Source organism: Streptomyces sp. NBC_00377 (assembly GCF_036075115.1).
Classification (GTDB): domain Bacteria; phylum Actinomycetota; class Actinomycetes; order Streptomycetales; family Streptomycetaceae; genus Streptomyces.
Genome location: NZ_CP107958.1, coordinates 2345381 through 2402451 on the forward strand (window position 1 = coordinate 2345381; position 57071 = coordinate 2402451).

General features: G+C 72.6%; 51 protein-coding genes and 1 pseudogene (2 of these 52 running past the window's edge). 32 read left to right on the forward strand and 20 right to left on the reverse strand.

Translation table 11 applies throughout. The features are described 5' to 3' along the window. The 4 genes in view from OHS71_RS10570 to OHS71_RS10585 are tightly spaced (at most 31 nt apart) and all read left to right on the forward strand, a layout consistent with a single transcriptional unit that may run on beyond the window. Positions 1–2617, forward strand: the 3' portion of a protein-coding gene (locus tag OHS71_RS10570; protein ID WP_328479133.1) for an ATP-binding protein. It extends 473 nt beyond the left edge of the window; only the last 2617 of its 3090 coding nucleotides appear in the window; its start codon lies off the left edge, out of view; its stop codon occupies positions 2615–2617. Continuing rightward, positions 2614–3090: a roadblock/LC7 domain-containing protein gene (locus tag OHS71_RS10575; RefSeq protein WP_171400113.1), complete on the forward strand. Its 477-nt coding sequence runs from the start codon at positions 2614–2616 to the stop codon at positions 3088–3090. The genes OHS71_RS10570 and OHS71_RS10575 overlap by 4 nt, the downstream gene beginning before the upstream one ends. Before the next feature lie 31 nt (positions 3091–3121). Further along, a complete protein-coding gene (locus OHS71_RS10580; protein WP_328479134.1) occupies positions 3122–3565 on the forward strand; it encodes a DUF742 domain-containing protein in 444 nt (147 codons plus the stop codon). Beyond that, the gene (locus tag OHS71_RS10585; RefSeq protein ID WP_328479135.1) at positions 3552–4151 is read left to right on the forward strand and encodes a GTP-binding protein; all 600 of its coding nucleotides are present in this window, start codon (positions 3552–3554) and stop codon (positions 4149–4151) included. The genes OHS71_RS10580 and OHS71_RS10585 overlap by 14 nt, the downstream gene beginning before the upstream one ends. Before the next feature lie 116 nt (positions 4152–4267). On the opposite strand, the gene OHS71_RS10590 is transcribed toward OHS71_RS10585, so the two are convergent. From OHS71_RS10590 to OHS71_RS10600, 3 genes are read right to left on the reverse strand one after another with little or no spacing between them, the layout of a single operon-like run. After that, positions 4268–4936, reverse strand: a complete 669-nt coding sequence (locus tag OHS71_RS10590; protein WP_328479136.1) for an ABC transporter permease — start codon at positions 4934–4936, stop codon at positions 4268–4270. Continuing rightward, positions 4933–5649 carry an ABC transporter permease gene (locus tag OHS71_RS10595; RefSeq protein WP_328479137.1) on the reverse strand — a complete coding sequence of 239 codons (717 nt, stop codon included), beginning with the start codon at positions 5647–5649 and terminating at the stop codon, positions 4933–4935. Before OHS71_RS10595 ends, OHS71_RS10590 begins: the two co-directional genes overlap by 4 nt. Further along, the gene (locus OHS71_RS10600) at positions 5646–6800 is read right to left on the reverse strand and encodes an ABC transporter ATP-binding protein (protein ID WP_328479138.1); all 1155 of its coding nucleotides are present in this window, start codon (positions 6798–6800) and stop codon (positions 5646–5648) included. Before OHS71_RS10600 ends, OHS71_RS10595 begins: the two co-directional genes overlap by 4 nt. A 268-nt stretch (positions 6801–7068) precedes the next feature. Here OHS71_RS10600 and OHS71_RS10605 point away from each other — a divergent pair, with 268 nt between their 5' ends. Continuing rightward, positions 7069–9150: an ArnT family glycosyltransferase gene (locus tag OHS71_RS10605; RefSeq protein ID WP_328479139.1), complete on the forward strand. Its 2082-nt coding sequence runs from the start codon at positions 7069–7071 to the stop codon at positions 9148–9150. 225 nt (positions 9151–9375) lie between these two features. On the opposite strand, the gene OHS71_RS10610 is transcribed toward OHS71_RS10605, so the two are convergent. Both OHS71_RS10610 and OHS71_RS10615 read right to left on the reverse strand, forming a co-directional pair. Further along, positions 9376–10107: an FAD:protein FMN transferase gene (locus OHS71_RS10610; RefSeq protein WP_328479140.1), complete on the reverse strand. Its 732-nt coding sequence runs from the start codon at positions 10105–10107 to the stop codon at positions 9376–9378. Between the two features lies 1 nt (position 10108). After that, on the reverse strand, positions 10109–10528 hold the full coding sequence (locus OHS71_RS10615) for an FMN-binding protein (protein WP_328479141.1): 420 nt from the start codon (positions 10526–10528) through the stop codon (positions 10109–10111). A 2-nt stretch (positions 10529–10530) separates the two neighbouring features. Here OHS71_RS10615 and OHS71_RS10620 point away from each other — a divergent pair. Beyond that, positions 10531–10848, forward strand: a pseudogene (locus tag OHS71_RS10620) (zinc ribbon domain-containing protein); the annotation flags it as partial. On the opposite strand, the gene OHS71_RS10625 reads toward OHS71_RS10620, so the two are convergent. Further along, a complete protein-coding gene (locus OHS71_RS10625; RefSeq protein WP_328479142.1) occupies positions 10832–12169 on the reverse strand; it encodes a ferredoxin reductase family protein in 1338 nt (445 codons plus the stop codon). The pseudogene OHS71_RS10620 and the gene OHS71_RS10625 sit on opposite strands and share 17 nt — an antisense overlap. Before the next feature lie 151 nt (positions 12170–12320). Between OHS71_RS10625 and OHS71_RS10630 the strand changes: the two genes are divergently transcribed. From OHS71_RS10630 to OHS71_RS10640, 3 genes are all read left to right on the forward strand, one after another. Continuing rightward, complete coding sequence (locus OHS71_RS10630) at positions 12321–13013, forward strand: response regulator transcription factor (protein WP_328479143.1); 693 nt, start codon at positions 12321–12323, stop codon at positions 13011–13013. After that, complete coding sequence (locus OHS71_RS10635; RefSeq protein WP_328479144.1) at positions 13010–14464, forward strand: sensor histidine kinase; 1455 nt, start codon at positions 13010–13012, stop codon at positions 14462–14464. The genes OHS71_RS10630 and OHS71_RS10635 overlap by 4 nt, the downstream gene beginning before the upstream one ends. Positions 14465–14824: 360 nt before the next feature. Further along, positions 14825–15832 (forward strand): lysylphosphatidylglycerol synthase transmembrane domain-containing protein, encoded by a 1008-nt coding sequence (locus OHS71_RS10640; RefSeq protein WP_328479145.1) that lies wholly within the window; start codon positions 14825–14827, stop codon positions 15830–15832. Between the two features lie 29 nt (positions 15833–15861). Here the strand turns inward: OHS71_RS10640 and msrB are convergent, their stop codons facing one another. The 4 genes from msrB to OHS71_RS10660 all read right to left on the reverse strand — a co-directional run bounded on the left by msrB (position 15862) and on the right by OHS71_RS10660 (position 19373). Next, complete coding sequence (gene msrB, locus OHS71_RS10645) at positions 15862–16272, reverse strand: peptide-methionine (R)-S-oxide reductase MsrB (protein WP_328479146.1); 411 nt, start codon at positions 16270–16272, stop codon at positions 15862–15864. A gap of 13 nt (positions 16273–16285) precedes the next feature. Further along, positions 16286–17671, reverse strand: coding sequence for a UDP-N-acetylmuramate--L-alanine ligase (murC, locus tag OHS71_RS10650; protein ID WP_328479147.1), 1386 nt, complete (start codon positions 17669–17671; stop codon positions 16286–16288). Between the two features lie 208 nt (positions 17672–17879). Next, positions 17880–18353 carry an indole-3-glycerol phosphate synthase gene (locus OHS71_RS10655; protein ID WP_328479148.1) on the reverse strand — a complete coding sequence of 158 codons (474 nt, stop codon included), beginning with the start codon at positions 18351–18353 and terminating at the stop codon, positions 17880–17882. Between the two features lie 192 nt (positions 18354–18545). Next, entirely contained in the window at positions 18546–19373 is an 828-nt protein-coding gene (locus OHS71_RS10660; RefSeq protein ID WP_328479149.1) for a pyrimidine reductase family protein, read from the reverse strand. Between the two features lie 37 nt (positions 19374–19410). Here OHS71_RS10660 and zapE point away from each other — a divergent pair, with 37 nt between their 5' ends. From zapE to OHS71_RS10700, 8 genes are all read left to right on the forward strand, one after another. Beyond that, complete coding sequence (gene zapE / locus OHS71_RS10665; protein WP_328479150.1) at positions 19411–20517, forward strand: cell division protein ZapE; 1107 nt, start codon at positions 19411–19413, stop codon at positions 20515–20517. Positions 20518–20700: 183 nt separating this feature from the next. Beyond that, positions 20701–21108, forward strand: coding sequence for a hypothetical protein (locus tag OHS71_RS10670; protein WP_328479151.1), 408 nt, complete (start codon positions 20701–20703; stop codon positions 21106–21108). A gap of 107 nt (positions 21109–21215) precedes the next feature. Beyond that, positions 21216–21797 (forward strand): carbonic anhydrase, encoded by a 582-nt coding sequence (locus OHS71_RS10675; RefSeq protein WP_328479152.1) that lies wholly within the window; start codon positions 21216–21218, stop codon positions 21795–21797. Further along, entirely contained in the window at positions 21794–23296 is a 1503-nt protein-coding gene (locus OHS71_RS10680; protein WP_328479153.1) for a SulP family inorganic anion transporter, read from the forward strand. The genes OHS71_RS10675 and OHS71_RS10680 overlap by 4 nt, the downstream gene beginning before the upstream one ends. 119 nt (positions 23297–23415) lie before the next feature. Continuing rightward, entirely contained in the window at positions 23416–24366 is a 951-nt protein-coding gene (locus OHS71_RS10685) for a slipin family protein (RefSeq protein ID WP_328479154.1), read from the forward strand. A 90-nt stretch (positions 24367–24456) separates the two neighbouring features. Then, positions 24457–25830: an alkaline phosphatase PhoX gene (locus OHS71_RS10690; RefSeq protein ID WP_328479155.1), complete on the forward strand. Its 1374-nt coding sequence runs from the start codon at positions 24457–24459 to the stop codon at positions 25828–25830. Positions 25831–25939: 109 nt separating this feature from the next. Further along, positions 25940–26815, forward strand: a complete 876-nt coding sequence (locus tag OHS71_RS10695) for a polysaccharide deacetylase family protein (protein ID WP_328479156.1) — start codon at positions 25940–25942, stop codon at positions 26813–26815. A 37-nt stretch (positions 26816–26852) separates the two neighbouring features. Further along, positions 26853–27044: a hypothetical protein gene (locus tag OHS71_RS10700; RefSeq protein ID WP_328479157.1), complete on the forward strand. Its 192-nt coding sequence runs from the start codon at positions 26853–26855 to the stop codon at positions 27042–27044. A 48-nt stretch (positions 27045–27092) separates the two neighbouring features. Here OHS71_RS10700 and OHS71_RS10705 read toward each other — a convergent pair whose 3' ends face one another. Together OHS71_RS10705 and OHS71_RS10710 are read right to left on the reverse strand one after the other, a co-directional pair. Then, positions 27093–27764 (reverse strand): ABC transporter, encoded by a 672-nt coding sequence (locus tag OHS71_RS10705; protein WP_328479158.1) that lies wholly within the window; start codon positions 27762–27764, stop codon positions 27093–27095. After that, complete coding sequence (locus OHS71_RS10710; RefSeq protein ID WP_328479159.1) at positions 27761–28618, reverse strand: ABC transporter ATP-binding protein; 858 nt, start codon at positions 28616–28618, stop codon at positions 27761–27763. The genes OHS71_RS10705 and OHS71_RS10710 overlap by 4 nt, the downstream gene beginning before the upstream one ends. 57 nt (positions 28619–28675) lie before the next feature. Here OHS71_RS10710 and OHS71_RS10715 point away from each other — a divergent pair, with 57 nt between their 5' ends. The 5 genes from OHS71_RS10715 to OHS71_RS10735 all read left to right on the forward strand — a co-directional run bounded on the left by OHS71_RS10715 (position 28676) and on the right by OHS71_RS10735 (position 34993). Next, positions 28676–29398 (forward strand): peptidyl-tRNA hydrolase, encoded by a 723-nt coding sequence (locus OHS71_RS10715; protein WP_328479160.1) that lies wholly within the window; start codon positions 28676–28678, stop codon positions 29396–29398. 193 nt (positions 29399–29591) lie between these two features. Continuing rightward, complete coding sequence (locus tag OHS71_RS10720; protein ID WP_328479161.1) at positions 29592–30977, forward strand: DUF692 domain-containing protein; 1386 nt, start codon at positions 29592–29594, stop codon at positions 30975–30977. A gap of 647 nt (positions 30978–31624) precedes the next feature. Next, complete coding sequence (locus OHS71_RS10725) at positions 31625–32401, forward strand: DUF4142 domain-containing protein (protein ID WP_328479162.1); 777 nt, start codon at positions 31625–31627, stop codon at positions 32399–32401. Between the two features lie 100 nt (positions 32402–32501). Continuing rightward, entirely contained in the window at positions 32502–33278 is a 777-nt protein-coding gene (locus tag OHS71_RS10730) for a TIGR04222 domain-containing membrane protein (RefSeq protein ID WP_328479163.1), read from the forward strand. Between the two features lie 131 nt (positions 33279–33409). After that, positions 33410–34993 (forward strand): alpha/beta hydrolase, encoded by a 1584-nt coding sequence (locus OHS71_RS10735; protein WP_328479164.1) that lies wholly within the window; start codon positions 33410–33412, stop codon positions 34991–34993. Between the two features lie 97 nt (positions 34994–35090). Here the strand turns inward: OHS71_RS10735 and hemQ are convergent, their stop codons facing one another. Both hemQ and hemG read right to left on the reverse strand, forming a co-directional pair. Next, complete coding sequence (hemQ, locus tag OHS71_RS10740) at positions 35091–35822, reverse strand: hydrogen peroxide-dependent heme synthase (protein WP_328479165.1); 732 nt, start codon at positions 35820–35822, stop codon at positions 35091–35093. A 4-nt stretch (positions 35823–35826) separates the two neighbouring features. Continuing rightward, positions 35827–37284 carry a protoporphyrinogen oxidase gene (hemG, locus tag OHS71_RS10745; RefSeq protein ID WP_328479166.1) on the reverse strand — a complete coding sequence of 486 codons (1458 nt, stop codon included), beginning with the start codon at positions 37282–37284 and terminating at the stop codon, positions 35827–35829. A 159-nt stretch (positions 37285–37443) separates the two neighbouring features. Between hemG and OHS71_RS10750 the strand changes: the two genes are divergently transcribed. Together OHS71_RS10750 and OHS71_RS10755 are read left to right on the forward strand one after the other, a co-directional pair. After that, entirely contained in the window at positions 37444–38517 is a 1074-nt protein-coding gene (locus tag OHS71_RS10750) for a DUF4349 domain-containing protein (RefSeq protein WP_328479167.1), read from the forward strand. 27 nt (positions 38518–38544) lie between these two features. Continuing rightward, positions 38545–39933: an FAD-dependent oxidoreductase gene (locus tag OHS71_RS10755; RefSeq protein ID WP_328479168.1), complete on the forward strand. Its 1389-nt coding sequence runs from the start codon at positions 38545–38547 to the stop codon at positions 39931–39933. 92 nt (positions 39934–40025) lie between these two features. Here OHS71_RS10755 and OHS71_RS10760 read toward each other — a convergent pair whose 3' ends face one another. Beyond that, complete coding sequence (locus OHS71_RS10760; protein ID WP_328479169.1) at positions 40026–40292, reverse strand: hypothetical protein; 267 nt, start codon at positions 40290–40292, stop codon at positions 40026–40028. A gap of 125 nt (positions 40293–40417) precedes the next feature. Between OHS71_RS10760 and OHS71_RS10765 the strand changes: the two genes are divergently transcribed. Further along, a complete protein-coding gene (locus tag OHS71_RS10765; RefSeq protein ID WP_328479170.1) occupies positions 40418–41230 on the forward strand; it encodes a rhomboid family intramembrane serine protease in 813 nt (270 codons plus the stop codon). A gap of 6 nt (positions 41231–41236) precedes the next feature. Here the strand turns inward: OHS71_RS10765 and hemE are convergent, their stop codons facing one another. Next, the gene (gene hemE / locus OHS71_RS10770; RefSeq protein WP_328479171.1) at positions 41237–42304 is read right to left on the reverse strand and encodes a uroporphyrinogen decarboxylase; all 1068 of its coding nucleotides are present in this window, start codon (positions 42302–42304) and stop codon (positions 41237–41239) included. A 258-nt stretch (positions 42305–42562) separates the two neighbouring features. Here hemE and OHS71_RS10775 point away from each other — a divergent pair, with 258 nt between their 5' ends. The 3 genes from OHS71_RS10775 (at position 42563) to OHS71_RS10785 (ending at position 45634) form a co-directional block, all read left to right on the forward strand. Then, positions 42563–43189 carry a DUF3000 domain-containing protein gene (locus OHS71_RS10775; RefSeq protein WP_328479172.1) on the forward strand — a complete coding sequence of 209 codons (627 nt, stop codon included), beginning with the start codon at positions 42563–42565 and terminating at the stop codon, positions 43187–43189. Between the two features lie 244 nt (positions 43190–43433). Next, the gene (locus OHS71_RS10780; protein ID WP_328479173.1) at positions 43434–44093 is read left to right on the forward strand and encodes a helix-turn-helix transcriptional regulator; all 660 of its coding nucleotides are present in this window, start codon (positions 43434–43436) and stop codon (positions 44091–44093) included. A 254-nt stretch (positions 44094–44347) separates the two neighbouring features. After that, the gene (locus OHS71_RS10785) at positions 44348–45634 is read left to right on the forward strand and encodes a ribonuclease D (RefSeq protein ID WP_328479174.1); all 1287 of its coding nucleotides are present in this window, start codon (positions 44348–44350) and stop codon (positions 45632–45634) included. A gap of 31 nt (positions 45635–45665) precedes the next feature. On the opposite strand, the gene OHS71_RS10790 is transcribed toward OHS71_RS10785, so the two are convergent. The 3 genes from OHS71_RS10790 to OHS71_RS10800 are packed head-to-tail and all read right to left on the reverse strand — an operon-like array spanning position 45666 to position 48792. Continuing rightward, a complete protein-coding gene (locus OHS71_RS10790; RefSeq protein WP_328479175.1) occupies positions 45666–46496 on the reverse strand; it encodes a carbohydrate ABC transporter permease in 831 nt (276 codons plus the stop codon). Beyond that, positions 46493–47473, reverse strand: a complete 981-nt coding sequence (locus OHS71_RS10795; protein ID WP_328479176.1) for a carbohydrate ABC transporter permease — start codon at positions 47471–47473, stop codon at positions 46493–46495. The genes OHS71_RS10790 and OHS71_RS10795 overlap by 4 nt, the downstream gene beginning before the upstream one ends. Further along, complete coding sequence (locus OHS71_RS10800) at positions 47473–48792, reverse strand: ABC transporter substrate-binding protein (RefSeq protein ID WP_328479177.1); 1320 nt, start codon at positions 48790–48792, stop codon at positions 47473–47475. The genes OHS71_RS10795 and OHS71_RS10800 overlap by 1 nt, the downstream gene beginning before the upstream one ends. A 221-nt stretch (positions 48793–49013) precedes the next feature. Between OHS71_RS10800 and OHS71_RS10805 the strand changes: the two genes are divergently transcribed. From OHS71_RS10805 to OHS71_RS10820, 4 genes are all read left to right on the forward strand, one after another. Then, a complete protein-coding gene (locus tag OHS71_RS10805) occupies positions 49014–51410 on the forward strand; it encodes a glycoside hydrolase family 2 protein (RefSeq protein ID WP_328479178.1) in 2397 nt (798 codons plus the stop codon). Further along, positions 51407–52456 carry a LacI family DNA-binding transcriptional regulator gene (locus OHS71_RS10810; protein WP_328479179.1) on the forward strand — a complete coding sequence of 350 codons (1050 nt, stop codon included), beginning with the start codon at positions 51407–51409 and terminating at the stop codon, positions 52454–52456. Before OHS71_RS10805 ends, OHS71_RS10810 begins: the two co-directional genes overlap by 4 nt. 146 nt (positions 52457–52602) lie before the next feature. Next, complete coding sequence (locus OHS71_RS10815) at positions 52603–53829, forward strand: thiolase family protein (protein WP_328479180.1); 1227 nt, start codon at positions 52603–52605, stop codon at positions 53827–53829. Continuing rightward, positions 53826–55952: a 3-hydroxyacyl-CoA dehydrogenase NAD-binding domain-containing protein gene (locus tag OHS71_RS10820; protein WP_328479181.1), complete on the forward strand. Its 2127-nt coding sequence runs from the start codon at positions 53826–53828 to the stop codon at positions 55950–55952. The genes OHS71_RS10815 and OHS71_RS10820 overlap by 4 nt, the downstream gene beginning before the upstream one ends. Positions 55953–56258: 306 nt before the next feature. On the opposite strand, the gene OHS71_RS10825 is transcribed toward OHS71_RS10820, so the two are convergent. Continuing rightward, positions 56259–57071, reverse strand: the 3' portion of a protein-coding gene (locus OHS71_RS10825) for a hypothetical protein (RefSeq protein ID WP_328479182.1). The gene runs 204 nt beyond the window's last position; the window shows 813 of its 1017 coding nt (coding positions 205–1017); its start codon lies off the right edge, out of view; the stop codon is at positions 56259–56261.

Consider the following 57071-nt stretch of genomic DNA (forward strand, 5'->3'; position numbering starts at 1 on the left):
GCAGGGCTATCTGCCCGCCGACAACATCGACCCGGCGTACTCGGGTGCGGCCGACGGTCTCATCGACGGTCTGGGCCTCGACCGCAACGCCGACCTCGCGACCACCTTCACCGGCAACCTCCTCGATTCGCTGCTGCGCGCCGACGCGGCGCACGGCGCCTTCGAGACCGGCGTGTTCTCCGCCCGGACCGGTGACAGCAACGCGCTCATCGAATTCACCGGCGCCGTCGGCTCGTACCAGCTGTTCGCTTACCAGGCCGACCGGTTCGACCGGTTCGCCAGTGCGGCGCAGGCCGCGGAGTTCAGCGGCATCGAACACAACTCCTCGCAGGCGGCGATCGGCCAGCACTACGCCGAACTGGCCGTGGATCCCAGCGCGTTGCAGGCCGAGTCCAAGGCGGACATCCGTGCGGCGTTCCGCACCGCCATCGCCTCCTACCCCGACTACAGCGCGCAGGCCGACACCCGGCTGAAGATCACCGCGTCGCTCATCGACCAGATCGCCGACCGGGCCGACGACGCCGCCTCCAGCGCCCAGTGGCGCGCGGGCCTCCTGCTGAGCCTGGCACTGCTCTGCTTCGCCCTGTGGATCGCCTTCTCCATCCTGGTCCGCCGCTCGGTGGTCCGCCCGGTGCTGGCGCTGACCGGCGCCGCCCAGGAGGTCGCCGACGTCGCGGGGCGCGAACTCGCCCGTGTCGCCGACGACGACGCCGAGGAGTCCGGCTCCCCGCGGCTGCGTGAGCTGCCGGTCACCGCGGACGACGAGATCGGTGAACTCGCCGAGGCCTTCAACAACGTGCAGACCACAGCGGCCGCGCTGCTGGAGCGCCAGGTGCTCAGCCGGCGCAACGTCGCCGAGATGTTCGGCAACGTCGGCCGCCGCGTCAGCAACCTGACCACCCGTCAACTCGCCCTGATCGACGCGGTGGAGCGTGGAGAGACCGACCCCGCGCTGCTCGAACGCCTCTACTCCATCGACCACATCGCGGTCCGCCTGCGCCGCAACGCCGACAGTCTGATGCTGCTGGCCGGCATCCGCGAGACCGTCCTGGACGCCGGTCCGATCGAGCTCACCAACGTCGTACGCGCCGCGCTGGGCCAGATCGAGGGCTTCCAGCGGGTACGGCTGCGGGCCGCGACCGAGGTCATGGTGGAGCCCGACATCATCGGCGACCTGACACTGATGATCGCCGAACTCCTCGAGAACGCCGTGTCGTTCTCACCCGAGGGCAGCCCCGTGGAAGTGGTGGTCGGCGCCGACCACGACGGCGCGTCGATCACCGTCGCCGACCACGGCCTGGGCATGAGCGCCGAGCGCCTCGCCGACGAGAACTCCCGCCTCGTGCGCCGTGAGCGTCTCGACGTCGTCCCGACGAAGGTGCTCGGCCTGTTCGTGGTCGGCGCGCTGGCCCGCCGCTGGGACGTCGACGTCACCCTGTCCCGTACGCCGGGCGGCGGTGTGACGGCCGAGGTGCTGATCCCGTCCGCGCTGCTCCTGACGACGAGCGAGCTGGAGCCGGCGGTCAGGTCCGGCTCCACCGGCGCGCCGGCCGCTCCGTCGGCCCCCGCGGCCGGCCCCTCCCCGTCGGCCTCGATCACGTCCACGGTCCCGTCCTGGGCCACGAACGACGACGAGGCGACCTCGCTCCCCCGCCGCGTCCCCCGCCGCGACCCCTCCCCCGTCGGCCGGGAGACCGAGGCCCCGCTGTCCCCGGCGGCCGGTGCCGAGGACCCGGCGCGCGACACCACCACGACCGTGACAGGCGGCTCCGCCGGCACGGACAGCGACACCCACACCGACTCCGCCCGTGTCTCCGCCCGGACGGCGAGCTCCGCGTCCCTCGACGGACCCGCCGGGACCGGGGCTGCGGACACCGCCTGGGCCGGGTCGCAGAGGCCGGCACCCGTGTCGGGTGCCGCGGCCCGCGCCGGCCTGCGCGAGCCCGCGGCCACTGCCGGCGCCGCCTCCCGGGTCCACCCGGACGGGATCGCCATCCCGGCGCCCGGCGCCCCCGTGCCGACACTCCACGACCGCGCGGAAGACCGCCCCGGTGCCGACTCCGCCACGCCGGAGCCAGCGTCGCACTCCCACCCGGCCGGCCCCGGCAGCGGTGTCTCCCGTACGGCGGGCGGCCCCGGTGACGAGGTCCGAGGGACGGAGCGGTCCGCCGCCGGACACGGCGCCGAGCCGGCCCCGTCCGTGCGCTCCGCCGACGCCCTCTCCGGCCGGGCGGGCGCCGACCCGTTCGCCGTCGGTCCCGACGGCTCCCGCCCGCTGCGTCGGCGGGTGCGCGGGGCGACGCTGCGGACGACCGCCGACGCCGCCGCCCAGCAGGCCGCGCGTCAGCCCGCCCGCCCCGCCGACGCGGACGCCGTGCGCGATTCGCTGGAGGAGTTCGAGGCGGCCGTGGCCCGTGCGCACCGCGACACCGGTGAACATCCCCGCCCCACCGAAGACCCGAGCCGGAACGACCGCCGGCTCGGCGTCCCGCCCGGCAGGACCGACCGGACAGAGCCGTCCGAGGCGTCCGAACCGACCGAGCCGATCACTGACCCGATCGGCGTCCGGGACACCCCGCACCACCAGAACCACCTTCCGGAAGGAGCCGAGCAGTGAGCACGTCGACAGGTGAGACTCCCGCCGGAGATGCCAAGCCGACCGATCTGCGGGCCGCCGCAGCCGACTTCACCTGGCTGCTCAACCGTTTCGCCACCGAGACCGCAGGGGTCGTGGACGCCATAGCGGTGTCCTCCGACGGACTGCTGATCGCGGTGTCGGAGCTGCGCGAGCACGCCGACTCCGAACGCCTGGCCGCGATCGTCTCGGGCATCACCAGCCTGGCCGCGGGCGCCTCCGGCAACTACGGTCTGGGCGGCCTGAACAAGGTCATCATCGACCTGGAGGGCGGTCACGTCCTGGTCTCCGCCATCGGCAGCGGCGCCGTGCTCGGCGTCGTCACCGACAAGGAGGCCAAGCTGGGCAACATCGCCTACGAGATGACGGTGTTCGCCAACCGGGCCGGCACCGCGCTCAGTCCGCAGCTCGTCCTGGAACTGAAGAACAGCGTCGGCGTGACGCGCACGCGCTGAGCGCGAGCCACCGCAGAGAGAGCGAACACCGATGGCGGACGGCCGCACACCGCGCGGGGCCGGCGAGGACGGCGTCGCCCCCGTCGGACCCGCACCCGCCGTCCGGCCCTTCCTGGTGACCGCCGGCCGGGTGGCGGGCGGCGCGGGCGAGGCGTCGTCCGGCCGGACGATGCCCGTGGAGACCCAGCTGGTGGCCACCACCGGCGGTCTCGACGCGCTCGATCTGCTCTCCTTCGAACAGCACGACATCGTCGCCGCCTGCCGCGTGCCGCAGTCCATCGCGGAGATCGCGGCCAGGCTGCGGCTGCACCTGAACGTGGTGCGGGTCCTCGCCGAGGACCTCCGGACGGCGGGGCAGCTCTCGGTGCACGTGCCCGACTCCGGCGTCACCCACGACGCATCCGTTCTGCGCAGGGTTATCGATGGCCTGCGGGCCATCCCCGACTCCCGGGGGGTACTCCGTGACACCGACTGAACCGCTGGTCCGCACCTCGGCCGGGCAGGCCGCCGTACGGCCGCCGTTGCCGGTGAAGCTGGTGATCGCGGGCGGCTTCGGCGTGGGCAAGACCACCGCCGTGGGCTCGATCTCCGAGATCGAGCCGCTGACCACCGAGGCGGCCATCACCGAGGTCGCGGCGGGCGTGGACGACCTCAGCCACACCCCGCGCAAGACCACCACCACGGTCGCGATGGACTTCGGCTGCATCACCATCGACCCGACGCTGAAGCTGTATCTGTTCGGCACGCCCGGGCAGGAACGGTTCGGCTTCATGTGGGACGACATCGTGGAGGGCGCGGTGGGCGGCCTCGTCATTGTGGACACCCGCCGCCTCGACGACTGCTACGCCGCCGTGGACTACTTCGAGCACAAGCGGATCCCGTTCGCCGTCGCCGTGAACGCCTTCGACGGCCAGATCGCGCACACGCTGGACGAGGTCCGCTGGGCCCTGGACGTGTCGGAAGGCGTTCCGCTGCTGGTCTTCGACGCCCGCGAGCGCGGCTCGGTACGCGACGCCCTGCTCGTCGTGCTGGAACAGGCGCTGGCCCGCTCGGGCGGCTGACGGAACGGGAACGGCCACGGTGCGGGGGAAGCTCGTCCCCCGCACCGTGGCCGTTCCCGTTCCCGATCCCGTCATGAGTCAACGTGACGGGCCCTCGAACCGGCGGCGTCGTGACGCTAGTTGCTCCGGCGCACTCCCGGCGAGACCGTCAGCTTGGTCGCCGCCCAGAACACCGCGAGGGTCGCGAGTGCCATGCCGGCGACCAGTGTGGCGCCGCCCACCACCTTCTCGTAGTCGTGCTGGTAGAGACCGTCGACGATGTAGCGGCCGAGGCCGCCGAGGCTGACGTAGGCGGCGATGGTGGCCGTGGAGACGATCTGGATGGCCGCCGAGCGCAGACCGCCGAGGATCAGCGGCAGCGCGACGGGCAGTTCGACGCGCAGCAGGATGTCGGCCTCGCGCATGCCCATGCCCCGGGCGGCGTCCACCGGGGGCGGATCGACGGAGCGCATCGCCTCGTAGGTGGTGACGAGGATCGGCGGGACGGCGAGCACGACCAGCGGGATCATCACGGGCAGCATGCCGAACCCGAGCGCGATGGTCGTCACCACCAGCAGACCGAAGGTGGGCAGCGCGCGGCCGGCGGTGGCCACCAGGGAGAGGACGTTGCCGCCGCGCCCGTAGTGCCCGGTGACGAGGCCGATCGGCAGCCCGATCACGGCGGCCAGGGCGAGGGCCTCCAGGGAGTACTGGACGTGCTCCCACAGCCGGGTGGGAATCCCGTCGTACCCGTACCAGTTCGCGCTGTGGCCGAAGAAGGCGCTGACGAAGTTGATCACGTTCACCGGGCTGCGTCCTCCAGGGCGGGCACGGCCGGTTCGGGCCGGACCCCGGTGGCCTTGGACCGTGCGCCACGCGCGGCGCTCGGCATCCAGGGGGTGAGCAGGACGCGTACGACGACCAGCAGGGCGTCCGCGAGCACCGCCAGTACGGCACTGGTGATCACGGAGTTCCAGGCGAGTTCCGGCCGGTTGTAGATCTGCGCGTCGTGGAGCAGGTTGCCGAGCGCGCCCTGGTTGCCGATCAGCATGCCGACGCTGACGAGGCTGATGCTGGACACCGTGGCCACCCGCAGACCGGCGATGATGGCGGGCACCGCGATCGGCAACTGGACCTGGACGTAACGGCGTACGGGCCCGAAGCCCATCGCGGTCGCGGCGGCCAGGGTCTCCTGCGGGACCGAACGGACGCCGTCGACGATCGCCGGGACGAGCACGACCAGGCTGTAGACGGTGAGCGGGATCATCACCGTCAGTTCGGTCTGTCCCGTGTAGTCGATGAGGACGACGAAGAAGGCCAGGGACGGGATGGCGTAGAGCACGGTCGTCACCCAGAGCACGGGCGGGTACAGCCAGCGCAGCCGCACGCACAGCTGGGCCAGCGGGAGCGCCAGCAGCAGCCCGCCGAGCACCGGCAGCAGGGCCTCGCGCAGATGGAGCACGATGAGGCCGAACCAGTCGTGCTGGAGGTCGCTCGGGATGTCGAAGAAGCGGTTCACCGGATGACCTTCCGGGCGCTCTCCGCGGCGGGCTCCTGTTCCTCACGGCCCGCCGCGTGGGCGCCGCGGATGGCCTCGCCGATGGCCGCCTGCGAGACGACTCCGGCGGCCCGGCCCTCGGCGTCCACGGCGACCGCCCAGCCGGTGGGCGACAGGACGGCGCAGTCGAGCGCGGCGCGCAGCGAGTCCCGTCCGGCGACGAACGGCCGTCCGTACGGCAGCAGCCGGCCGGCGTCGACCCGGCCGGCCGTCAGTGCGCCGGGCTCGCTCCAGCCGAGCGGACGGCCGTCCAGACCGGTGACGAGGAGGTAGGGGGCCTCGGTGGCGCCACGGGCGGCGATCTGTTCGGCGGTGGCGTCGACGGCGACGATCGGGGTGGTGAGCAGTTCCAGGCCGGCGGAGGAGAAGAACGACAGGCGGCGGATGCCCCGGTCGGCGCCGAGGAAGTCCTCGACGAACGCGTCGGCGGGGTCGGACAGCAGCTCGGCGGGCGGTGCGTACTGGGCGAGCAGGCCGCCGGTGCGCAGCACGGCGACCATGGTGCCGAGTTTGACGGCCTCGTCGATGTCGTGCGTGACGAAGACGATCGTCTTCCCCAACTCCGCTTGGATGCGCAGGAGTTCGTCCTGAAGGCCCTTGCGGACGACGGGGTCGACGGCGGAGAACGGCTCGTCCATCAGCAGCACCGGCGGATCGGCGGCGAGGGCACGTGCCACACCGACGCGCTGTTGCTGGCCGCCGGAGAGCTGGTAGGGGTAGCGCTTGGCGAACGAGGCGTCGAGCCCCACGCGTTCCATCAGTTCCCGTGCCCGCGCGCGTGCCTTGTCCTTGCTCCAGCCGAGCATCCGGGGCACGGTGGCGATGTTGTCGACGATCGTGCGGTGCTGGAAGAGTCCGGCGTTCTGGATGACGTAACCCATGGACCGGCGCAGGGTGTTGACCGGCTGCTGACGGCTGTCGACGCCGTCGATGAGGATCGTGCCCTCGCTGGGTTCGACCATCCGGTTGATCATCCGCAGGGTCGTCGTCTTGCCGCAGCCCGAGGGGCCGACGAGGACGGTGATCGAGCGGTCCGGTATGTCGAGGGAGAGCCGGTCGACGGCCACCGTGCCGTCCGGGTATCGCTTGGTGACTGCATCTATCCGTATCAAAACGCCGAATACCCTTCGGGTCTGGCTGTTTCCGCCCACTCTCGACCAGACGAGTTTCGGGCCGTTGCGGGGAGAGTCTAAACCGCTTACGTTTCGGACGTTTTCACGGGAGAGGCCCGTTCGCGAACCGATGCCGGCTGTGCGCGACCTGTGAGTCCGCTGATTCTCACTCTCGTCTCAGGACCGGCTCAGGGATCCCCCAGACACGGCCCCGATCGTCATGGCCATGAACGCCCACCGGGGCGAAATCCCACTTGGAGTACGCGCCATGACGACACTCGCCCCGCCACCCGCCCCCGTCCAGGAGGACGGTGCCCGCCACCGGGCGGCCCCGCCCTTCGCCGCCCGCGCCGGGCGCCTGTTCACCGGCGCTCCGCAGGACCCGCGCTGGGCCCGCCCGGCCCTCTGGGCGATCCTCGTCCTGGCCACGGCCCTCTACGCCTGGAACCTCTCCTCGATCACCGGGAACACCTTCTACGACGCGGCCGTCTACAGCGGCACCAGGAGCTGGAAGGCGTTCTTCTTCGGCGCCCTGGACGCGGGCAGCTTCATCACCGTCGACAAACCGCCGTTCGCCCTGTGGGTGATGGGCCTGTCCGCCCGCGCCTTCGGGTACGGCACCTGGCAGTTGCTGCTGCCGATGGCCGCCCTCGGAACCGGTTCGGTCGCGCTCCTGTACCGGCTGGTGAAGCGGGACTTCGGCGCGGTGGCGGCGACCGTCTCCGCGCTGGCGCTGGCCCTCACCCCGATCACGGTCGCGATCACCCGGGACACCAACCCCGACCCCGTCCTCGTCTTCCTGATGCTGCTGGGCGCGGCCGCGCTGCTGAAGGCCGTGCGCACCGGCCGGCCGATGCCCCTGGTGTGGTCCGGCGTCGCCATCGGTTTCGCCTTCAACACCAAGATGATGCAGGCCTACGTCGTCCTGCCCGCGTTCTTCCTGGTCTACCTGTGGGCCGCGAACGCCTCACTGGGCAGGCGCATCCGCAACCTCGCGGTCGGCACGGTCGCGCTGATCGCCTCCAGCGCCTGGTGGATGGTGGTCGTCGACCTGATTCCCGCCTCCTCCCGCCCCTACATCGGCGGCTCGACCGACAACACGGTCTGGGACCTGGTCATCGGCTACAACGGCTTCGGCCGTATCTTCGGCGCGAGTTCGTCGGTGGGCTCGCAGGGCAACGGCGCGAGCTTCGGCGGCGAGGCGGGCCTGTACCGGATGTTCAACGAGATCATGGGCGGCCAGATCTCCTGGCTGATCCCCTTCGTGGTGATCGCGCTCGCGGCGGGTCTCGTCCTGCGCGGCCGGGCGCCCCGTACGGACGCCAGGCGCGCCGCGCTGATGCTGTGGGGCGGCTGGTTCGTCCTGCACTACCTGACCTTCGCCCTCGCCGAGGGCACCTTCCACCCGTACTACGTCACCGCCATGGCTCCCGGCATCGCGGCGCTGGCCGGCGCCGGCGGCGTCACGCTCCACGACGCCCACCGCAACGGCGTCGCGGCCAAGTGGAGTTGGGTGCTCCCGGCCGCGGTCGCGGCGAGTGCGGTGTGGGCCGTCGTGCTGCTCCAGCGGGCCTCCGGCTCCGGGGCGCTCTACACGGCCGCCGAGGTCGTGGCCGGTGCGGCGGGTGCCGCGTCGGTGATCGGCCTGCTGGTCGGCCGGTTCACCGGGCGGCAGCGGCTGACGGGCGTCGCTGCGCTGGCGGCGGTCGTGGCACTGCTCGCCGGCCCGGCCGCCTACTCGGCGTCGGCCGCGACCTCCGGCACCAACGGCACCAACCCGACGGCCGGGCCGAGCACCGGCGGTGCGGGGGGCATGGGCGGCGGCGGTCAGCGGCCGAGCGGCGGTTCGGGCAATGTCCCGGGGACGGGCCGGGCGCCCTCGGGCAGCGTCGGCTCCGCGGAGCCGGGCACGACCGGGTCCGGCTCGGCGCAGTCCGGTACGACCGGATCAGGCTCGGCCGGGTCCGGTACCGCCGGCGGTCCGACCGGCGGGGGTACGGGCGGTGGCGGTGGCACCCAGGTGTCGTCCGCGATGATCACGTATCTGCAGAAGAACCAGGACGGCGCCACCTGGCTGGTGGCGGTGGCCACCGATCAGACGGCCTCCTCGATCATCCTGGAGTCGGGCGAGCCGGTGATCTCCATGGGCGGCTGGTCCGGCAGCGACGACGCGATGACGCTCACCGGGCTCAAGGCCCTCGTGAAGGCGGGGAAGCTGCACTACATCGTCGTCGGCGACAGTGGTCAGGGCTCCTCGAACTCCGAGATCCTGACCTGGGTCGAGGCGAACGGCACGGCCGTGTCCGACTACAGCGGTCTCTACCGCCTGGACGCGTCCGACGTCGGCTGAGGTGCCCGTGCGGGACGGTCCGTACACACGCAGGGCGGGCCGCCGGTTCTCACCGGCGGCCCGCCCTGCGTGCGCCCGACCGGGCGACGACGCCCGACCCGCCTCAGCGGCACCGGCGTCGGGGGTGCGTGCGCGGCGGGCGCCCCCGGCCCGAGGTCCATGCGAAGGCCGTCGCGCCCCAGCCGAGCAGCCACACGGCCGCTCCCAGGGCCCCGGCCTCGAAGCTCACGCGGCCGCCGCCGCCGTCGGGAACCCGTCGGTGCGCAGCACCCGTCCGCCGGGCAGGACGGCGAACACCTCGCAGCCGTCCTGTGCCGCCGCCCACTCGACGCCCTCCGCGCCCAGCGCGAAGGCCGCCGTGGCGACGGTGTCGGCCTCGGTGAGGGTCGGAGCGACCACGGTGAGGCTGTCGAGGCCGGTGGCCGGGCGTCCGGTGCGGCCGTCGACGATGTGGTCGCCGCGCTCGTACCGGCCGGAGGTCGCGACCGCCCCGTCGGTGAGGGCGAGGACGGCGCACAGCCGGTCGGCGATCCCGGGATGCCTTACGCCGACCCGCCAGGGGCCGCCGGAGACGACCACGTCACCCCCGGCGTTGAGGCAGAACCGGCCGAGCCCGGCCCCGGTCAGCAGCTCCGCCGCCCGCTGCACCGACCAGCCCTTGACCACCGCGCAGGGGTCGAGAGCGCGGCCGGGCAGCCGCACGTCGAAGGCGCCGCCGGTGGCGGTCCGGTACCGCTCGCAGATGCCGAGGACCTCGACGAGGCCGGCGCTCAGCCCATCGGCCGACAGCTCGCCCCGGCCGTACCGGGAGACCTCGCTGTCGGCCCGGAACGGGCTGAACCGTGCGTCGACCTCGTGCAGCCAGGCGAACACGGCGTCCACGGCCGCGTCGGGGACGACCGTGTCGTCGACCCGCAGCGAGACCGGGAACCCCATGACGTGTTCGACGCGGTGCACGTCAGGCGCCCTTCGCGTCGATCACGGCCTGGAGGGACTCCTTGTAGCCGTCGCTCGTGAGGGTCGCGCCGGAGACCGTGTCGATGTCCGCGCTCTGCGCCGTGAGCGTCTGCGCGATCAGCTTCGGGACCGCGGCGGTCGTCTGCGGGTGGTTCGGCTGCTTCAGCATCTTCACCGCCGTGATGCGGTCGCCCTCGTAGGTCACCTGGACCTGGACGTCGCCCTTCTCCGTGGTCACGGTCGTACCGGTGAACGTGGTCGATCCCGGGGAGCCCGCGGAGCCCGGGGCCGACGTGGAGGAGGACACGGAGGGCGTCGAGGCGGCCTCGGCGGTGGATGTCGTACCGGTCGACGGCTCGTAGCGCCAGAGCGGGACGAGACCCGCCACCGACAGGACCAGGACAGGTATGGCTCGCTTCATCGGGGCCTTCTTTCGTCGTGATCGACCGCTTCTTCCCCAGCTCGAAGCTGTGCGGAACCTGCGGCACGGTCGGCGGGAAGCTGCCGCTGAACGTCCGCGAGTGGACATGCCGGCACTGCGGCACTGTGCATGACCGCGACGTGAACGCGGCACGCAACATCCTGGCCGCCGGGCTGGCGGCGTCTGCCTGTGGAGACGGTGTAAGACCTCAACGGGAGTCCTCCCGGACGGGGCGGTCGTCGGTGAAGCAGGAACCCCAGCGGGCGACCGCTGGAATCCCCCGCCTTCAGGCGGGGGAGGAAGTCAACCCGCCAGGCTGAAGCGCTCGAAGTGGATCTGCGGCTTGGGCACGTCCAGCTCGCGCAGGGTGCCGAGGACCGCGTTCATCATCGGCGGCGGCCCGCACAGGAAGACGTCCCGCTCGGCGATGTCCGGCACGAGCGCGAGGAGTTCGCGCGGCGCGAGCCGGTCGGGCACCGGCGGCCCGGTGACCAGGTGCAGCTCGGCGCCCTTGGCCACGGCGAGCTCGCGCAGTTCGTCGTAGAGCACGGCGTCCCGCTCGCCGGCCACGCGGTAGATGACCACCGCGTGCCCGTGGATCTCCTCCAGGAGCGCCCGGATCGGGGTGACTCCGACACCGCCCGCGATGAGCAGCGCCTCGGGACGGGTGCGGTGCAGGGCGGTGAAGGCGCCGTAGGGGCCCTCTGCGAAGACCCGCGTGCCGGGCTCGATGTGCCGCAGTCCCGCCGAACCGTCGCCCGCCGCCTTCGCGGTGAGGCGCAGCCGGGTGCCGTCGGGCGCGGCCGACAGGGAGAACGGGTTCGCCTGCCACCAGCGGTCCTTGGTCAGGAACCGCCACAGGAAGAACTGACCGGCCCGGGCGGGCAGCCGGTCCAGGTCACGGCCGGTGATGTAGACGGACACGACGTTGTCCGCCTCGGGGACGACCGCCTCGACGCGGAGCTGGTGGCGCCAGTTCCGCCACAGCGGCAGGACCAGGCGGCCAAGGAACACCGAGCCGAGGGCTGTTCCCCACACCGCGTACCAGTAGGCCGTGGCGGCGGCCGACGCCGTGAACGTCGTGCCGACCGCGACCTGGTGGGTGAAGGCCAGCACCACGGCGACGTACGTGTACAGGTGGATGAAGTGCCACGTCTCGTAGGCGAGACGACGGCGGGCCCAGCGGGCGGAGACGCCGCCGATGACCAGGATCAGCACCACCGCGACGGCGGCACGCAGGACGCCCTCCACGGTCTCGGCGAGGTCGACGAGCTGGCTCACCGGGTTCATGGACGAGGAGTCGGCGTAGCCGAAGGTGATGAAGACCACGTGGCCGACCAGCGTCCAGAGCAGGCCGAAGCCGGTCCAGCGGTGCCAGTTGGTCAGCCGGTCCATGCCGATGCGGCGGTCCAGCCAGGGCAGCCGGGCCACCAGCAGCAGTTGGAACGCCATCAGCAGAGCGCCGTACAGACCGGCGAAGCGGCCGATCACGACCAGCGCGTTGGAGGCGAAGCCCGCCTGGACGGCGAAGAGGGTCACGACGGCCGCGTTCACGGCCAGCACGGCGTACAGGCCGGTGCGGGCCACTACTTTCGGACGTATCGCCGTGGGGGGTACGGGAGGCGATTGGACGGTCGTCACGGACGAATCTCCTAGATCGGGTCCTCAGAACACAGAGCTTCTCCGTGCTTCGCTGTCGTTTTCCTGTCGTAGAACTTTCAAGATCTTATCGATTCGCGCCCGCGGGGGACGCGGGTCCTGCGCCGCGCAAGGGGTGGCGCACTATGAGCGGGTGGAAAAAGTACGACTCCTCGTCGTGGACGACGACCCGCCGATCGCCGACCTCGTGGCGACGGTCGCCCGCTACGAGGGCTGGGACGCGGTCACCGCGAACTCGGGCGCCGAGGCGCTGCGCCGCGCCGCCGAGTTCCGCCCCGACATCGTGGTGCTCGACCTGATGCTGCCCGACATCGACGGCTTCGGCGTGCTCGACCGGCTGCGGCACAGCGGCACCATGGTGCCGGTGGTGTTCCTCACCGCACGGGACGGGGTCGCCGACCGGGTCGCGGGACTGACCAGGGGCGGGGACGACTACCTGGTGAAGCCGTTCGCCGTGGAGGAGCTGATGGCACGGCTGCGGACCGTGCTGCGGCGCAGCGCCGGTCCCGGCGCCCAGCGCTCCGTGCTGCGGGTGGCGGACCTCACCATGGACGAGGACACCCGGGAGGTCCGGCGTGGCGGAAGACTGCTGACGCTCACCCCCACCGAGTACGAGGTGCTGCGCTATCTGATGCGCAAGTCGCCGACCGTGCTGACCAAGGCGCAGATCCTCGACCACGTGTGGGAGTACGGCTTCGGCGGCCGCTCCAACGTCGTCGAGCTGGTCGTCAGCCGGCTGCGCCGCAAACTCGACACGACGGGCGACGACCCGCTGATCCAGACGGTGCGCGGGTTCGGGTACGTGATACGCCAGGCGCCCGAGTGAGCGGGGGACTTCGGCACGCCTACCGCAGACTGCGGCTCGGCACCCGGTTGGCGCTGGCACTCGGCGCGCTGTCGCTGGTGGTGTTCGGGGTCGTCGGCACGGCCCTGACGACCTACATGCGGGACTACCTGTCGGCCCAGCTCGACGACCAGCTCGCGATCGCCCAGGGCGCCCAGTCCAAGAGCATCGTGGACTCCGGCTCGCTGACAGGGAAGAAGTACTGGGGCTGGTACTACGCCGTGTACGACGTACGCGACGGCGCGCCCGTCCTGCGCAAGCCCGAGGACCCCGGCGACCTGCCCGGGGACGTCGACGACCTCACCGCCCTGGCCCGGGCGCAGACCGTCGCCGACACGGAGGTGGTCCGCACCGCGCACCTCGCGGGGACCGGCCTGTACCGGCTGCGCGCCTGCACCGTGGAGCCCGGGGTGGTGCTGGTCAGCGGGGCGCCCATGGACGATCTCGAGGACACCGTCCGCCACCTGATCACGATCCAGGCCGTCACCTTCGGCCTGGCGCTGCTGGCCCTCGTGGTGTTCGGCCGGGCCTTGCTGCGACGCGGCCTGAAACCGCTGAGCGACATGGCGCACACCGCGCACGGCATCACCTCGCACGACCTCACCGAGTCGGCGTCCCGCCTCCCGCTGCGTGCGGACGCGCCGGGCGGCGGTCCCGAGGTGGAGGAGCTGCGGACCGCCTTCAACACGATGTTGCAGCACATCGACGACTCCCTCGAGGTCCGCGCGCAGGCGGAACAGCGCCTGCGGCGCTTCGTCGCCGACGCCTCGCACGAGCTGCGCACGCCGCTGATGTCGGTGCGCGGGTACGCGGACCTCTTCCAGTACGCGGCCGCCAACGCGCCCGGGGAACGGGAGGGGCACCTGGCCCGGCTGCGCGCCGAGGCAGCCCGGATGGGCTTCCTCCTCGACGACCTGCTGCTGCTCGCCAGGCTGGACGCGGCCGAGGTGGAGACACCCCTGCGCATGGAGAACGCCGATCTGGTGGAGCTGGTCGAGCACGCGGCCGACGCGTTCCGCGCGAGCCATCCCGGCCATCCGCTGACGCTGTCGCCGGGACCGGCCTCCGCGGAGTTGCGGATGGACCCGCACCGCATCCGCCAGGTCCTGGACAACCTCCTCACCAACGCGGCCGTGCACACCCGGCCCGGCACCGCCGTCTGCGTCGAGGTCGCCGTCTCGCCGGACACGGCGCGGGTGCACGTCACCGACACGGGTCCCGGTATCCCGCCCGGCGACCGCGACCGCGTCTTCGACCGCTTCTACCGCGTCGACAAGGCCCGCAGCCGTGACCGCGGCGGCAGCGGCCTCGGCCTGTCGGTCGCGCGGTCCCTGGTGCGGGCGCACGGGGGCACCCTGGAACTGGGCGACGCGGCGGGGGCCACGGTGTTCACGATGACGCTGCCCCTGGGTCGGGTCCCGGCGGGGCAGTAGCGGTGGCCCCGCGGGCCGCCGGGAGCGGCCGGCGGTACTGCGGGCCGGTGAACCCCGGCAGACGCCCGGGATGAACCCCGGGGGGTACGGGCAGAAATCCCACAGCCCCACCGCACCTCCTCCCGCCCCACCGCACCGCGCCCTGCTCCGCCGCACTTCGCCCCGCCGCACACCCTGCCCCGCCGCACCCTGCCTGACCGCACCTTGCCCCACGCACCGCGGTCGCCCTTCGGCCCGCACTCCGTCGGCTCACGGACACCGCACCGTCACACCGGAGGGGAACGACCTCCCCGTCCCCTCCCCAGGCCCGATCCGTCGCGCCGCCCCGCGCGGTCACGACGCGGAAGGACGACGTGCGCCGTGACCCTGCTGCCCCTGGACGACCCCGCGTCCCCGCCCCAGCCACCGACCGCGGACGATCGCCGCCGCCCTCTTGCCGTCACGGCCACCCGCCGGGCGCTCGCCCTGTCCCCGGTCCTGCTGCTCGCGGTGTGGGCGGCGGTCGACTGGGACGCCGTGCGCGACGGAACCGCACTGCTGGCCGGCGCCGACCTCTGGTGGCTGCTGGCCGGACTCCTCTTCACCTACCTGGGTTCGGTCGCCGCGGCCTGCGTCCGCCAGGGCGCGATCGCGGACCGGCTGCCCCCGGGCCCCCTGCTGGCCTCGCAGATCGCCGCGGGGGCCGCCAACCACATCCTGCCGGCGAGCATAGGCGCGCACGCGGTCACGGTCCGCTTCCTGCAACGCCAGGGCATCCCGCTGCCCCGCGCCACCGCTTCGGTCGCGCTGTACTCCCTGGTCAGAGCCGTGGCGAAGACGCCGGTCGTGCTGATCTTCCTGCTCGCCGCACCCAGCGCCGTGCCTCCGGCCAGACTGCTGCCCGAAGGACGGACGCTGCTGCTGGCCGCCGGCGGTCTGCTGCTGGCCCCCGCGGCGGGAGCGGCGGTGTTCGTCCTGGTACGGCCGCTGCGCCAGCCCACCGTGGACTTCCTGCGGACGGCCCTCACGGACGCCCGGCACCTGCACACCCGCCCCGGCCGCTTCCTCCCGCTGTGGGGCGGAGCGGCCGCGGCGCCGCTGATCCAGGCGAGCGTGGTGGCCTCGGTGGGCACGGCGCTGGGCGTGCCGCTCTCCTGGCCGCAGCTGCTCTTCGCGTTCCTCGCGGCGAGCACCGCCGCCGGCGCCGTGCCCGCGCCGGGCGGCATCGGCCCGGTCGACGCGGCCCTGGTCCTCACCCTGGCCGGTTACGGCACCCCGCTGCCCCTCGCCACGGCGACGGTCATCGGCTACCGGGTCCTGACGGTGTGGGTGCCCATGGTGCCCGGGATGCTGGTGCTGTCGGCCCTGGTGCAGCGCGAGCAGCTGTGAGCCGCCGGCGCCGGCACCGGTCCCCGCGATCAGCCCTCGCCGTCGGCCGCCAGCCGCAGCGAGATGCTGTTGATGCAGTACCGCTGGTCGGTCGGGGTGGCGTACCCCTCGCCCGCGAACACGTGCCCGAGGTGCGAGCCGCACCGGGCGCACCGCACCTCGGTGCGCAGCATCCCGTGGGAGCGGTCCTCGATCAGCTCCACCGCGTCGGTGTCCTTCGGGTCGAAGAAGGACGGCCAGCCGCAGTGGGAGTCGAACTTGGTCTCGGAGGTGAACAGTTCGGCGCCGCAGGCCCGGCAGGAGTAGACCCCCCGGGCCTTGGTGTCGGTGTACTCACCGACGAACGCGGGCTCGGTGCCGGCCTGCCGCAGGACGGCGTACTCGGCCGGGGTCAGCTCCGCCCGCCACTGCTCGTCCGGCTTTTCGACGTCGTACGACATGAGCCTCAGCCCCTTACTGGGAAAGTCGGTCCAGGATGCGCGGGCCCAGGTCCGTCACGTCGCCCGCGCCCATGGTGAGAACGAGATCACCGGCCTTCGCCATTCCCGCCACCACCCCCGGCGCCGTCTCCTTGTCGTGCACCGCGGTCACGTCCGCGCCCGCCGTCCGGGCCGCGTCGATGATCAGCTCGCTGGTCACGCCCGGCAGCGGGTCCTCGCGGGCGGGGTAGATGTCGAGGACGACGGAGGCGTCCGCCAGGGCCAGCGCCTGCCCCATCTCCCTGCCCAGTTCCTGCGTCCTGGAGAACAGGTGCGGCTGGAAGAGGACGAGGATGCGGGCGTCGCCGACCGCCGCGCGCATCGCCTCCAGGTCGGCCGTCATCTCCGTCGGGTGGTGGGCGTAGGAGTCGACCACCTGGACGCCCGCCGCCTCGCCCTTGAGCTGGAGCCGGCGCTTGACGCCGGTGTAGGCGGCCAGGGCGGGGGCCAGTTCCGCGGCCGGGACGCCCAGGGCGACGCCGGCGGCCAGCGCGGCGACGGCGTTGTGCGCGTAGTGGCGGCCGGGCACGGAGACCGTGAAGGTGAGCCGCTGATCGTCGAGCAGCACGGTCACCTCGCTCCTCAGCCCCTGGGGGACGACGGACAGCACCCGCACGTCGGCGTCCTCGGCCTCCCCGTACGTCACCACCCGCACGCCCTCGACCCGCCGGGTCAGTTCCCGTGCGCCCTCCTGGTCGGCGGTGATCACCAGGGTGCCGCCGGGCACGATCTTCTGGGCGAAGGTCTCGAAGGAGGCGTAGATCTCGTCCATCGAGGCGTAGTTGGCGTGGTGGTCCAGCTCCACGTTGAGGACGATGGCGACCTCGGGCGCGTACTTGTGGAAGCTGCGGTCCGATTCGTCCGCCTCGGCGACGAAGATCTCGCCCTCGCCGTGCAGTGCGTTGGAACCGGGCGCGTCCAGGTCGCCGCCGATCGCGTACGAGGGGTTGAGGCCCAGCTCGGACAGCGATACCGCCAGCATGGACGTGGTGGTCGTCTTGCCGTGCGTGCCGGCGACGGCGATCGGGCGCAGGCCGTCCATCAGCCGGGCGAGCGCGTCCGAACGGTGGACCACCGGAATGCCCAGCTCGGCCGCGCGGGCCAGCTCCGGGTTGTCCGCGCGGATCGCCGAGGACACCACGACGCAGCTGGCGTCGTCGGCCAGGTGCCCGGCGGCATGGCCGATGTGCACCGTCGCCCCGAGCGCCCGCAGCGCGGCCGCGGTCTCGGACTCCTTGGCGTCGCTGCCGGCCACCTTCGCCCCGCGCTGAGCCAGGATCTTCGCGATCCCCGACATCCCCGCCCCACCGATGCCGATGAAGTGCGGTCGGTCCATGGCGGTAGGAAGGCCGGGTGCCATGTGTGTTCTCCCAGGGTGCGCTACGACGGTCGGTGCGCCCCCACCCTATTGCGCGAGGGGCACCGCACCCACCCAGGGGCGCGGGACCGTACCGATGTGCGGCGGCGCGGGCCGGAGCGGCGTTGCCGCACCCGTCGGACGCCCCTGCGCCGCACCCGCGCTCGCACGTTCCCGTCGCGAGGGCGGGCGCGGCATGGAGGCGACCCGCTCAGGCCTTGCTGTGCGAGAAGAGTTTCAGCACCGGCACCCCCACCTTGTGCCGGGCCCGGGAGGCCCAGTCGCGGTGGAAGAACTCCTCGACGTAGTGGGGGTCGGTCAGCACGATCACCTCGTCCGCCCCCGCCTCCGCGACCAGGGACTTCAGCGCGTCCAGCGGATGGTCCCCGACGAGGCGTCCCACCGCCTCGCTGCCCGCCGCGTGCAACGCCTGCAAGGACACCTCCAGGGCCCGGACACCGAACCCCTTCGCCTCGTCCCCCTCGGGCGTCTCGCCCTCCCGCGCCGCCTCGTCCAGTTCCCCCAGAGCCACGTCGTCGATGGCCCGCAGCAAGCGGTCCGCCTGGTCGCCGCGCGGCTGGAGCAGCACATGGAAGGAGACCGGCTCGTCCCCGTGCAAGGTGCTGACGAACTCCACGTCGGCGGACGTCAGGGCCTTCTCGATCATCAAAACGCTTGTGAACACCAGCGCCCCATTCTCCTTCGAGGACCCCCGTGGCCCTCTCTCCTCCGTGGGCCCGTTCGCGGCCCTGCGGAAACCATCCTGCCCCGTGATCTCACGGGGACTGCGAAAGTCAGTGTGCCCGTCGGGCGTCGAACGGAACGGTCATTCCACCTTTTTCGGGACCAACGGTGACGCTCGAACGCCCATCCGCCATCAAGGGCGCCGGTATCTCGCGAACAGGAAACCCTCCTCCTCCAGGAGGGACGCCAGCGCGAACCGCCGGGGGACGGCCACCGAGGGACCGCCCGAGATCCGCTGCGCGTCGCCGGCGGTGAGCATCGGGGAGAGGGTCAGACAGAGTTCGTCCAGCACCCCGGCGGCGACGAACTGACCCAGCAGCCGGGGGCCGCCCTCCGTCAGCAGCCGGGTGTGCCCGAGCCCGGCGAGGGCCCGTACGGCCCGGTCCGGCTCGACGCCCGTGCCGTCGCCCGCGATCACCACGCGGGCGCCCGCCTTCTCGGCGGCGGCGACCCTGCCGGGGTCCGCCGCGGCGCCCGTCAGGATCAGGGTGGGAACCAGCGCAGAGGTGAAGAGCGGGAGCGAGAAGTCCAGGTCGAGACTGGCGCTGACCACCGCGACGGCCGGCGCCGGACCCTGCCCTGCGGCCTCGCGCCGTCCGGCGAACTCGGCACGCGCGCGTGCGGGGCGGTACCCCTCCAGGCGTACCGTCTCCGCCCCCGCGACCACCACGTCCGCGAGCCCTCGCAGCGTGCCGAAGATCCGCATGTCGGTGGCGGTCGAGATGGGCTGGGAGCGCCCGTCGTGCTGGGCGGCGCCGTCGAGGGTGGACACCATGTTGGCCCGCAGCCAGGGCCGTGGCCCGTCGGGCCCGGGCTCGGGGTACGCGTAGGCGTCGGCGAGCTCGTCGAGGCTCCACTCGCGGGTCCCGGCCGCGCCCGCCCCCTCGCCGGGGGCCCCGGGAGGCCCACCGCCGGAGTCGGTCGCCGCTGTCTGGTCGGTCACAGGGAACAGCCGTCGCATGCCAGGCAGTCTGGCACGCCCCGTAGCATGGGGAACCGTGTCGTCCTCCTCCCCCGCCCCCGGCCTCGGCCCGATAGCCGACGCGGCCCCGGTGTCCCTGTGCACCCGCCGACCGCATGTCCCCGCGGACCGGCTGGTCGCCGAGATGGTGCCGCCGCCGCGCTTCGACTCGGTCCGTTTCAGCACCTACATCCCGGACCCGAACCAGCCCAGCCAGACCGAGGCCGTCGGCGTGCTCGAGGGTTTCGCGGCCGGGCTCGGCGGCGCGCACGCCTCGGGCGCCGCCAGACGGGGGTTCCTCGGCTTCGGCAGGACGAAGGCGTCCAAGGTCCCGGCCGGGCCGCGCGGTGTCTACCTGGACGGCGGCTACGGCGTCGGCAAGACGCACCTGCTGGCCTCCCTGTGGCACGCCACCCCGGCCGCGCCGGCCCTGAAGGCCTTCGGCACCTTCGTCGAGCTGACCAACCTGGTCGGCGCCCTCGGCTTCCAGCAGACGGTGCAGACCCTGTCCGGGCACCGTCTGCTGTGCATCGACGAGTTCGAGCTGGACGACCCGGGCGACACCGTCCTCGTCTCGACGCTGCTCCGCAGGCTGGTCGAGGCGGGTGTCGCACTCGCCGCCACCTCCAACACCCTGCCCGGCAAGCTCGGCGAGGGCCGGTTCGCGTCCGCCGACTTCCTGCGTGAGATCCAGGGCCTGTCGGCGCACTTCCGCGCGCTGCGCATCGACGGCGAGGACTACCGCCACCGCGGCCTGCCCGAGGCACCGGCACCCTTCTCCGACGAGCAGGTGACGAAGACCGCGTACGCCACCGAGGGCGCCTCGCTCGACGACTTCCCGCATCTGCTGGAGCACCTCGCCACGGTCCACCCGAGCCGTTACGGCGCACTGACGGACGGCCTGAGGGCGGTCTGCCTGACGGACGTGGGGGCGGTTCCCGACCAGTCCACGGCGCTCCGGCTGGTGGTGCTGGCCGACCGGCTCTACGACCGCGAGGTCCCGGTCCTGGCCTCCGGTCTCCCCTTCGACCGGTTGTTCAGCGAGGAGATGCTGAACGGCGGCTACCGCAAGAAGTACTTCCGCGCGATCTCCCGGCTCACCGCGCTGGCCCGCGACGCCAAGCGGCTCGTCGAGCCCCAATAAACGATCACGACCCCGCGGTCAAGGGTCGGTTCGCGCCAAGAAACCCTTCCTTTTGAGGCGCACTACATTTCGAAACGCCACGTTAACCCTGCAAACAACTTCGCAGGGTTAACGTGTTTCTTGACCAGTGGTTGACCAACCGTTGGTCCGTACTAGAAGGGCGAACCGGCCGGAGGGGGGCGCATGTTGCGAGGCACGACGGCCCGTACCGTCATTTCGCTCCTCGCCGCCGTCCTTCTCACCCTCCCCTTCTTCGCACCCGCGTCACCCTTCGCACACGCGCACACGGTGCGTCAGGCCGAGGCCAAGACCCAGCCCGGAATCAAGCTCTCCGGCAAGGCGATGCGTGACGAGATCGCCACGCTCCGCGACTGCGACCTCCCCACCGGCAGTCCCGCCGACCCCCTGCGCACCCGCGACCGTCACCGCCCCTCCTCGGCCGCCCCTGCGCCCCAGGAGCCCGAGCGCGCGCTGCTGGCACAGGATCCCGCGGCCGCCCACCAGCCACCCCGGCCCGGCGACCCGCATCACCGCTCGTCGAGATCCTCGGCGGCCCACTCCCCGGCGGCGCTCCAGGTCTTCCGCTGCTGAGAGCGAAGCAGAACAGCAGTTCCCCCACCTGTCCTGTTTCTGCGGTTCCCCGCAGTTCCCCGCACATCCGACGCGCCCCCACGCGCGCCAGGAGGAGTCACCACGTCATGCAGCCCCTCATCGACAACGCCCGTACGTTCGGACAGCGCCCTGAGGAGTTCGCCAGGCTCGCGGAGGGCCAGTCCCCCCAGGTCCTCTTCATCACCTGCTCCGACTCCCGGGTCGTTCCCGCCCTGATCACGGGCGCCCGGCCCGGCGAGCTCTTCGAGCTGCGCACCGCGGGCAACATCGTGCCCCCCTACGGCTCCGACCGCCCCACCGGCGAGGCGGCCACCATCGAGTACGCCGTGGAGGTGCTCGGCGTCCAGGACGTCGTCGTCTGCGGCCACTCGCACTGCGGTGCCGTCGGCGCGCTGGTGCGCGGCGACGACCTCGATGGCGTCCCCGCCGTACGCGACTGGCTCGCCCACGCCGCGGACGAGCCGGGGGCCGCCGACCCCGACGACCCGACGGTCATGCAGGCGGTACAGAACCACGTACTCGCCCAGCTGCTGCGGCTGCGCTCCTACCCGTGCGTGGAGAAGCGGCTGGCCGACGGCCGGCTGAGGGTGCGCGGCTGGTACTACGAGGTGCACACCGGCGCGGTCCGCGAGCACCGTGCGGACACCGACGCCTTCGAGGCCCTGTGAGCGCCGCGACGGACCGGGAGACCGCCGGTCGAATATCCCGCTTCCCCCACCTGCGGCAGGACTTCGCCGCCTCTCTCGTCGTCTTCCTGGTCGCGCTGCCGCTGTGCGTGGGCGTGGCCGTGGCCTCCGGCGTGCCGGCCGAGCTCGGACTCGTAACCGGCATCGTCGGCGGTCTCGTCACCGGCATGCTGCGGGGCAGCTCCCTCCAGGTGTCGGGTCCGGCGGCCGGACTGACCGTGCTGGTCTTCGAGGCGGTGCGGGAGTTCGGCCTGCCCGCCCTCGGAGTGATCGTCCTCGCCACGGGCGTCCTGCAACTCGCCATGGGCGCCCTGAAGCTGGGCCGCTACTTCCGGGCCATCTCGGTCTCGGTCGTCGAGGGCATGCTGGCCGGAATCGGCCTGGTGCTGATCGCCGGCCAGCTGTACGCGCTGGCCGGCGCCAAGGCGCCGGAGTCCGGCCTGGGGAAGATCGCCGGACTGCCCGGGGCGCTCGTGGACGCGGCGGGCAGCACAGCCGCCCTGGCCTCGCTCGCCGTCGGGGCCGCCACCATCGCGGTGCTCGTGCTCTGGAAGCGGCTGCCGGCGAAGGTGCGCACGGTGCCCGGCCCGCTCGCCGCGGTGGGCCTGGCGACGCTCGCCGCCCTGCTGCTGAACCTGCCCGTGGCCACCGTCGAGGTGCAGGGACTGCTCGGTTCCGTCCAGCCCCCGTCGCTGGCCGCTTTCGGCGAGCCGGCGAACGTCGGCCTGCTCGGCACGATCGTCGCGTTCACCCTGATCGCCTCCGCCGAGTCGCTGTTCAGCGCGGCGGCGGTGGACCGGCTGCACGACGGTCCGCGTACCGAGTACGACAAGGAGCTGATGGCGCAGGGCGCGGGCAACGCCCTGTGCGGGGCCCTCGGCGCGTTGCCGATGACCGCGGTGATCGTGCGCAGTGCGGCCAATGTGCAGGCGGGCGCGCGGACCAAGGCGTCGCGGGTCCTGCACGGCGTGTGGCTGCTGCTGTTCGCTGCCCTGCTGCCGGACGTGCTGGCGTACATACCCGTCCCGGCGCTGGCGGGCGTCCTCGTGCACGCGGGCGCCAAGCTGGTGCCCGTGCGGGCGCTCGTGGGGCTGTGGCGCGAGCACCGCGGCGAGGCGCTGATCCTCGTCGTCACGGCCGTGTCGATCGTCGCGGTCAGCATGTTCGAGGGTGTGCTCATCGGTCTCGCGCTGGCCGTCGTCAAGACGGCCTGGGAGGCCTCGCACATCAGGCTGGAGATCGTCGACAAGGGTGCCGGGCCCGTCCAGGCGTACCTCTCGGGCAACGCGACCTTCCTGCGGCTCCCGAAGATCCTCGACAGTCTGGAGGCCCTGCCGCAGGACCGCCCCGTCGAGCTGGACCTCTCCGGTCTGCACCACCTCGACCACGCCTGCCGCACCGCCCTGGAGACCTGGTCCGAACGGCACAGCGCGGCCGGCACGGAACCGGTGAAGGTCACGGAACCGGTCATGACCGCGTAGCCCGCACCCCCTCGCCGTCCGGCCCGGGACCCGGGGCGTGGCCCCGGACCGGACGGCGGGCATATCGTTACAGAGCAGGCACGAACCACTCCTACGGGCCTCTTGCCGAGGAGGTCGCCATGCTCGAGGAACTGGTGGGCGCGGCCGCGGCGGTCGCCGCCGGAGGCCTCGTGTACCTCGGGGCGGCGGCGCGGGTCGTCAAGCAGTACGAGCGCGGGGTGGTCCTCCGGCTCGGCCGGCTGCGCGGCGACGTCCGCCCGCCGGGGTTCACCCTGGTCGTCCCCGGCGTGGACCGGCTGCGCAAGGTCAACATGCAGATCGTGACCATGCCCATCCCCGCCCAGGAGGGCATCAGCCGCGACAACGTGACCGTGCGGGTCGACGCCGTCGTGTACTTCCGCGTGGTGGACGCGGCGGCCGCGCTCATCAACGTCGAGGACTACCGCTTCGCCGTCTCGCAGATGGCGCAGACCTCGCTGCGTTCGATCATCGGCAAGAGCGAGCTGGACGATCTGCTGTCGAACCGGGAGAAGCTCAACGAGGGCCTGGAGCTGATGATCGACAGTCCGGCCATCGGCTGGGGGGTGCAGATCGACCGGGTGGAGATCAAGGACGTCTCGCTGCCGGAGTCGATGAAGCGGTCCATGGCGCGGCAGGCCGAGGCCGACCGTGAGCGGCGGGCGCGGATCATCAACGCGGACGCCGAACTCCAGGCGTCGAAGAAGCTCGCCGAGGCGGCGAAGGAGATGTCCGAGCAGCCGGCCGCGCTCCAGTTGCGGCTGCTCCAGACGGTGGTGGCGGTCGCCGCGGAGAAGAACTCCACGCTGGTGCTGCCGTTCCCGGTGGAGCTGCTGCGCTTCCTGGAGAAGGCCCAGCAGCCGCTCCCGCAACAGCCCCAGCAGCCGCCGCAGCCGCCGGATCCGCAGCCACGGCAGCCGCTCCCGCCGTCTCCGCCGACCCGCGCCCCCGAACCGGTGGACGAGGGGCTCCGGCACGGCCCCGGGGAGGGACCGGCGGGCGGACCCGGGCAGGCATCCGCGGACCGGCCGGCGGAGCGACACGAGGAGTGACACGTGCTACGCGCGTGGTTCCCGGGGCGCATCGCGGGTGATAGACACAGCGGGATCACAGTTCCTGTCCGCCAGCAGGAAGGTTTCCCCATGTCTGCGACACGACGTCAGATCCTCGCCGGTACCGGCGCCTTGGGGGTGGGCGCGGGCATCGCGTTCACCGGCGCCCTCAGCGACCTCTTCGCGGGCACCGCCGTCGCGCAGGGCCTCGGCCACGACGGCTACGGCCCCCTCGTCCCCGACCCGGCCGGCCTGCTCGACCTCCCCGCGGGCTTCCGCTACCGGGTCCTCTCCCGCGAGGGCGAACCACTGCTCTCCGGTGAGGGTCCGGTGCCCTCGAACCACGACGGCATGACGGCTCTGCCCGGCCGGGGCGGCCGCGTCCACCTGGTCCGCAACCACGAGAACCGCCCCACGGCGAAGTTCGCCGTCCCCACGGTCGACGGTCTGACCTACGACCCGGCCGGCAAGGGCGGCTGTACGGCCCTCACGCTGGACTCCCGGAACAACGTGCTCTCGGAGCGGGTGGCCATCGCCGGTACCGCGGTCAACTGCGCGGGCGGGCCCACCCCCTGGCACACCTGGCTGACCTGCGAGGAGACCGAGGACAAGGCCGGCACCAACGGGTACACCAAGGACCACGGCTTCATCTTCGAGGTGGATCCGTCGGACCCGCGCGGCAGCGGAGCCGTGCCCCTGACCGCGATGGGCCGCTTCCAGCACGAGGCGATCGCCGTCGACCCGCACCGGGGGATCGTCTACGAGACCGAGGACGCGTTCCTCCGGCCGTTCGGCCTCTTCTACCGCTTCCTGCCGGAGAAACCGCTGGGCGGGGCGGGTTCGCTGCGCGCGGGCGGCCGTCTCCAGGCGATGCGCGTCCCCGGCGTGCCCGACCTGTCCTCGATCCAGGACACCGGCGCGACGTTCGACGGCATCGAATGGGTCGACGTGCCGGACCCCCTCGCCGTCGGAACCCCGGTCCGGCTCCAGGACTTCGGCCGGAAGGGCATCACGCACGCCCAGAAACTCGAGGGCTGCTACTGGGGCGGGCGGTGCGTGTACTTCGTGTCGTCGTTCGCACGCGGCGCGGACGGCTCGGCGGCCGACCACTTCGGCCAGATCTGGCGGTACGACCCGCAGCGCCGCCGCCTCTCCCTGGTCGTCGTCTTCGGCCCGGACACCGACGTGCAGCTCCCGGGCGAGTCCCCGGACAACATCTGTCTCGCGCCCAGCGGCGGCCTGATGGTCTGCGAGGACGGCAACGGCGCCCAGCACGTCTTCGGTGTGAGCAGGTCCGGCCGCGTGTACCCGATGGCGCGGGGCCGCCAGAACATCGGGACTCCCGAGGCCCCCGAGTGGGGCGAGTTCGCCGGCGTCACCTTCTCCCCCGACGGCGACACGATGTACGTCAACTGCTACACCCCGGGGACGACGTTCGCGGTCACGGGCCCCTGGCGGCGGTAGCTCCCGCGTCCCGCCCGCCCGGGTGCGCGAGGGCCCGGGCGGGTGACACCACCCAAGGTGCGGGCATATATACATACGAATAGCTGCATGGTGCCCCTACCTTCGTACGATGATCCCTCCCGTACGTCGCCTGGCCGCGCTGTTGGCCGTCGGCGCCGCCCTCGCCCCGCTCACCGCCTGCGGCGCCGCTCAGGAACCCCGCACCGTGCGTCCGCCCGTCCCGGCGCGCCCTTCCGCCGTCCCCTCCCGCCCTTCCGCCGTCCCCTCCCGCCCTCCGACACTGGCCCCCGGTCCGGCCGGGCTCACGCCCGTCTTCCGCAACGCGCCCCGCACGGCCGGCAAGACCGTCGCCCTCACCTTCGACGCCGACATGACCGCCGGCCAGAGGGCGCGCGCCGCCGCCGGCGAGCGCTTCGACAACCCGGGGCTGATCGCGGCACTGCGGGCGTTGAACGTGCCGGCCACCGTGTTCATGACCGGCCGCTGGGCGGAGGAGTACCCGGACCAGGCCCGCTCCCTCGGCCACGACCCCCGCTTCGAGATCGCCAACCACTCCTACAGCCACTACGCCTTCACCGACGACTGCTACGGCCTGCCGACCGTCCCCGAGGACCGGATGCGCGCGGACGTGGAGCGGGCGTACACGGCGTTCCGCAAGGCCGGGGTGCCGGACGCGATGCCGTACTTCCGCTTCCCCGGCGGGTGTTACGACCGGCGTGCGCTGCGTGCGGTGAGCGGCCTGGGCGTCACCGCGGTGCAGTGGGACGTGGTGAGCGGGGACGCGTTCGCGACCGACGCGGACGCGGTGGCCCGGCAGGTGCTGGAGGGGGTGGAGCCGGGCTCCGTCGTCGTCATGCACTGCACCCGCAGCGCCGCTCCGACGACCGAACGGGCGGTGCGGACCGTCGTGCCGGAGCTTCGCCGGCGCGGGTACCGGTTCGTGAAGGTGTCCGAGCTGATCGGAGCGGCGAGCGGACGACGGTGAACCACGGACGCCGTCGTCGTCTGCCTACGATGGACAAATGAGCGACGACGACAGTGACCGCGAGTACTGCCTGATCGACGCGACCGGGCCGCCCAGGGCGGAGGGGCCGCCGTACGCGGAGTGTGTGCTGTGCCGGAAGCCCACGGAGTATCCGGAGTCGTACAAGGGGATCACGATGTGCCCCGTGTGCGAGTGGCAGGAGGCCCAGCGGACCGCCTGCTCGGGGTGACCTTCGGGGGTGACCCGCTCGGGAGGACGTTCGTGTGGCCTCCCGTCGTCACGGCGAGCGGCGGGACGTGAGCGCACAGGCCAGGGCCGTCGCCGCGGCACTGAGCAGGGCGGCCGCGGCCAGGGGCAGGGTCGGCGGGTGGACCGTCGCCGAGTGGGAACCGCCGACGAGGCCGCTCACCGCCGCGTGTGCCGGGGAACCGGTCGCGACCAGCGCCGACAGGGCCGCCAGGAGCAGCGCGGGGACCGCCCGGCCCGGTGAGCGCAGCACGGGCCAGGCGGTGAGCGCGCCCACCGCCACGCCGAGCAGGGCGCACGTCAGGACCGCGAGCAGTCCGGCGCCCGCCGCTTCGAGGACGGGAACCCGCTTGCGGTGGTCGCTGCCGACCGGGTCGCTGATGAGCGTCACGACCACGGTCGCCGCCGTACCGGCCGAGGCGGCCGCCGCCGAGGCGACCAGGACACAGGCCAGGTGCGCCCGCGCGGGCCCGGACGCCGCCGCAATGACGGTGCGCGCGGCCGGCGTTTCGTTGGTGACGCAGATCCGCACCAGCCAGGCGGCGACCGGCAGCAGGAACGCGGCCGTGTATCCGAGCGAGTCCAGCAGGGGCTGACCGCCCTGCACGCCGACGCCCAGGAAGACGGCGTACAGGAGGATCGGGGGCAGCCAGCGCTGCGAACGCACGAGCAGCGCGGCCTGGTAGCGCAGGAGGGCGGTCATCGGGGACTCCCGTCCTGACGGACGCTCACCACGTGCCACGGCGGGCGGGCGGTCAGCAGGGCGCGGAGCAGCACGTCCGAGTGGGAGGCGGGGACGGTGAGCCGGTGGGTGCGTTCGGCCGTCTCCTCGGTCCTGGTGGCCAGCCGGAGCGCTTCCGCGGGCAGCGCACCGGCCGGACCGCGCACCTCGACGGTCAGGTACGGCCCGTCAGGAACGGTGGCCGCCTCCGCCGGGGTACGGCGCCGGAGGCGGCCGTCGCGGACCGTGTACGCGGCGTCCTCCCGGCCGGCCAGGCGGCGGGGGTCGTGGTCCACGAAGACGACGGCCGCCCCGGCGGCGGTCCGCTCGGCGACCGCCCGTTCCAATTCGGCGCGCGCCTCGGTGTCGAGACCGGTCCATGCCTCGTCCAGCACCAGCAACTCCGGTTCGGCGAGCAGGGCTTGGGCCACGGCGACCTTCTGGCTGCTGCCCTTGGACAGCCGGCTCATCGGCGTGTGGGCGTGAGCGCCGGCGCCGAAGCGGTCCAGCCAGTCGCCCGCGGCCCGCTGGGCCGCCGCACGGGTCAGGCCGTGGACGGCGCCGAGGTGGGTGAGATAGCCGAGGGCGGTGAAGGGCAGGGCCGCGGGGAAGCGTTCGGGGACGTAGGCGGTGCGGGGAGCACCGGTGACCCTCCCTTCGGTGGGGGCGTCGATGCGGGCGAGCAGCCGGAGAAGGGTGGACTTGCCGCTGCCGTTGGCGCCTTCGATGCGGGTGAGGGAGGCCTGCGCCGGGTGCAGGTGCACCTCCCGCAACACCCACGGGCCGCGGAGGCCGTAGCGGCGGCCCACGGCCTCCAGCCGTAGCTCACGTGGCATCCGGGCCGTCCTCTCCCTCAGGGATGCGTGGATCTTCCACCTGGCAGACTGGAGGACGTGACCAGTGATCCGGCCGTTCCCGGCGACAGCCCCTTCCGTACCGAGCCATCCACGCGGGACGAGGCCCCCCAGTTCGTCCTGCCCCTGGTGGTCCGGATCGAACGCGCCGACCCGCCGGCCCGCACGGACGCGCTGGAGACCGCGGCGCGCGCCGTGCTGACCCTCCTGGCCGACGAGCGGGCGCTGGGCGAGGGCGAGTGGGCGGCCGCCGTGCGCGACTGGCAGGACGCCCGGATCCGCAAGGTCGTACGGCGGGCGCGCGGCGCCGAGTGGCGGCGCGCGGAGGCGCTGCCCGGCATCACGGTCACGGGCAAGGCGGCGGAGGTACGGGTGTTCCCACCGGTGCCGCTGGACGGCTGGCCCAAGGAGCTGGCGAAGCTCCAGGTCTCCGGAACCGACCTCGACGACCCGGAGCCGCCGGCCGACATCGACCCGACGGCTCCGGTGATCTGGCAGAACCCGGAGGTCGGCATGTCGGCGGGCAAGGCGATGGCGCAGGCCGGACACGGCGCGCAGCTCGCCTGGTGGGAACTGTCGGACGAGGAGCGGACCGCCTGGCGCGAGGCGGGTTTCCCGCTCGCCGTGCGGACCGCCGATCCGCGCCGGTGGCGCGAGCTGACCAGGAGCGGACTGCCGGTGGTGCGGGACGCCGGGTTCACCGAGATCGCACCGGGCAGCTGCACGGTGGTCGCGGACCACCCGGCCCTGAGGGCCCGGTAGCCCGCGGCCCGAAGGGCGCCCCGCCGCTCCGGCCGTCCACCGCCCGGTCGCCCCACCGCCCCACCGCCCCACCGCCCCGGCAGCCTGTCCGAACCTCAAATGTTGCTCTGAAGGAGGGCGGCGGGCGGTTCGGGTGGCGACGGCGGGGCCATACCACCGTCACCACGCAGGGGGCGTGAAGGAGGCGGGGACCATGAGACGACTGGGGACGGGCATCGGCTGGCGGCCGGAGATCGCGGACGCCGTGGAACGGATGCCGGGCGTCGACTGGGTCGAGGCCGTCGCCGAGAACGTGTGTCCGGGACACCTGCCCGACTCCCTGCTGCGGCTGCGCGAGCGCGGGGTCACCGTGATCCCGCACGGCGTCTCGCTCGGGCTCGGGGACGCGGAACGGCCCGACGCCGGACGGCTGGCCGCGCTCGCCGAGCGGGCCGAGGCCCTGGGCTCGCCGCTGGTCACCGAGCACATCGCGTTCGTCCGCGCGGGCGGTCCCCTGACGGCGTCCCCTCGGCTGGAGGCCGGGCATCTGCTGCCCGTTCCGCGCACCCGCGACGCCCTGCGCGTGCTGTGCGAGAACGTGCGCATCGCGCAGGAGGCACTGCCCGTACCGCTGGCCGTCGAGAACATCGCCGCGCTCGTCGCGTGGCCGGGCGAGGAGATGACCGAGGGACAGTTCCTGTACGAGCTGGCCGACCGCACGGGCGTACGGCTGCTGATCGACGTGGCCAACCTGCACACGAACCACGTCAACCGGGGCGAGGACCCCGTCAAGGCGCTCGCCGAACTGCCCCTGGAGGCCATCGCCTACGTGCATGTGGCGGGCGGCTTCGAACGGGACGGCGTCTGGCACGACAGCCACGCCCACCCGGTGCCCCGGCCGGTCCTCGACATCCTCACCGATCTCGCGTCACGGGCGCCGCTGCCGGGAGTGCTGCTGGAGCGGGACGACGACTTCCCCGAACCGGCTGAGCTGGAGCGGGAGTTGCGTGTGATCCGAGAGGCCGTCGAGGCCGGCGGGACAAGGCGTCCCACGGCAGGGACGGGGACGGGAACCGGGAGCGAGCCAGGGACACGGACCGGGGGCGGGACGGGGGCGGCGACGGCGACGGCGACGGCGGACGATGCCGGCCCCGCCGCCCGGGAGACGGAACCGTTCGCGCCCGACGAGGCCGCCCGTCAGCGTCTCGGCCTCGCCCAGGCGGCCCTGCTGTCCGCGCTCGTCGCCGGGACACCGGTCCCCGAGGGCTTCGACCGGGTGCGGCTCGGCGTCCAGTCCCGGGCGCTGGCGGCCAAGCGGGCGGACGTGGTGGCTAAGGTGGCCCCGGAGCTGCCGCTGATCCTCAAAAGCGGATACCGGCCCGCGTTCGTCGCCTACGCCCAAGGGCGTCCGATGCGCGGCGGCTACCGGCAGGACGCCCTCGACTTCGCCGAGGAGCTGCTCACGGGCGGACACTCGGCGGAGGGCCGGACCCGCCGCGACCTGCGCCGCTGGTGGCTGGACCGCTCGGGCCCCGCACCCCGGCCGACGTCACGCCTGGGACAGGTGGGACGGGCGGGACGGTCGCTGATCCGGCGGTGAGGCACGAGGCGCCCGAGCGCCCGAGGTATCCGTGGCCCCGGCCCCACGGTCCTCGGTTCCTCGGCCCTCGGACACCGGCCCCACGGTCCTTGGTTCCCCGGCCCCACAGTCCCCGACCCCACGATCCCGGCCCCACGCTCCCCGGTTCCCCGGCCCTCGGAGACCGGGCCCTCGGACACCGGCCCCACAGTCCCCGACCCCACGTCCCCGGTCCCCCGGCCCCACGTCCCCGGTTCCCCGGCCCTCGGACACCCGGCCCTCGGACACCGGCCCCACAGTCCCCGACCCCACGTCCCCGGTCCCCCGGCCCCACGCTCCCCGGTTCCCCGGCCCTCGGACACCGGCCCCACGGTCCCCGGGTCCTCGGGCACCGGCTCCCGGGCCGTCGCGCCACCATGTCGCCGGGCTGCCCGAATGTGCCGGGGTTAACACCCGGCCGCGGTCGGCGCGCACCGCACCCGCTTCCTCCACCGTTTGCTCATGGTTTCTCCGCTTTCCGGACCCTCATCGGCCGTACCGTCCCGGGTGATATGCACCGTTTCCAACCATTGAGCCACATACGGCAGTTGGCAGGGCAGGCGCAGTAATATGCCAGTTCGGCAAACCGAAGCGCACTAGCGTGCAGTGCCGCGAGCAGGAGGCTCCCCATGCGGCCGCGACCGCCCGTCAAGGGCAGAGGCATCTTCAGTGGTACCGGGCTCATCGTCACGGGCCTGGCGGCGACCCTGGCGGCGCTGGTCTTCCCGATCTGGTCGTACGCCGACCGGTCGGGCACCGGAGTCGACGTGCTGAACGCGCAGACCGTGTCGACGCAGTACGGGCCGCTGTCCGCACTGGACCGGGAGTTCGTCACCAAGGTCCGGCTGGCGGGGTTGTGGGAGCTGCCCGCCGGCCGGCAGGCGGAGGCGAAGGGCACGACCGAGGCCGTGCGGACGGCGGGGCGGCATCTGGTCGAGGGCCACACCTTCCTCGACGAGCGGGTGCGTACCGTCGCCTCCCGGCTGGGCCTCGCCCTGCCGAACGAGCCCAACGACCAGCAGACGGGCTGGCTGAGCGAACTCGACGCGGCGCAGGGCGTGCAGTTCGACCGCGAGTTCGCCAACATCCTGCGCCTCGCGCACGGACGGGTCTTCTCCGTCGTCGCCCAGGTGCGGGCCAGTACCCGCAACTCGCTGGTGCGCGGACTCGCCGACGACGCCAACACCACCGTGCTGGACCACATCAAGATCCTGGAGGCCACCGGGTACGTCGACTTCGACGCCCTCGCCCGGGACATGGCCGCCGGCAGCACACCGCCGATCACCCGGTCCCCCGGCCCGCCGGGCCCGACGGCGGATCCCGGCACCGCCCTGCCGGTGGCGCCCCCGCCGTCTCCCACCTACACGCTCCCGCCGGCCGCGGCCAGCCCGCCGCCCGGCTCCTGAGGCCGGCACGGACAAGCGGAACATCACATACCCGCAAAGCCCGGTCCGGATGATGAACGGGGCATGGTGTTCCGCGGTGCGCATGGCATAGAAACGCGGCATGGTCTGGGTGCTTCTCCTCCTGCTGGCGTGGGCCGTCGCGGGCGCGTCGTGCACACGGCTGTGCCTGGCCGCCGTACGGGCGGCGACCGTCGACGAGGACACGGGCGGGGGCCACGACCTCACGCTCTACGAAGCGGCCTTCCTGTCCGGCGGCCCCGGCCGGGTCGCCGATCTGACCATGGTGTCCATGGCGCGGCAGCGGCGGCTGCTGCTCGCCCGCACCGGCTGGGCGACCGTCGTGGACCCGCTCGGACGCGACGAGATGGAGCGGTCCGTCATAGGGGCCATCGGCCCCGGGGGACAGTCCCGGATCGCCCCGGTGCGAGCCGCCGCAGCGGCCGCGGACGCCGTGGGCGGTCTCGCCGACCGGCTGGTCCGCGCCGGTCTCGCGGTCCCCGACGGAGCCCGTACGACGGTCGCGGCCGGGGTGCGGCAGGTGCGGGCCGCCGCCGCGTTCGTCCTCGCGCTGGGCGCCACCGCACTGCTGCTCCCCGCCACCCCCGACATGCCCCGCGACCTGGTCGCGCTCTGGTTCGCGCTGCCCCTGGCCCTCACCCTGAGCTGTCTCGCGATCGCGCGGGTGGAGGTGCATCCGTACTCGCGCTGGGCGTCCCCGGCCGGGCAGCGGCTGCTGGGCGCCCTGGCGCGGCGCTCCGGTGCCCTGGGGGACGACCGCACCTACCTGACGTCCGTCGCCGTGCGCGGGATCCGCGCGGTGGGCGAGCCGGACCTGCGGGCGGCCTTCGCACACCGGGAGCAGCACGGGCAGGACTGAGGCGGGGCGCGCTCGGCCGACGGGGGGCGCACAGGGGGCATTGGCGCCGACACCCTCCGGTGGTGCTTGCCTTCCCCCACGGTCGAACCAAACATCCCTTCTGTCGCCGCCGTGCACCGAAGGGACACCCGATGAGAGCCGCCGCCCTCCACTCGGCCGCAGGAGCCCTGCTCCTGACGGCCCTCTCCGCCGTCCCGGCGGGCGGCGTCCCGGGCGCCACCGCACTGTCCGCCCCGACCGGAGTCGCCCTGGCCGCCGTCCGGGCCGCCGCGAAGGGCGTCGACTTCGGCACCTGCTCCGACGCTCAGGACCTGCCCGGCACCATGCAGTGCGGCACGGTCCTCGTCCCGCTCGACTACACGAAACCGAACGGCAAGCAGCTCGAACTGACCGTCAGCCGGGTGGCGGCCACCCACCGGGACCCGCACAACAGCAAGCGCCGGGTGCCCCGGCAGGGCGCGCTGGTCTACAACCCGGGCGGCCCCGGCGGGTCGGGGCTGTACTTCCCGCTCATCGGACTGCTGCCGGAGTGGAAGCGCATCGGCGCGGCCTACGACCTCGTCGGCTACGACCCGCGCGGGGTGGGCCGTTCGGCGCCCGTGTCCTGCCAGGACCCCAAGCACTTCTTCAAGGGGCCCTCGCCCGCCCCGACCCACCCCTCGCCCGCGTACAAGCGGGAGCGCATCGCGCAGGCGAAGGCGTACGCGACGGGCTGTGCGAAGCGGACCGGCGGCGCCCTGCGGCACTACAACTCCCTCAACAACGCCCGCGACCTGGACGTGCTGCGCGCCGCGCTCGGCGAGGAGCGGCTGACGTTCATGGGGGCGTCGTACGGCACCTACTTCGGGGCGGTCTACGCGACGTTGTTCCCGTCCCATGTGCGGCGCATGGTGTTCGACGCGGCCGTGAACCCGGACCCGGCGCAGATCTGGTACCGCAACAACCTCGAGCAGTCGGCGGCGTTCGAGAGCCGCTGGACGGACTTCCGGGAGTGGATCGCGCGGCACGACGACGTCTACGGCCTCGGCGGCACGGCGGACGCGGTGCTGAACAGCTACGAGCGGGCACGCGCCCGGCTGGCGGCGGAGCCCGCCGGCGGGAAGGTGGGCCCGGGCCAGCTCCAGGGCGCGTTCCTTCAGGCCGGGTACTACGACGACTACTGGCCCGCCCGGGCGCAGGCGCTGTCCGAGTACCTGAAGGGCGATCCCAAGCAGCTGATCGCGCAGGCCGGGCCGGTGCGTGAGGCCGCGGCGGAGGCGGAGAACGCGAACGCCGTGTACACGGCGGTGGAGTGCAACGACGCGTCCTGGCCCACGGACTGGAAGGTGTGGGACCGCGACAACACGCGGCTCGCGCGCGTGGCGCCCTTCGAGACGTGGGACAACGTGTGGGCGAACCTGCCGTGCGCGTACTGGCCGGCGCCCCGGCAGCAGCCGGTCGACGTACGGACCGGGCCGGGCGAGCTGCCGCCGACGCTGATCCTGGCGGCCGAGCACGACGCCGCCGCGCCCTACGACGGGGCCCTCGAGATGCACCGGCGTCTGTCCGGCTCGGTCCTGGTGACGGAGCGGGACGCCGGCACCCACGGCATCGCGGGCGGGCCCAACCGCTGCGTCAACGGTCATCTCGACGCGTATCTGCTGGAGGGCCGGCTCCCGGTCCGGCGTGCTTCCTGCGCGGCGCACCCGGAGCCGAAGCCGACCGCTTCGCGGTGAGACCGGCGGGGAACCGCGGGCCGCGTGGGGCAGGTCACGCCCACGCGGCCCGGCGGCGTTGGGATCCGGACACGGTCCCGCGTCCCCAGGAGGGGCGTCAGGCGAGCTCGGCGACCAGATCGGCCACCGACTTGCGGCGGCCCGTGTAGAAGGGGACCTCTTCGCGGACGTGCATGCGGGCCTCCGAGGCGCGCAGGTGCCGCATGAGGTCGACGATGCGGTACAGCTCGTCGGCCTCGAAGGCGAGGATCCACTCGTAGTCGCCCAGCGAGAACGAGGCGACGGTGTTGGCGCGGACGTCCGGGTAGCCGCGGGCCATCTTGCCGTGGTCGGCGAGCATGCGGCGGCGGTCCTCGTCGGGCAGCAGGTACCAGTCGTAGGAGCGCACGAAGGGGTAGACGCTCACGTAGTCGCGGGGCGTCTCGTCGGCGAGGAACGCCGGGATGTGCGAGCGGTTGAACTCGGCGGGGCGGTGCAGCGCCATGTTCGACCAGACCGGCTCCAGGGCGCGGCCCAGCCTCGTGCGGCGGAAGAGGTTGTACGCCTCCTGGAGCTGGTCGGCGGTCTCGGCGTGCCACCAGATCAGAACGTCGGCGTCGGCGCGCAGCCCCGACACGTCGTACGTGCCGCGGACCGTCACGTCCTTGGCGGCGAGCTGGTCGAACAGCTCCTGGACCTCGTCGGCATAGCCCGAGCGGTCCTCGGGCAGCACGTCCTTCAGCCTGAAGACGGACCACAGCGTGTAACGGATGACCTCGTTGAGGTCCTTGGCCAGCTTGCCCTTGTTGGGGACCCTGCCGGACTCGGTGGTGGGGGCGTCGTCACTCATGCCGTCATTCTCCCGCTCCGCCGTGCAGACTCTGCACCGGGTGGGCCGCGAGGTCCCGCAGGGCGCGCAGGTCGCCGCCGAGCTGATCGACCGCGGCGTACGCGCTCGCGATGCAGGCCGGGATGCCCACGCCGTCGTACTGCGCGCCGCACACCGCGAGGTTCGGGAGTGCGGCGACCTGCTCACGGATGCCGGCCACGCGCGCGTGGTGGCCGACCGGGTACTGGGGCAGGCCGTCGGTCCAGCGGGTGACGCGCGTTTCGAGGGGCGTGGCGTCCAGCCCCGTGGCCGCCCGCAGGTCGTGCCGGGAGACGGCGACGAGGTCGGCGTCCTCGCGCTCCAGGATCTCCGTCTCGCCGTAGCGCCCGACGGAGGTCCGCAGGACGACCGTGTCCGGGTTCTCGTCGGCGATCCAGCCCCACTTCTGCGAGGCGAAGGTGGACGCCTTGATGGTGCGTCCGTCGACGGGCGGGACGAGGAAACCGCTGCCGGCGGGGAGGGCCGTCTCGGAGCGCCGGTAGGCGAGGGTGACGAGCGCCATGGAGGCGTACTCCACCGTGCGCAGTGCGGCGGCGGCGCCGGGGGACGAGGGGGCCAGCAGCGCGGCCGCCGCCGGTGCGGGGACGGCGACGACCACGGCGTCGGCGTGCAGCTCCCGCCCGGCCGTGGTGACGCGCCAGCCTCCGTCGGTCACGCGGTGCAGTCCGGTCACCGGTACACGCGTGTGGATTGCGCCGCCGCGCGCTTCGACGGACGCGGCCACGGCGAGCGGCAGGGAGCCCACCCCGCCGACGACGCCCATGAACACCGGGCCGGTCTGCGCGTTCGCGGCCGCCTTCGCCTGGATGTCGCGGACGGCCTCCGTCAAGGAGGTGTGGGTGCGGGCCGCCCGGTACAGCTGCGGGACGGCCGAGCGCAGCGAGATCCGGTAGGCGTCACCGGCGTACACCCCGCCGAGCAGCGGTTCCACGAGGCGGTCGACGACCTCGCGGCCCAAGCGCGCCGCCACGTACTCCCCGACGGCCACGTCCTCCCCGACCTCCGTGCGGGGCAGATCGGCGTCGCGCTCGATCCGGGCGAGGCCCTCGTCGGACAGGACGCCGGCGAGGGCGGTCGCGGTGCCGGGGACACCCATGACATGCCCCTTGGGCATGGGCCGCAGGGCGCCGCGGGTCCAGATCGAGGCCGTCGCGGTGGCCGGCGGCCGCAGGCGGTCGGAGAGACCCACCTCGCGCGCGAGGGCGACCGCCTCGGGCCGGCGGGCCAGCATCGACTCGGCGCCCAGGTCCACGCGCGTGCCCGCGATGTCGCCGGGCAGCAGCTTGCCGCCGACCCGGTGGGAGGCCTCGAGCACGGTCACCCGCGCCCCGCGCTCCAGCAGCCGGTGGGCCGCGGCGAGACCGGCGATCCCGGCTCCGATGACGACGACGTGCTGCCCGGTGCCCGTACCCGTTGCGCTCATGCGCCCACTCTCTCAGACCGGGCCGGCGCCCCCGACGCGCCCCGGTGTCCTCCCCGCGTCCCGACCGTGACCTGTTCGGAACCTGTTCCCTCCAACGTCCCGGCCCGCCCGGGCGTCGAAGGAGCGTCAAGGTCGTCCGAACCCCGGGGGTACACCCACATGCGCACACCACGTTCCGCAGGAGGCTCCGTACGGCGCTCCGCGCGGCCCGCCCACGCCCTGGCCGTCGTCACGCTGACAGCGGCCCTCGCGCTCACCGGATGCAGCGCCGGGGGCGACTCGGGCGCGGACAGCAAGGCCGCCGTGGGAGAGCCGGCCGCCGGGGCCGCGGACACCGCACAGGACGCGAAGGAGGGCGCGGGCTCGAGCGGCTCGAAGGCCACCACCGCACCGAACCTCGCCGTCAACCGCATCATCCGCACCGCCACCCTGACCGTCCAGGTCAAGGACGTGCCGAAGGCCCTGGACGAGGCTCGCGCCACCACCGAGAACGCGGGCGGCTACATCGGCGACGAGACGACCGTCCGGGACGAGGACGGCGCGGAGCGGACCCGTGTGGTGCTGCGGGTGCCCGTCGGGAAGTACGACGACGTCCTCGCCGCCCTCCAGGGCGCGGGCAAGCTCCTGGAGCGCACGGCGAAGGCCCAGGACGTCACCGACCAGGTGGTCGACGTCGAGAGCCGCATCACCTCGCAGCGCGCCAGCGTCGCCCGGGTCCGCGAGCTGATGGACCGGGCCACCAAGCTGAGCGACGTGGTCACCCTGGAGGGCGAGCTGAGCCGTCGGCAGTCCGATCTCGAGGCGCTGCTTGCGCAGCAGGCGTCCCTGAAGGACCGGACGAGCCTGGCGACCGTCACCCTGACGCTGTCCGAGAAGCCGGCCGCACCCGCCGCCGAGGACGACGACCCGGGCTTCGTGGACGCGCTGGCGGGCGGCTGGGACGCGTTCGTGACGATGCTGCGCTGGATCGCCGTCGCGTTCGGCGCGCTGCTGCCGTTCCTCGCGGTGGCCCTGCTGCTCCTGCTGGCGTGGCTGCGGCTGGTGCGGCCGCGCCGCAGGGCGGCGGCGGACCGGGCCCGGGCGGCCGCGCCCGGGCAGACCTGGGCCCCGCCGACCGAGGCCGGTCGGACGGGGTCCACGGAGAGCGGGGCCGGGCAGAACGGGACCACGGAGAGCGGGGCCGGGGCGGACGGGGAGAGCGGGGCAGGGGCGGGCGAGCCCGGACAGCACTGAACTGCGGGTCCCCCGTAGCGTGTTCGTATGAGCATCGAGCGACTGGTGGTGATCGGCGGTGACGCCGCGGGCATGTCCGCGGCGTCCCAGGCCCGTCGGCTGAAGGGGCCCGGGGAACTGGAGATCGTGGCGTTCGAACGCGGCCACTTCACGTCCTACTCGGCGTGCGGCATCCCGTACTGGGTGGGCGGCGACGTCACCGAGCGGGACGGTCTGATCGCCCGTACGCCCGAGGAGCACCGCGCGCGGGGCATCGATCTGCGGCTGCGCACGGAGGTCACGGAGATCGACGTCGCGGGGCGGCGGGTACGCGCGCGTGCGGTGGATTCCGGGGCGGAGTCCTGGACGTCGTACGACAAGCTCGTCATCGCGACCGGGGCCCGTCCGATCCGGCCGGACCTGCCGGGCGCGGACGCGGCGGGTGTGCACGGGGTGCAGACCCTCGACGACGGGCAGGCGCTGCTGGACACGCTGGCACGCGCGCGCGGGAAGCGGGCCGTGGTCGTCGGGGCGGGCTACATCGGCGTGGAGATGGCCGAGGCGCTCATCAACCGCGGCTACCGGGTGACGGTGGTCAACCGGGGCAGCGAGCCGATGTCGACCCTGGACCCGGACATGGGCAGGCTGGTGCACCGGGCCCTGGAGGGCCTGGGCATCGCCCTGGTGAACGACACCGAGGTCACCGGGCTGCGGACCGGCGACGACGGGTGGGTACGGGCTGTGGTCACCCCGGACGCCGAGTACCCGGCGGACGTGGTGGTGCTCGGCATCGGCGTCCGCCCGGAGACCGCGCTGGCGCAGGCCGCGGGCCTGCCCGTGGGTGTCCACGGCGGGCTGCTCACCGACCTGGCGATGCGGGTGCGCGGGCCCCTCGCCGACGGGACGGTCTGGGCCGGCGGCGACTGTGTAGAGGTCCTCGACCTGGTCTCCGGCCAGCTGCGGCACATCGCCCTCGGCACCCACGCGAACAAGCACGGCCAGGTCATCGGCACCAATGTGGGCGGCGGCTACGCCACGTTCCCGGGTGTGGTCGGCACGGCCGTCAGCAAGGTGTGCGATCTGGAGATCGCGCGCACCGGTCTGCGCGAGAAGGACGCCCGTCGCGCGGGTCTCCGTTTCGAGACGGTCACCATCGAGTCCACCAGCCGGGCCGGCTACTACCCCGGCGCGTCTCCCATGACGGTCAAGATGATCGCCGAGCGCAGGACGGGCCGGCTGCTGGGCGTCCAGATCGTCGGGCGGGAGGGCGCGGGCAAACGTGTCGACATCGCGGCCGTGGCGTTGACGGCCGGGATGACGGTCGAGCAGATGACGGCCCTGGACCTGGGGTACGCGCCCCCGTTCAGCCCGGTCTGGGACCCGGTGCTGGTGGCTGCCAGGAAGGCCACGGCGAAGGTGCACGGCAGCGGACGTTAGGGGCGCGGGGCGGGGTCCGTGTGCGGCCGCCGACCGCGCGCGGCCGCCGCTGCGGACCTGACCCGCCCCCTCGCGGCCCTCCCCGGGGGCTGTTACGCGGTCCCGGTGAGCCTCGGCAGCGCGGAAACGGCCGCGGCGGGCTGTTCGGTGGGCTTCGCATGGGCCGCGGGCGCCGGCCGTGACCGCAGCCGGCTGCTGACGGCCTCGTCCAGCGTCACCGGCCGCTGCATCTGCGCGGCGAGCCGCCCGGCCTCCTGGCCGAGACGTGCCACGTCCTCCCAGGGCAGCCGGATCACCAGGGAGATCTCGGCCTCGCCGTCGGGGGTGGCGTGCATCGGGGGAGTCACTCGGTCGTTCATCGTCTGTTCCTCACGTCGTCCCCGCGGCCCGCCTTCCTCGTGCCGCGAGCAGTTGACGGTTCATACGCGCTGTCGGGGATCCGCGTTCACCGGTTCACGGACCGGATCGGGGGCACTACTTCCTTGTGGTCATCCCCGTCCATGACGTGAATCCCGTGCGCCGGACCCCGGTGGTGACGTACGCCCTCATCGCGGCGAACGTCTTCGTCTTCCTGTTCATGCCCGGTCTGTCGGGCTCCGTGGCGGGCGACAGCAGCCTGGCCCAGACCTGTCACCTGCACGCCTTCCTGGAACACTATGCGGCCGTGCCACGCGAGTTGATCCACCATCAGCTGCCGCAGCTCGTCCCCACCGGCGAAGTCCGCGGCGCGGCCTGTGTGGTGAACCCGCCGGGCTACGAGAAGTCGCCCGCGCTGAGCGTCCTCACCGCGATGTTCCTGCACGGCGGCTGGCTGCACCTGCTGGGCAACATGCTGTTCCTGCTGATCTTCGGCAACAACATCGAGGACCGCATGGGGCACGTCCGCTTCGCGCTCTTCTACGTCGCCTGCGGTTACGCGGCCTCGTACGGCTTCGCCGTCCTCAACGCCGACTCGACCGACCCGCTGATCGGTGCGTCGGGGGCGATCGCCGGCGTGCTGGGCGCCTACCTGGTGCTGTATCCGAAGGCCCGGGTGTGGGTGCTCGTCCCGTTCCTGGTGTTCCTGCCGCTGCGCCTGCCGGCCTGGCTGGTGCTGGGCTTCTGGTTCGTGCTCCAGGCCGTGTACTCCTCCGGCGAGGGCGTCTCCGGCGCGGGCACCGTGGCCTACGCGGCGCACGTCGTCGGCTTCCTCGCGGGCATGCTGCTCGCCTGGCCGCTCAAGGCGGGCACTCCCCCGCCGCCGGAGCCGCGCGGTCTGCTGTTCGGCAGACGGGCGCGCCCCCGGCACAGCTGGTGAAGGCGCTCAGCGGGCGGTCTGTGTGTGGACGTACTCGACGAGACGGGTGAGCGCGTCCGGGTCGGTGGACGGCATGACGCCGTGTCCGAGGTTGAAGACGTGGCCCTCCAGGCCGGCGGCCGCGTCGAGGACCTCTCGGGCCTTGGCCTCGACGGCCTCGGTCCCGGCGAACAGGACGGTCGGGTCGAGGTTGCCCTGGAGCGCCTTGCCGGGGCCGACCCGGCGGACGGCCTCGTCGAGCGGGACGCGCCAGTCGACGCCGACGACGTCCGCTCCGGCCTCGCCCATGAGCCGCAGCAGCTCGCCGGTGCCGACCCCGAAGTGGATGCGCGGGACGCCGTACCCCTCGACCGCGCGGAAGACCTTCGCGGAGGCGGGCAGCACGGAGCGGCGGTAGTCGGCCGGGGCGAGCGCGCCGGCCCAGGAGTCGAACAGCTGGACGGCGCTCGCGCCCGCCTCGATCTGCACCTTCAGGAAGGCGGAGGTGATCTCAGCGAGGCGGTCCAGCAGGTCGGCCCAGAGCTCGGGGTCGCCGTACATCATCGCCTTGGCGTTCTCGTACGTGCGGGACGGGCCGCCCTCGACGAGGTAGCTCGCGAGGGTGAAAGGAGCGCCGGCGAAGCCGATGAGGGGGGTGGCGCCGAGCTCGGCCGTCAGCAGGCCGATGGCCTCGGTGACGTAGGAGACGTCGTCGGGGGTGAGGTCGCGCAGCTGGGCGAGGTCGGCGCGGGTGCGGATCGGGCGCTCGACGACCGGTCCGACGCCCGGCTTGATGTCGAGGTCGATGCCGATGGCCTTGAGCGGGACGACGATGTCGCTGAAGTAGATCGCCGCGTCCACGTCGTGCCGGCGCACCGGCTGGAGGGTGATCTCGGTGACCAGCTCGGGCCGCATGCAGGAGTCGAGCATCGCGACGCCCTCGCGGACCTTGCGGTACTCGGGCAGTGAGCGCCCGGCCTGCCGCATGAACCACACGGGCGTGTGCGGCACCGGTTCGCGCCTGCACGCCTTGAGGAAGGCACTGTCGTAGGTCGCTGTCGGCTGCCGGCCCGCCGGGCTCTCGTTCGCACTCACGACGGCAAGTCTCCCACGGCGCCGGAGGCGGTGAGGCCGCCCCCTGTCCGCCCACCACCGCCCGCCGCCGCGCCCGTGCCGTGCCGCCGGCGCCCGGGCCGGGCCCCTCGGGCGTGCGCGGTCCGTGCGCCTGTTCGCCCAGCGCGCACCCGTCCGCGAGCCCCGCACGGGTGTCTTGCCCTGCGCGAAGGCCGCGTTCCCCTTAATCTTCCCCGCATGGCTGCGGCTCAGGGACGACTGTCGGACGGCGCTGGCGGGATGGATGACGCGAACGAGGGGGGCGGGGACGGGAACAGGTCGGCTCCACCGCCCTTCCGGGCGGCCGTCGAGGCGCTGAGGGCGGCGCGGTTGCGCCCGCAGATCGAGGTCGAGCCGACACCGGCTCCCAAACGGCTCGCCCCGTTCGCGTACGCCCTGGAGGCGACGGTCGTGGACGGCGAGCAGGACCTGGCCGACGGCCGGCTGGTGCTGCTGCACGACCCGGCGGGTCACGACGCCTGGCACGGGACGTTCCGGCTGGTCACGCTCGTGCGGGCCGAGCTGGAGCCGGAGATGGCCGCGGACCCGCTGCTGCCGGAGGTGTGCTGGTCGTGGCTGACCGGTGCGCTCCAGGCGCGCGGGCTGGCCTACGGCGAGCCGAGCGGGACCGTCACGCGGGCCAGTTCGCACTACTTCGGCGGGCTGGCGGAGCGTCCGGCGGCCTCCCAGATCGAGATCCGGGCCTCCTGGACGCCGCGCGAGGGCCTGGGCGGGGTTCCGGAGACGGGGGCGCATCTGGCGTCCTGGTGCGATCTGCTGGCCCAGGTGGCCGGGCTGCCGCCGGCCGGGCCGGGCGACGCGTCGGTGGTGACGCTGCCGCAGCGCAGGGGGCCCCAGTCGCGTTGACCATCTCTTTGTCGATACGGCCATTTTCGATCCCGTAAGACACCCACTTAAACCGACTCGATCTTCGGATGATCGATCGCGTGTCCGAATTGCACGGATTGTTACTCACTAGATCGTGATCATTCTCTAAAGGACCCCGGGTCCGCTGCCGAAGACGACTGTGACCTTGAAAGCACGGTTCGTCCCGGCTTCCTCCCCACAAGCCCCGCCGAGCCGGCTCCCGTCCCCCCATCCAGGAGGCCTGGTGTCCGTTCTCCTCGAGCAGCCCGCAAGCCTGGTCGCCTACCGCCCGAACAAGCCCACCGCCATGGTGGTCGTGGCCGACCCGCGCGTCCGCTCCACCGTCACCCGCCACCTGTGGGCGCTCGGTGTACGCGACGTCATCGAGGCCTCGTCCATCGCGGAGGCTCGTCCCCGCGTCGGCAACCCCCGCGACATCTGCGTCGCCGACGTCCACCTGCCCGACGGCTCCGGCCTCACCCTGCTGTCGGAGACCCGCGCCGCGGGCTGGCCCAACGGGCTCGCCCTCTCCGCCGCCGACGACATCGGCGCCGTGCGCAACGCCCTCGCGGGCGGCGTCAAGGGCTACGTGGTCACCGGCACCCGCACCAACCTCGGCCTCCCCAGCCGTCCCGGTGCGGCACCCATGGGCTCCGCCGCCCGTATGCACCGCCGCCCCCCGGGTGCCCCGAGCCACCCGGGCGGCTACCGCGAGCTCTCCGGCCGTGAGGTCGAGGTGCTCCGACTGGTCGCGGAAGGCCAGTCGAACAAGGCCATCGGCGTCTCCATGGGCCTGTCCGCGCTGACCGTCAAGAGCCACCTCGCCCGCATCGCCCGCAAGCTCGGCACGGGTGACCGCGCCGGCATGGTCGCGGTGGCCCTGCGGACCGGCATCATCCACTGAAACCCCACCCGCCCCGCCGGGGTCTCCCCCGGGAGCGCCCCGCACCCCCGGCCCGGACCGCATCCCGACCACCGGCCCGGCGCCTCTCGTCCCCTCCCGGCTCCCGTCTCCTCCCGTCTTCCCCCTCTTCCTCCCCTGTTTCTTCCCGATCTCTTCCCCTTCGTTCACCGGCCTGACCGGTTTACGACCCTCCGGCGCCCGCCGACGGAACGTTCCGTCGGCGGGCGCCGTCCATACACGGATACCCTTGACAGGTGACCGACGCCCAAGAAACCGCAGCAGCCAGTTCACTGCGAACCACCGGAGGCGCCCCTCCGGACGACGGCGGATCGACTGAATCCGGGGCGCCGACACCTCTGCTCGAACCGCGCGAGGGCATTCCTCCCGTGATCGCCGACGAGGCCTCCCTGGCCGAGGTGATCGCCGCCTTCGCGGCCGGTTCCGGCCCCGTCGCCGTCGACGCCGAGCGCGCCTCCGGCTACCGCTACGGGCAGCGCGCCTATCTGGTGCAGCTGCGTCGCGAGGGCGCCGGCACCGCGTTGATCGATCCGGTGGGCTGCCCCGACCTCTCCGCGCTCGGCGAGGCGCTGTCCGGCGCGGAATGGGTGCTGCACGCGGCCACCCAGGACCTGCCGTGTCTGCGCGAGATAGGCATGGTGCCGACGCGGTTGTTCGACACCGAGCTGGCCGGACGGCTCGCCGGGTTCCCGCGGGTCGGCCTCGGCGCGATGGTCGAGGGAGTGCTGGGCTTCGTCCTCGAGAAGGGCCACTCCGCGGTGGACTGGTCGACCCGGCCCCTGCCCGAGCCGTGGCTGCGGTACGCGGCTCTCGACGTCGAGCTCCTGGTCGACCTGCGTGACGCGCTGGAGAAGGAGCTGGACCGGCAGGGCAAGCTGGACTGGGCCCGTCAGGAGTTCGACGCGATCGCGTCCGCCCCGCCGCCCGAGCCCCGCAAGGACCCCTGGCGTCGCACGTCCGGCATGCACAAGGTGCGCCGCCGGCGGCAGCTGGGTGTGGTGCGGGAGCTGTGGGAGGCCCGGGACCGGATCGCGCAGCGGCGGGACGTGTCGCCGGGCAAGGTGCTCTCGGACGCGGCCATCGTGGAGGCGGCGCTGTCCCTCCCGGTGAACGTGCAGGCGCTGGCGGCGCTGAACGGGTTCGGGCACCGGATGGGCCGGCGGCAGCTGGAGCAGTGGCAGGCGGCAGTCGACCGGGCGAAGGCGTTCAGCGAGTCGCAGCTGCCGCAGCCCGGTCAGCCGGTGGCCGGGCCTCCCCCGCCGCGTGCGTGGGCCGACAAGGACCCCGTGGCGGCGGCGCGGCTGTCCGCGGCGCGGGCCGCTGTCTCCGCGCTGGCCGAGGAGCTGAACATGCCTCAGGAGAACCTGATCGCTCCGGACGCGGTGCGGCGGGTCTGCTGGGAGCCTCCGGCGGCCGAGCCGGAGGCTGTCGCCGGCGCCCTCGCCTCGTACGGGGCGCGGCCGTGGCAGGTGGAGCAGGTCACGCCGGTGCTGGTCGAGGCGCTGGCCGCCTCGGCTGCCTGACGGCCACGGCCCGTCCGCGGCGGGGGGCGGGCTACTTCGTCGCTCCTCTCATGAAACCGTTGTAGATGTACTTCTGGAGCGCGAGGAAGACGATCAGGGTCGGCAGGATGACCAGCACGGCTCCTGCCGAGATCGTCTCCCAGTGGGCGGCGTAGGGGCCCTTGAAGCGGAACAGGGACGTCGAGATCACGCCAAGATCCTGTGAGGGCATGTAGAGGAAGGGGATGTAGAAGTCGTTGTAGACGGCGATCCCCTTCACGATCACGACCGTCGCGATCGCGGGTTTCAGCAGCGGAAAGATGATCTTGCGGTAGATCGTGAACGCGTTGGCGCCGTCGAGGCGGGCGGCCTCGTCCAGTGAGATCGGGATCGAACGCACGAACTGCATGAAGATGTAGATCGAGACGATGTCCGTGCCCAGGTACAGGGCGATCGGGGCCCAGCGGGTGTCGAACATGCCGAGGCTGTGGACGATCTGGAAGGTGGCCACCTGGGTGGTCACCCCGGGGACCAGCGCGGCGACCAGGAACAGGGCGATCACCGCTTTGCGGAACCGGAAGGTGAACCGGTCGATCGCGTACGCCGTCATCGAGCCGATGAGCACGGTCCCGCCGACGGAGACGACGAGGATGAAGGCCGTGTTGCCGAACGCCGTGAGCATTCCCCCGTCCTGGAACGCCGTCACGTAGTTGTGGAAGTTGAACGGGTCGTCCGGCGGCGCGAGCGCCCCGCTGCCGTTCGCCGTCTCGTTCCCGGTCTTCAGGGACGTCAGCAGGACGACGCCCAGCGGGAGCAGGACGACCAGCGCGGCGGCGATCAGCGACAGATACACGAGGGCACGGGCGACGGCTCGGCGTGTCATACGAGGTCCACCCTGTCGTCGGGGACGAGACGTCGCTGCACCCAGGTCACCAGCAGGATGATCAGCAGCAGCACGACCGCCGCGGCCGAGGCGAGTCCCGTCTTGTTGAACCGGAAGGCCAGCTTCACGGTCTGGATCACGAACGTCTCGGTGCCGGTCGCCCCGCCGGTCATGATGTACGGGATCTCGAAGGCCGAGAGGGAGCCGGAGACGGACAGGATCACCGTCAGGGTCAGCACCGGCTTGATGCCGGGCAGGATGATGTGGCGGAACTGGTGCCACCGGCCGGCGCCGTCCAGTTCGGCCGCCTCATAGAGCTCCCCCGGGACGGACTGGATCGCGCCGAGGAACAGGACGAAGTTCATGCCGAGGTAGCGCCAGATCGAGACGCCCGCCAGGGAGACGTTCGCCGAGACCGGGGTGCCGAGCCACGCGTGGTCGGTGTGGTACCCGAAGAGGCCGAGCACCGTGTCGAAGGTCCCGCCGTCCTGGAAGAAGTAGAGGAAGACGAAACCGATGGCCACCCCGTTGACCAGGGACGGGAAGAACAGCACGCCTTTGAAGAAGGTGCGGAAGCGGATGTCGAAACTCAGGATGGTCGCGAAGTACAGCGCGGCGGCGATCTGGACCACCGAGGCGGCCAGGTAGTAGCCGCTGACCCAGAACACCTGGAAGAGATCCTCCCTGGTGAAGATCTCGGCGTAGTTCTCGGCGCCGGTGTAGTGCAGGTCGGGGCTCACCCCGTCCCAGTCGGTGAAGCTGTACGCCACCATGTTGGCGATCGGCGCGTAGGTGAACGTGATCAGCAGGGTGAGCGGGGCGAGCAGGAACAGCCAGGGGGTCAGCAGCCGCCAGGTGCGCGCGCGGCGCGGGGCCGGTGCGGGAGCGGGAGCGGCGTCCTTCGCAGACGGTCTCCCCGTCCCGGTGGCCGTCTGCCCGGCGCGGGGCGACGGGGGGTGCGTGTGCGCGTGCGCCATCAGTCGCTCACGTCCGCTTGCGTCTCGGTCCACTTCTCGCCGAGGCCGCCGAGGAAGTCGTCCAGGCTGCCCTTCTTGGCGCCGCGTGCGAGATCGACCAGGTCCTGGCGGTACTCGGGCTTGTAGATGCCGATCTCGGACCGGTCGTCGATCAGCTTGACCCGGGCGCCCGCCGAGTCGTCGAGCTCGATGAGCTTGACGCCGGCCTCCTCGTACGGCTTGAGCACCTCGGGCATGGCCGCGTTCTTGAGCGGGGAGATCGCCAGGTTGTCCTTGTCGTAGCCGGACTTGTCGGTGAACCAGTCGATCCAGGCGCGGGCCGCCTCCTTGTGCGGGGAGTGGACGTTCACGGCCTGGTTGTAGTCGGGCCCGACGGTCGCGCAGAACGTGCCGTCCGTCCGGGTGGGGAACGGCATGAAACCGATGTCGTCCGGGTTCACGCCGGCCTTCCTCGCGGCGTCCTGGAACTGGATGATCGCCCAGGTGCCGAGCCACTGCGTGGCGATCTCGCCCTTGGCCGTCCGGGGCTTGGACTGCTCCCAGTTGCTGGTCGTGGGGTCCTTCTCGGCGAGGCCCTGCTTGACGATGTCGTACAGCAGCGTGTCCCCGACGCGCAGGTCGGCGCCCTGGGCCCACGGGTCGCCCTCGGCGAGTTTCGTGGTCGCCTGCGGGTCGCAGTGCACCGCGCCGTCGACGTACGTCCACGAGGTCAGCGGCCACTGCGCGGCGAAGTTGGTGTAGTACGGCACCGCGTCGGTCTTCGCCTTGATCGCCTTCAGGTCGGCGAGGAACTCGGCCGGGCTGGTGGGCCATCGGGTGACCCCCGCCTGTTTCCAGACCCGCTTGTTGTAGACGAAGCCCGGCATCACGCCGACCGGACTCTGTCCGTAGACCTTGCCGTCGACGGTGGTGAAGTCGGTGAACCGGTACTTCTTGCCGCGTTCGGCGGCGGTGCCCAGGGAGGCGAAGAACTTCGGGTAGTCGTCCTTCTTGATGACCGCCGGGATCAGCAGGACATCGCCGTAGTCGTCGGTGTTCATGCGGATCTTGATCTCGGCCTCGTAGTCGGTGAGGGCCTGGAACTCCACCTTGACCTTGGGATAGGTCCTGTTGAACTCGGCGGCGTACTTCTTCATCGTGCCGTCCTGCACGAGGTCGGTGCGCACGGTGAGGACCGTGATGGTGCCGCCGACCTTCGACGGGTCGTCGGGAGCTTCGGCTTCCGCGCCCTTCGCGCTGCCTCCGGTGCCGGTGCAGCCCGGGAGCAGCAGGGCGGCTCCCGTGACCGTGGTGAGGAGCAGGACTGTACGGCGGTTCATGTGCATCACTTCCGTTCTCGGGATGTTTCTCGGGACGGACGAGCACGTGCGGGTCGGTCGGGTGCTTGTGGGTCCGTCGGGCACGAGCGGGTCGGTCGGGCACGAGCGGGTTGGCTGATTCGGCACTCTGGCAGCGCTTTCCTCAACCGGTAAAGTCCGATTCCCGCCAACGATGGACAACTGGCGCTCAGTTGTGGGCTTGACCGGTTTAGGGAGTGCACATGCTGGAGGCCTCACCGCTCAACGACGGATGGAATCTGCGGCACGAAGGGACGTCACTCCCGGCCGGGGTGCCGGGCTGTGTGCACACCGATCTGCTCGCCGCCGGGGTGATCCCGGACCCGTTCCTCGGCCGGGCCGAGAACGAGGTCGCGTGGGTGGGGCGGCGCGAGTGGACGTACGAGCGGGAACTGCCGGCCGTGCCGTCCGGGCACGAGCAGACCGACCTGGTCTTCGACGGGCTCGACACGGTCGCGGAGATCACGCTGGCCGGGCAGCTGCTCGGCCGGGTGCGGAACATGCACCGCTCCTACCGCTTCGACGTGACGGGCCTCGAAGGCCCGCTGTCCGTCCGGTTCGTCTCCGCCTACGCCGAGGCGGAGGCCGTCCGCGGAAGGGTCGGCGAGCGTCCGGCTGCCTACACCGAGCCCTACCAGTACCTCCGCAAGATGGCGTGCTCGTTCGGCTGGGACTGGGGTCCCACCCTGGTGACGGCCGGCATCTGGCGGCCGGTGCGGGTGGAGCGCTGGTCGACGGCACGGCTGGCGCGGGTGCGTCCGCTGGTGACCGTCGAGCGGGGCACCGGAGTCGTCGAGTTGCGGGTGGACGTGGAGCGGACCCGGGTGGAGGCCGGGCTGACGCTCCAGGCCCGGGTGGGGGGCCGGACGGTGCGCGGCGAGGTGACGGGCGCGGGCGGTGCCGTCCGGGTCGAGGTGCCGGACGCGGAGCTCTGGTGGCCGCGCGGATACGGGGAACAGCGATTGTACGAAGTCGAGTTGACCCTGCTGCACGGGAGTTCGCCGCTCGACGTGTGGCGGCGGCGCGTGGGCTTCCGCAGCGTCGGACTGGACACCTCGGCGGACGCGCACGGGAGCGGGTTCACCCTGGTCGTCAACGGGGAGCGGCTGTTCGCCCGGGGCGTGAACTGGATCCCGGACGACGTGTTCCTGTCCCGGGTGACCCGGGAGCGCTACCGGAGGCGGCTGCGCCAGGCGGCGGACGCCGGCGTCGACCTGGTCCGGGTCTGGGGCGGCGGTGTCTACGAGAGCGAGGACTTCTACGACGCCTGCGACGAACTGGGGCTGCTGGTGTGGCAGGACTTCCCCTTCGCGTGCGCGGCCTACCCGGAGGAGCAGCCGCTGCGGGGCGAGGTGGAGGCGGAGGCCCGGGAGAACGTCGTACGGCTGATGCCGCATCCGTCGCTGGTGCTGTGGAACGGCAACAACGAGAACCTGTGGGGGTTCAGGGACTGGGGGTGGGAGGAGCGGCTCGGCGGGGACTCCTGGGGCGAGGGGTACTACCTGGGCGTGCTGCCCCGGGTCGTCGGGGAGCTGGATCCGACGCGGCCGTACACGGCGGGCAGCCCGTGGTCGGGGTCGTGGAGGCATCATCCCAATGACCCGGCCCACGGGACGCATCACTCGTGGGAGGTGTGGAACCGGCGGGACTACGCCGAGTACCGGGGCGAAGTTCCGCGGTTCGTGGCCGAGTTCGGCTGGCAGGCGCCGCCCGCCCATGCCACGCTGCGGCGGGCGCTGCCGGGTGAGGAGCTCTCGGCGGACTCCCCCGGCATGCTGCACCACCAGAAGGCGCAGGACGGCAACGGCAAGCTGGCACGCGGGCTCGCCCGTCACTTCGCCGTGCCCGACGGCGACTTCGACCGGTGGCACTACCTCACGCAGGTCAACCAGGCGCGGGCCGTGGCGACCGGGATCGAGCACTGGCGGTCACGGTGGCCGGTCTGCGCGGGCACGATCGTCTGGCAGCTGAACGACTGCTGGCCGGTGACGTCCTGGGCGGCGATCGACGGCGATGGAAGGGAGAAACCGCTCTACCACGAGCTGCGGCGGCTGTACGCGGATCGACTGCTGACCCTGCAACCGCGCGGGGAGGGGCTGGTGCTGGCCGCCGTCAACCAGTCGGGGCAACCGTGGTCGGGCACGCTGTCGTTGCGGCGGGTGTCGGTGGAGGGAGAGGTGATCGGCGCGGCGAGCGTGGAACTCGCGGTCGGCGCACGGCTGGTGGGCGAGGTGCGGGTGCCGCCCGAGCTGGAGCCGGCCGGGGCGAAGGAGTTCCTGGTGGCCGACGCGTGGGGGGCAGCCGGACCGGCCGGGGGTGGGCTGCGGGCGGTGTACTTCCCGGTGCCGGACCGTGAGATCCCGTATCCGCAGCCGCGGTTCGAGGTGGCCGTGGCACCGGGGAGCGTCACGGTCACGGCCCGCACCCTCGTCCGGGATCTGCTGCTCCAGGCCGACCGGCTGGATCCGGGGGCGCGGGCCGACCGGGGGCTCGTGACGCTGCTGCCCGGGGAACGCGTGACCATCGGGGTGGAGGGCTGGGAGACTCCCGATGCCGCCGCCGCCCGGGCCGCGCTGTACTGCCAGGAGCCCGCTCGATGACAGCGTCCCCCTCGCCCCGCGTCACCATCAAGGATGTCGCGGCCCGTGCCGGCGTCTCCAAGGGCGCCGTGTCGCTCGCCTTCAACCACAAGCCGGGGCTGGCGGAGGCGACCCGGGACCGGATCTTCGCGGCGGCGCGGGAGCTGGGCTGGGAACCCAACCTCACGGCACGCTCGCTGTCGAGCTCGCGGGTGGACGTGGTGGGGCTCGCGATCTGCCGGCCGGCGCGGATGCTGGGTCTGGAACCGTTCTACATGGAGTTCGTCTCCGGGGTGGAGAGCGTGCTCACCGAGCACTCCTGTTCGCTGCTGCTCCGGCTGGTGCGTACCGTCGAGGAGGAGGCCGGGCTCCTGGAGTCGTGGTGGCGGGGTCGGCAGATCGGCGGGTCGATCCTCGTCGACTTCCGGGCCGACGATCCCCGGGTGGCCGTGGCCGAGCGGCTGGGGATGCCGGTGGTCGCGGTGGGGCACCCCTCGCTGACCGGCGGCCTGACGTCCGTGTGGACGGACGACGCCACGGCGGTGACCGAGGCGGTCCGCTATCTGGCGGCGCTCGGGCACCGGCGGATAGCGAGGGTCGGAGGCGCGGCCGCGCTCGGGCACACGACGATACGGACGGCGGCCTTCGACGCGGCGGCGCGGACCCTGGGGCTGGCCGGTGCGTGGCAGGTCGCGACGGACTACTCCGGGGAGGCGGGCGCGCGGGCGACCCGGTCGATGCTGACCGCCGCCGCGGCCGACCGGCCGACGGCGATCGTCTACGACAACGACATCATGGCGGTGGCCGGGCTCGCCGTGGCGGCCGAGATGGGTCTCGGCGTGCCGGGCGATGTCTCCCTCCTCGCCTGGGACGACTCCCAGCTATGCCGGCTGACCCATCCGACGCTCTCCGCGATGAGCCATGACGTGCACGGATTCGGCGCGGAGGCGGCGCGGACGCTGTTCGGCGTGATCACCGGGCCTGGTCCCGGATCGCGGCCGGTGCCGACTCCCGTACTGACCCCGCGGGGCTCGACGGCGCCGCCACGGGGCCGAGCGCGGGAGTGACCTCTCCCCCGTTCCGGGTGTGACGTTCGCCGCTTGGCCCTCCGGGACTGGGCAGCTACGTTACCGATAAGTAGCATGGGTCCTGAGCGCGCGCTCAGCGCTTGCGTGTCGCAGCAGTGCCATCCCGCACCTGGAGGAGAGCCATCGTGCCTCGTACCGTCAGGGACGTCGTCTTCGTCGACGGCGTCCGTACCCCGTTCGGCAAGGCGGGCCCGAAGGGCATCTACCACGAGACCCGCGCCGACGACCTCGTCGTGAAGGCGATCCGGGAGCTGCTGCGCCGCAACCCCGGTCTCGACCCGAAGAAGATCGACGAGGTCGCCATCGCCGCGACCACGCAGATCGGCGACCAGGGCCTGACCATCGGCCGCACCGCCGGCATCCTGGCCGGTCTGCCGACCTCCGTGCCCGGCTACTCCATCGACCGCATGTGCGCGGGCGCCCTGACGGCCGTCACCTCGGTCGCCGGTTCCGTCGCCTTCGGCGCCTACGACATCGCCGTCGCCGGTGGTGTCGAGCACATGGGCCGTCACCCGATGGGCGAGGGCGTGGACCCCAACCCGCGGTTCGTCAGCGAGAAGCTGGTCGACGAGTCCGCCCTGTTCATGGGCATGACCGCCGAGAACCTGCACGACCGCTACCCGCAGATCACCAAGCAGCGCGCCGACGCATACGCCGTGCGCTCGCAGGAGAAGGCCGCCAAGGCGTACGCCAACGGCAAGATCCAGGCCGACCTCGTACCCGTGTCGGTGCGCCGCACCAACCCGGACGCCGGCGAGACGGGCTGGGGCCTGGTCACCGCCGACGAGCCGATGCGCCCGGGGACGACCCTGGAGAACCTCTCCGGTCTGAAGACCCCGTTCCGCGTCCACGGCCGGGTCACCGCCGGCAACGCGGCCGGTCTGAACGACGGCGCGACGGCCTCCCTCATCGCGTCCGAGGACTTCGCCCGCGAGAACGGCCTGCCGGTCAAGATGCGCCTCGTCTCGTACTCCTTCGCGGGTGTCGAGCCGGAGGTCATGGGCTACGGCCCGATCCCGGCCACGGAGAAGGCGCTGGCCCAGGCGGGTCTGTCCATCTCCGACATCGGTCTCTTCGAGATCAACGAGGCCTTCGCCGTCCAGGTCCTGGCCTTCCTCGACCACTACGGCATCGCGGACGACGACGAGCGCGTCAACCAGTACGGCGGCGCGATCGCCTTCGGTCACCCGCTCGCCTCCTCCGGCGTCCGTCTGATGACGCAGCTGGCCCGCCAGTTCGAGGAGCAGCCGCAGGTCCGCTACGGCCTGACCACCATGTGCGTCGGCTTCGGCATGGGCGCGACCGTCATCTGGGAGAACCCGCACTTCGAGTCCGCCGGAGGCGACAAGTGAGCACCACCGAACTCCTGAAGGGCGCGGCCGAGCTGTTCCCGGACGAGGTCGTCACCCAGGCGCACGTCCGTCACCTGGACCTGCCGTTCGGCGCGGGGCGCTTCGCCCTGATCACGCTGGACAACGGCTTCGACCACACCAAGCCGACCACCTTCGGCCCGCAGTCCCTCGCGAACCTCGACTCCGCGATCGACCAGGTCGAGAAGGAAGCCTCGGCCGGCGAGATCGTCGGTGTCGGTGTCACCGGCAAGCCGTTCATCTTCGCCGTCGGCGCGGACCTGAAGGGCGTCGAGCTCCTCAAGGAGCACAAGGACGCGCTCGCCATCGGCAAGGGCGGCCACGAGGTCTTCAAGCGCCTCGCGGGCCTCGCGGTCCCCACCTTCGCGTACTACAACGGCGCGGCGATGGGCGGTGGCGTCGAGGTCGGCCTGCACTGCAAGTACCGCACGGTGTCCGCGGCGCTGCCGGCCTTCTCGCTGCCCGAGGTCTTCCTCGGTCTGGTCCCCGGCTGGGGCGGCTGCACGCTGCTGCCGAACCTGATCGGCGCCGACAAGGCCGTCTCGGTGATCATCGAGAACTCCCTCAACCAGAACAAGCAGCTCAAGGGCGTTCAGGTCTACGAGCTGGGCATCGCCGACGCGCTGTTCGAGGGTGCGGACTTCCTGGAGCAGTCGCTGCTCTGGACAGCGTCCGTCCTCAAGGGCGAGATCGTCGTGGACCGTCCGGTGATCGACCGTGGGGAAGCCTGGGACCAGGCCGTCGCGCGCGGCCGCTTCGTCGCGGACAGCAAGGTGCACGGCGCGGCCCCGGCCGCCTACCGTGCCCTCGACATCATCGCGGCCGCCAAGAACGGCGACCTCCAGCAGGGCTACGACGCCGAGGACGTGGCGCTCGCCGACCTGATCATGGGTGGCGAACTGCGCTCCGGCATCTACGCGTTCAACCTGGTGCAGAAGCGCGGCAAGCGCCCGGCCGGAGCCCCGGACAAGTCCCTGGCGCGTCCGGTCACCAAGGTCGGCGTGGTGGGCGCGGGCCTGATGGCCTCGCAGCTCGCCCTGCTGTTCCTGCGCCGTCTCGAGGTGCCGGTCGTGCTGACCGACATCGACCAGGAGCGCGTCGACAAGGGTGTGGGCTACGTCCACGCCGAGATCGAGAAGCTGCTCGGCAAGGGCCGCATCAACCAGGACAAGGCCAACCGCCTCAAGGCGCTGGTGTCCGGTGTGCTGGACAAGGCCGAGGGCTTCGCCGACGCGGACTTCGTCATCGAGGCCGTGTTCGAGGAGATCGGCGTCAAGCAGCAGGTGTTCGCGGAGGTCGAGGCGGTCGCCCCGGCGCACGCGATCTTCGCCACGAACACCTCCTCGCTGTCGGTCTCCGAGATGGCGTCGAAACTGAAGAACCCCGAGCGGGTCGTGGGCTTCCACTTCTTCAACCCGGTCGCGATCCTGCCGCTCCTGGAGATCGTCCGGGGCGAGCAGACCGACGACGCGTCGCTGGCCACCGCCTTCGCCGTCGCCAAGAAGCTGAAGAAGACGGCGGTCCTGGTGAAGGACGCCCCGGCGTTCGTCGTCAACCGCATCCTCACCCGCTTCATGGGCGAGGTGCAGAACGTCATCGACGAGGGCACCCCGGTCGAGGTGGCGGAGAAGGCGGTGGAGCCGCTCGGCCTGCCGATGTCCCCGCTGGTCCTCCTCGAGCTGGTCGGCCCCGCGATCGGTCTGCACGTCTCGGAGACCCTCAACCGGGCCTTCCCGGACCGCTTCACGGTCTCCCCGAACCTCGCGGCCGTCGTCAAGGCGGGCAAGCGCGGCTTCTACGTCTACGACAGCGGCAGGCCCGAGCTCGACCCCGAGGTCTCCGCGCTGCTGATGCAGGGCGACACCGTCCTGACCGAGGAGCAGGTGCGGGCACGCGTGCTGGACGCGGTGGCGCAGGAGATCGGGCTCATGCTCGACGAGGGTGTCGTCGCCGAGGCGCAGGACATCGACCTCTGCCTGATCACGGGCGCCGGCTGGCCCTTCCACCTGGGCGGCATCACGCCGTACCTGGACCGCGAAGGTGTCTCCGAGCGCGTGAACGGCAAGAAGTTCCTGGCGCCGGGCGTGGCCTCGGTTCCCGCGTGACCGTCGGGGCCGTCACGGCCCCCGGCAAGTGAAGAGGGCCTCCGCCGTGTGCGGAGGCCCTCTTTCATGCCGTCATGCCGTCCTGCTGCGATGCCGTCCTGCTGCTCCGTCGCCCTGTGTCGGGTCCTGCCCGGGGTGGGGTCGCCGCACACGGGGCCGGCCCTTCTCCGGGGCGCGGGACGCCGCCCTGGGCCCCTTCTCCGGGGCCCGGGACGCCGGCCTGCGGCGCCCAGGGCGACGCGGAGGCCGGCCGGGCCGTCAGACCGTCCGCCAGGCCGTCACACCGTCCGCCAGGGCGTCAGACCGTCAGACCGTCCGCCAGGCCGTCAGGGCGAGGCCGGGCTCGTCCTTGCGGTAACTGATCTGCAGTTCGCCGGTCGACGGAGACAGGGCCGCCGCGACCACCCGGTCCTCGTGGTCCTTGGCGAGCGTCACCACGGCGTCGGCCGGCAGTTGCGGACCGGCCTCGGCCCACCAGGCCCCGGCCGACTCCTTCTCGGTCGGGTACGCGGCGAAGGCGACCCGGCCGCTCGCGGATCGCTGGGCCAGCAGGGTGCAGTCATGGCCGTCGAGTTCGGTGCGGAGGGCAGCGACCGGTCCGGGCCCGGCGGCGGCGAGCACGCGGACGGGCTCGCTACCGGGACGCCACGCGCACAGGTCGCCGGCCTCGTCGGTGTAGAAGAGGGTGGTGTGCTCCGGGGAGGTGGCCAGCGCCCGCAGGGTGCGGGGCCGGACCGGGGCGCTGAGGGGCTCCTGGAACACCGGCTGGCCGCCCGGCTCCTCCTGCCGCCAGTGCAGGACCCCGCCGGACACGGCCGCGTACACCTGGACGCGGCCGGACTCCCCCGTCACCGCGACCGGCGACCCCACGATGCCCTGCCCCTTGAGGTCGCGCCACGGGTCCCAGCCACCGGTCTGCTTCTGCGCGACCATGCACAGTCCCGAGCCGATGTTGCGGGCGAAGACGTGCGCGCGCCCCTGGGCGTCCACCGCCACGGCGGGTGTGCCGGTGCGGTCGCCCTTCTTGTTGGGATGACCGATGGGCACCCAGTCCAGGGCGGCGAGCAGCGGCCGGAAGTGCGTGGAGTGCACCAGGCCCGCCTCCCCCTGCGCCGTGGG

Coding starts and splice junctions, on each gene's coding strand:
- OHS71_RS10580 (WP_328479134.1), top strand. CDS start 3,122: ATGGCGGACGGCCGCACACCGCGCGGGGCCGGCGAGGACGGCGTCGCC.
- OHS71_RS10605 (WP_328479139.1), top strand. CDS start 7,069: ATGACGACACTCGCCCCGCCACCCGCCCCCGTCCAGGAGGACGGTGCC.
- OHS71_RS10615 (WP_328479141.1), bottom strand. CDS start 10,528: ATGAAGCGAGCCATACCTGTCCTGGTCCTGTCGGTGGCGGGTCTCGTC.
- msrB (WP_328479146.1), bottom strand. CDS start 16,272: ATGTCGTACGACGTCGAAAAGCCGGACGAGCAGTGGCGGGCGGAGCTG.
- murC (WP_328479147.1), bottom strand. CDS start 17,671: ATGGCACCCGGCCTTCCTACCGCCATGGACCGACCGCACTTCATCGGC.
- OHS71_RS10660 (WP_328479149.1), bottom strand. CDS start 19,373: ATGCGACGGCTGTTCCCTGTGACCGACCAGACAGCGGCGACCGACTCC.
- OHS71_RS10670 (WP_328479151.1), top strand. CDS start 20,701: ATGTTGCGAGGCACGACGGCCCGTACCGTCATTTCGCTCCTCGCCGCC.
- OHS71_RS10675 (WP_328479152.1), top strand. CDS start 21,216: ATGCAGCCCCTCATCGACAACGCCCGTACGTTCGGACAGCGCCCTGAG.
- OHS71_RS10685 (WP_328479154.1), top strand. CDS start 23,416: ATGCTCGAGGAACTGGTGGGCGCGGCCGCGGCGGTCGCCGCCGGAGGC.
- OHS71_RS10690 (WP_328479155.1), top strand. CDS start 24,457: ATGTCTGCGACACGACGTCAGATCCTCGCCGGTACCGGCGCCTTGGGG.
- OHS71_RS10695 (WP_328479156.1), top strand. CDS start 25,940: ATGATCCCTCCCGTACGTCGCCTGGCCGCGCTGTTGGCCGTCGGCGCC.
- OHS71_RS10700 (WP_328479157.1), top strand. CDS start 26,853: ATGAGCGACGACGACAGTGACCGCGAGTACTGCCTGATCGACGCGACC.
- OHS71_RS10705 (WP_328479158.1), bottom strand. CDS start 27,764: ATGACCGCCCTCCTGCGCTACCAGGCCGCGCTGCTCGTGCGTTCGCAG.
- OHS71_RS10710 (WP_328479159.1), bottom strand. CDS start 28,618: ATGCCACGTGAGCTACGGCTGGAGGCCGTGGGCCGCCGCTACGGCCTC.
- OHS71_RS10720 (WP_328479161.1), top strand. CDS start 29,592: ATGAGACGACTGGGGACGGGCATCGGCTGGCGGCCGGAGATCGCGGAC.
- OHS71_RS10725 (WP_328479162.1), top strand. CDS start 31,625: ATGCGGCCGCGACCGCCCGTCAAGGGCAGAGGCATCTTCAGTGGTACC.
- OHS71_RS10730 (WP_328479163.1), top strand. CDS start 32,502: ATGGTCTGGGTGCTTCTCCTCCTGCTGGCGTGGGCCGTCGCGGGCGCG.
- OHS71_RS10735 (WP_328479164.1), top strand. CDS start 33,410: ATGAGAGCCGCCGCCCTCCACTCGGCCGCAGGAGCCCTGCTCCTGACG.
- hemQ (WP_328479165.1), bottom strand. CDS start 35,822: ATGAGTGACGACGCCCCCACCACCGAGTCCGGCAGGGTCCCCAACAAG.
- hemG (WP_328479166.1), bottom strand. CDS start 37,284: ATGAGCGCAACGGGTACGGGCACCGGGCAGCACGTCGTCGTCATCGGA.
- OHS71_RS10750 (WP_328479167.1), top strand. CDS start 37,444: ATGCGCACACCACGTTCCGCAGGAGGCTCCGTACGGCGCTCCGCGCGG.
- OHS71_RS10755 (WP_328479168.1), top strand. CDS start 38,545: ATGAGCATCGAGCGACTGGTGGTGATCGGCGGTGACGCCGCGGGCATG.
- OHS71_RS10760 (WP_328479169.1), bottom strand. CDS start 40,292: ATGAACGACCGAGTGACTCCCCCGATGCACGCCACCCCCGACGGCGAG.
- OHS71_RS10775 (WP_328479172.1), top strand. CDS start 42,563: ATGGATGACGCGAACGAGGGGGGCGGGGACGGGAACAGGTCGGCTCCA.
- OHS71_RS10790 (WP_328479175.1), bottom strand. CDS start 46,496: ATGACACGCCGAGCCGTCGCCCGTGCCCTCGTGTATCTGTCGCTGATC.
- OHS71_RS10795 (WP_328479176.1), bottom strand. CDS start 47,473: ATGGCGCACGCGCACACGCACCCCCCGTCGCCCCGCGCCGGGCAGACG.
- OHS71_RS10800 (WP_328479177.1), bottom strand. CDS start 48,792: ATGAACCGCCGTACAGTCCTGCTCCTCACCACGGTCACGGGAGCCGCC.
- OHS71_RS10805 (WP_328479178.1), top strand. CDS start 49,014: ATGCTGGAGGCCTCACCGCTCAACGACGGATGGAATCTGCGGCACGAA.
- OHS71_RS10810 (WP_328479179.1), top strand. CDS start 51,407: ATGACAGCGTCCCCCTCGCCCCGCGTCACCATCAAGGATGTCGCGGCC.